General features: G+C 72.2%; 50 protein-coding genes (2 of these 50 running past the window's edge). 32 read left to right on the top strand and 18 right to left on the bottom strand.

Annotated elements, in window-relative coordinates; genetic code table 11:
- The 5 genes from BLT43_RS16920 to BLT43_RS16900 all read right to left on the bottom strand — a co-directional run.
- Positions 1–199, bottom strand: partial view of a hemerythrin domain-containing protein gene (locus BLT43_RS16920; protein ID WP_242652335.1) — the beginning only. 383 nt of this gene lie to the left of the window's left edge; only the first 199 of its 582 coding nucleotides appear in the window; its start codon is at positions 197–199; the stop codon falls past the left edge of the window.
- 448 nt (positions 200–647) lie between these two features.
- On the bottom strand, positions 648–1976 hold the full coding sequence (locus BLT43_RS16915) for a mechanosensitive ion channel domain-containing protein (protein WP_090114782.1): 1329 nt from the start codon (positions 1974–1976) through the stop codon (positions 648–650).
- Positions 1977–2028: 52 nt separating this feature from the next.
- Positions 2029–2538, bottom strand: coding sequence for a cupin domain-containing protein (locus tag BLT43_RS16910; RefSeq protein ID WP_090114780.1), 510 nt, complete (start codon positions 2536–2538; stop codon positions 2029–2031).
- Positions 2539–3004: 466 nt separating this feature from the next.
- Positions 3005–3889: an RNA polymerase sigma factor SigJ gene (gene sigJ, locus BLT43_RS16905; RefSeq protein ID WP_165612650.1), complete on the bottom strand. Its 885-nt coding sequence runs from the start codon at positions 3887–3889 to the stop codon at positions 3005–3007.
- Positions 3876–4328, bottom strand: coding sequence for a carboxymuconolactone decarboxylase family protein (locus BLT43_RS16900; protein WP_242652329.1), 453 nt, complete (start codon positions 4326–4328; stop codon positions 3876–3878). The genes sigJ and BLT43_RS16900 overlap by 14 nt, the downstream gene beginning before the upstream one ends.
- 237 nt (positions 4329–4565) lie before the next feature.
- Here BLT43_RS16900 and BLT43_RS16895 point away from each other — a divergent pair, with 237 nt between their 5' ends.
- The 12 genes from BLT43_RS16895 to BLT43_RS16840 all read left to right on the top strand — a co-directional run bounded on the left by BLT43_RS16895 (position 4566) and on the right by BLT43_RS16840 (position 26809).
- Complete coding sequence (locus BLT43_RS16895) at positions 4566–5063, top strand: GNAT family N-acetyltransferase (protein ID WP_090114777.1); 498 nt, start codon at positions 4566–4568, stop codon at positions 5061–5063.
- 477 nt (positions 5064–5540) lie between these two features.
- A complete protein-coding gene (locus BLT43_RS16890; protein WP_090114776.1) occupies positions 5541–6047 on the top strand; it encodes a hypothetical protein in 507 nt (168 codons plus the stop codon).
- Between the two features lie 501 nt (positions 6048–6548).
- A complete protein-coding gene (locus BLT43_RS16885) occupies positions 6549–7304 on the top strand; it encodes a sugar transferase (RefSeq protein ID WP_242652334.1) in 756 nt (251 codons plus the stop codon).
- Positions 7305–7406: 102 nt separating this feature from the next.
- A complete protein-coding gene (locus BLT43_RS16880) occupies positions 7407–8771 on the top strand; it encodes a hypothetical protein (protein WP_090114775.1) in 1365 nt (454 codons plus the stop codon).
- The gene (locus BLT43_RS16875; RefSeq protein ID WP_090114774.1) at positions 8768–10669 is read left to right on the top strand and encodes a calcium-binding protein; all 1902 of its coding nucleotides are present in this window, start codon (positions 8768–8770) and stop codon (positions 10667–10669) included. The genes BLT43_RS16880 and BLT43_RS16875 overlap by 4 nt, the downstream gene beginning before the upstream one ends.
- Entirely contained in the window at positions 10666–11499 is an 834-nt protein-coding gene (locus BLT43_RS16870; protein ID WP_090114773.1) for a glycosyltransferase, read from the top strand. The genes BLT43_RS16875 and BLT43_RS16870 overlap by 4 nt, the downstream gene beginning before the upstream one ends.
- The gene (locus tag BLT43_RS16865; RefSeq protein WP_090114817.1) at positions 11496–12866 is read left to right on the top strand and encodes an oligosaccharide flippase family protein; all 1371 of its coding nucleotides are present in this window, start codon (positions 11496–11498) and stop codon (positions 12864–12866) included. The genes BLT43_RS16870 and BLT43_RS16865 overlap by 4 nt, the downstream gene beginning before the upstream one ends.
- 89 nt (positions 12867–12955) lie before the next feature.
- Positions 12956–19234: a type I polyketide synthase gene (locus tag BLT43_RS16860; protein ID WP_090114772.1), complete on the top strand. Its 6279-nt coding sequence runs from the start codon at positions 12956–12958 to the stop codon at positions 19232–19234.
- 8 nt (positions 19235–19242) lie between these two features.
- The gene (locus BLT43_RS16855; protein WP_090114771.1) at positions 19243–20211 is read left to right on the top strand and encodes a glycosyltransferase; all 969 of its coding nucleotides are present in this window, start codon (positions 19243–19245) and stop codon (positions 20209–20211) included.
- Complete coding sequence (locus BLT43_RS16850) at positions 20208–24743, top strand: MupA/Atu3671 family FMN-dependent luciferase-like monooxygenase (RefSeq protein ID WP_090114770.1); 4536 nt, start codon at positions 20208–20210, stop codon at positions 24741–24743. The genes BLT43_RS16855 and BLT43_RS16850 overlap by 4 nt, the downstream gene beginning before the upstream one ends.
- Positions 24736–25380: a 4'-phosphopantetheinyl transferase family protein gene (locus BLT43_RS16845; protein WP_242652328.1), complete on the top strand. Its 645-nt coding sequence runs from the start codon at positions 24736–24738 to the stop codon at positions 25378–25380. Before BLT43_RS16850 ends, BLT43_RS16845 begins: the two co-directional genes overlap by 8 nt.
- Before the next feature lie 172 nt (positions 25381–25552).
- Positions 25553–26809, top strand: coding sequence for a GumC domain-containing protein (locus BLT43_RS16840; protein ID WP_090114769.1), 1257 nt, complete (start codon positions 25553–25555; stop codon positions 26807–26809).
- A gap of 5 nt (positions 26810–26814) precedes the next feature.
- Here the strand turns inward: BLT43_RS16840 and BLT43_RS16835 are convergent, their stop codons facing one another.
- From BLT43_RS16835 to BLT43_RS16815, 5 genes are all read right to left on the bottom strand, one after another.
- On the bottom strand, positions 26815–27726 hold the full coding sequence (locus BLT43_RS16835; RefSeq protein WP_090114767.1) for a nucleotide-binding protein: 912 nt from the start codon (positions 27724–27726) through the stop codon (positions 26815–26817).
- A gap of 103 nt (positions 27727–27829) precedes the next feature.
- Positions 27830–28834 carry a glycosyltransferase family 2 protein gene (locus tag BLT43_RS16830; protein ID WP_090114765.1) on the bottom strand — a complete coding sequence of 335 codons (1005 nt, stop codon included), beginning with the start codon at positions 28832–28834 and terminating at the stop codon, positions 27830–27832.
- Positions 28831–30087, bottom strand: a complete 1257-nt coding sequence (locus BLT43_RS16825; protein WP_090114763.1) for a glycosyltransferase — start codon at positions 30085–30087, stop codon at positions 28831–28833. Before BLT43_RS16825 ends, BLT43_RS16830 begins: the two co-directional genes overlap by 4 nt.
- Positions 30084–31031 (bottom strand): NAD-dependent epimerase/dehydratase family protein, encoded by a 948-nt coding sequence (locus BLT43_RS16820; protein WP_090114813.1) that lies wholly within the window; start codon positions 31029–31031, stop codon positions 30084–30086. The genes BLT43_RS16825 and BLT43_RS16820 overlap by 4 nt, the downstream gene beginning before the upstream one ends.
- A complete protein-coding gene (locus BLT43_RS16815) occupies positions 31028–32158 on the bottom strand; it encodes a Gfo/Idh/MocA family protein (RefSeq protein ID WP_090114761.1) in 1131 nt (376 codons plus the stop codon). The genes BLT43_RS16820 and BLT43_RS16815 overlap by 4 nt, the downstream gene beginning before the upstream one ends.
- 158 nt (positions 32159–32316) lie before the next feature.
- Between BLT43_RS16815 and BLT43_RS16810 the strand changes: the two genes are divergently transcribed.
- From BLT43_RS16810 to yddG, 16 genes are all read left to right on the top strand, one after another.
- The gene (locus BLT43_RS16810; protein WP_090114759.1) at positions 32317–33120 is read left to right on the top strand and encodes a WecB/TagA/CpsF family glycosyltransferase; all 804 of its coding nucleotides are present in this window, start codon (positions 32317–32319) and stop codon (positions 33118–33120) included.
- Between the two features lie 31 nt (positions 33121–33151).
- Positions 33152–34078, top strand: coding sequence for an ABC transporter ATP-binding protein (locus BLT43_RS16805; protein ID WP_090114757.1), 927 nt, complete (start codon positions 33152–33154; stop codon positions 34076–34078).
- Positions 34078–34839, top strand: a complete 762-nt coding sequence (locus BLT43_RS16800) for an ABC transporter permease (protein WP_090114755.1) — start codon at positions 34078–34080, stop codon at positions 34837–34839. The genes BLT43_RS16805 and BLT43_RS16800 overlap by 1 nt, the downstream gene beginning before the upstream one ends.
- 49 nt (positions 34840–34888) lie before the next feature.
- A complete protein-coding gene (locus tag BLT43_RS16795) occupies positions 34889–35683 on the top strand; it encodes a S49 family peptidase (RefSeq protein ID WP_207497629.1) in 795 nt (264 codons plus the stop codon).
- A 1-nt stretch (position 35684) separates the two neighbouring features.
- A complete protein-coding gene (locus BLT43_RS16790; protein ID WP_090114754.1) occupies positions 35685–35867 on the top strand; it encodes a hypothetical protein in 183 nt (60 codons plus the stop codon).
- Positions 35867–36802, top strand: a complete 936-nt coding sequence (locus tag BLT43_RS16785; RefSeq protein ID WP_090114752.1) for a calcium/sodium antiporter — start codon at positions 35867–35869, stop codon at positions 36800–36802. The genes BLT43_RS16790 and BLT43_RS16785 overlap by 1 nt, the downstream gene beginning before the upstream one ends.
- Positions 36799–37578, top strand: a complete 780-nt coding sequence (locus BLT43_RS16780) for an SDR family oxidoreductase (RefSeq protein ID WP_090114750.1) — start codon at positions 36799–36801, stop codon at positions 37576–37578. Before BLT43_RS16785 ends, BLT43_RS16780 begins: the two co-directional genes overlap by 4 nt.
- Positions 37579–37855: 277 nt before the next feature.
- Entirely contained in the window at positions 37856–39730 is a 1875-nt protein-coding gene (uvrC, locus tag BLT43_RS16775; RefSeq protein WP_090114809.1) for an excinuclease ABC subunit UvrC, read from the top strand.
- A gap of 198 nt (positions 39731–39928) precedes the next feature.
- Positions 39929–40624, top strand: a complete 696-nt coding sequence (gene pgsA, locus BLT43_RS16770) for a CDP-diacylglycerol--glycerol-3-phosphate 3-phosphatidyltransferase (RefSeq protein WP_090114748.1) — start codon at positions 39929–39931, stop codon at positions 40622–40624.
- On the top strand, positions 40624–40869 hold the full coding sequence (moaD, locus tag BLT43_RS16765) for a molybdopterin converting factor subunit 1 (protein WP_090114807.1): 246 nt from the start codon (positions 40624–40626) through the stop codon (positions 40867–40869). Before pgsA ends, moaD begins: the two co-directional genes overlap by 1 nt.
- A 1-nt stretch (position 40870) precedes the next feature.
- Entirely contained in the window at positions 40871–41317 is a 447-nt protein-coding gene (locus BLT43_RS16760) for a molybdenum cofactor biosynthesis protein MoaE (RefSeq protein WP_090114746.1), read from the top strand.
- A gap of 57 nt (positions 41318–41374) precedes the next feature.
- Positions 41375–42190: an EAL domain-containing protein gene (locus BLT43_RS16755; protein ID WP_090114744.1), complete on the top strand. Its 816-nt coding sequence runs from the start codon at positions 41375–41377 to the stop codon at positions 42188–42190.
- Between the two features lie 65 nt (positions 42191–42255).
- The gene (locus BLT43_RS16750) at positions 42256–43431 is read left to right on the top strand and encodes an acetyl-CoA C-acetyltransferase (protein ID WP_090114742.1); all 1176 of its coding nucleotides are present in this window, start codon (positions 42256–42258) and stop codon (positions 43429–43431) included.
- Complete coding sequence (locus tag BLT43_RS16745; RefSeq protein ID WP_090114740.1) at positions 43431–44258, top strand: patatin-like phospholipase family protein; 828 nt, start codon at positions 43431–43433, stop codon at positions 44256–44258. The genes BLT43_RS16750 and BLT43_RS16745 overlap by 1 nt, the downstream gene beginning before the upstream one ends.
- 67 nt (positions 44259–44325) lie before the next feature.
- Positions 44326–45048 (top strand): beta-ketoacyl-ACP reductase, encoded by a 723-nt coding sequence (phbB, locus tag BLT43_RS16740; protein WP_090114738.1) that lies wholly within the window; start codon positions 44326–44328, stop codon positions 45046–45048.
- A gap of 40 nt (positions 45049–45088) precedes the next feature.
- Positions 45089–46015: an aromatic amino acid exporter YddG gene (gene yddG, locus BLT43_RS16735; protein WP_090114736.1), complete on the top strand. Its 927-nt coding sequence runs from the start codon at positions 45089–45091 to the stop codon at positions 46013–46015.
- On the opposite strand, the gene BLT43_RS16730 is transcribed toward yddG, so the two are convergent.
- The 3 genes from BLT43_RS16730 to BLT43_RS16720 form a co-directional block, all read right to left on the bottom strand.
- Entirely contained in the window at positions 46002–46169 is a 168-nt protein-coding gene (locus BLT43_RS16730) for a YdcH family protein (protein WP_090114734.1), read from the bottom strand. The genes yddG and BLT43_RS16730 overlap by 14 nt on opposite strands.
- Positions 46170–46290: 121 nt before the next feature.
- Positions 46291–47061, bottom strand: coding sequence for a tRNA1(Val) (adenine(37)-N6)-methyltransferase (locus BLT43_RS16725; RefSeq protein ID WP_090114733.1), 771 nt, complete (start codon positions 47059–47061; stop codon positions 46291–46293).
- On the bottom strand, positions 47039–47254 hold the full coding sequence (locus BLT43_RS16720) for a putative signal transducing protein (protein ID WP_090114731.1): 216 nt from the start codon (positions 47252–47254) through the stop codon (positions 47039–47041). Before BLT43_RS16720 ends, BLT43_RS16725 begins: the two co-directional genes overlap by 23 nt.
- Positions 47255–47303: 49 nt before the next feature.
- Here BLT43_RS16720 and BLT43_RS16715 point away from each other — a divergent pair, with 49 nt between their 5' ends.
- On the top strand, positions 47304–48302 hold the full coding sequence (locus BLT43_RS16715; RefSeq protein WP_090114729.1) for a polyprenyl synthetase family protein: 999 nt from the start codon (positions 47304–47306) through the stop codon (positions 48300–48302).
- On the opposite strand, the gene BLT43_RS16710 is transcribed toward BLT43_RS16715, so the two are convergent.
- From BLT43_RS16710 to BLT43_RS16700, 3 genes are all read right to left on the bottom strand, one after another.
- A complete protein-coding gene (locus tag BLT43_RS16710) occupies positions 48295–49149 on the bottom strand; it encodes a 4-(cytidine 5'-diphospho)-2-C-methyl-D-erythritol kinase (RefSeq protein ID WP_423222132.1) in 855 nt (284 codons plus the stop codon). The two genes, BLT43_RS16715 and BLT43_RS16710, sit on opposite strands and share 8 nt — an antisense overlap.
- An 18-nt stretch (positions 49150–49167) precedes the next feature.
- Positions 49168–50838 (bottom strand): tetratricopeptide repeat protein, encoded by a 1671-nt coding sequence (locus BLT43_RS16705; RefSeq protein ID WP_090114805.1) that lies wholly within the window; start codon positions 50836–50838, stop codon positions 49168–49170.
- A gap of 114 nt (positions 50839–50952) precedes the next feature.
- Positions 50953–52623, bottom strand: coding sequence for an electron transfer flavoprotein-ubiquinone oxidoreductase (locus BLT43_RS16700; RefSeq protein WP_090114725.1), 1671 nt, complete (start codon positions 52621–52623; stop codon positions 50953–50955).
- A gap of 172 nt (positions 52624–52795) precedes the next feature.
- Here BLT43_RS16700 and greA point away from each other — a divergent pair, with 172 nt between their 5' ends.
- Together greA and BLT43_RS16690 are read left to right on the top strand one after the other, a co-directional pair.
- On the top strand, positions 52796–53266 hold the full coding sequence (gene greA / locus BLT43_RS16695) for a transcription elongation factor GreA (protein WP_090114723.1): 471 nt from the start codon (positions 52796–52798) through the stop codon (positions 53264–53266).
- A 27-nt stretch (positions 53267–53293) separates the two neighbouring features.
- Positions 53294–54241, top strand: a complete 948-nt coding sequence (locus BLT43_RS16690) for a hypothetical protein (RefSeq protein WP_090114722.1) — start codon at positions 53294–53296, stop codon at positions 54239–54241.
- 3 nt (positions 54242–54244) lie between these two features.
- Here the strand turns inward: BLT43_RS16690 and BLT43_RS16685 are convergent, their stop codons facing one another.
- Both BLT43_RS16685 and mobA read right to left on the bottom strand, forming a co-directional pair.
- Entirely contained in the window at positions 54245–54826 is a 582-nt protein-coding gene (locus BLT43_RS16685; protein WP_090114720.1) for a GNAT family N-acetyltransferase, read from the bottom strand.
- The gene (mobA, locus tag BLT43_RS16680) at positions 54823–55446 is read right to left on the bottom strand and encodes a molybdenum cofactor guanylyltransferase MobA (RefSeq protein WP_242652327.1); all 624 of its coding nucleotides are present in this window, start codon (positions 55444–55446) and stop codon (positions 54823–54825) included. The genes BLT43_RS16685 and mobA overlap by 4 nt, the downstream gene beginning before the upstream one ends.
- Positions 55447–55497: 51 nt before the next feature.
- On the opposite strand from mobA, the gene BLT43_RS16675 reads away from it, so the two are divergent.
- On the top strand, positions 55498–55888 hold the 5' portion of the coding sequence (locus BLT43_RS16675; protein WP_090114801.1) for an AzlC family ABC transporter permease. Its footprint extends 323 nt past the window's final position; 391 of the gene's 714 nt are visible here — the first part of the coding sequence; it begins with the start codon at positions 55498–55500; its stop codon lies beyond the right edge, outside the window.

The following is a 55888-nucleotide window of genomic DNA, read 5'->3' as shown; positions in this document are numbered from 1 at the left end:
GAGGACTGTCGCCGGCTTCAATCCGGGCCAGGACCGCAGCGATCTGGGCGATTTCCATCAGGTAGTGACGGTGGATCGCCGCCAGCTGCCGCCCTTGATGCCGGTGGCCATCCGATGCCTCCGGCACCGGCGGCGCTGCCGGTCGGGCGGCCTCGTCGAGGCTCAGTTCATCCAGTGATCGAGAGGAAAGGTCAGGCATGGTCGACAAGAAAGCCCTCGCTTGGGCCAAGTCAAGGACGGCTTCGGGCAGCTTCCTATTGTCTCTGACCTGAGACCCATATTTCCTCCGGTTTGACGGAGAATCCGTGGGTGATTTCTGAGGCTATGCGGCCTGCTGTTCCAGTGCTGTTTTCATGGCAAATTCGGCGGGTGGGATGTTATCCAAGGCCGAATGGGGGCGGTGGAGGCTGTAATCGAGCTGCCTGATTGGATCTGGCGCCTGGCATCTTGAGGGTCGAAAGAAGCGCTTTACTGAGTGGCTTGCCGCGGATCCGCCCGCTAAAGCTCTCGACAAGAGCCATTCCGCATCGACTTGCCCGGCGCAATGTAGCGCCAGTCAACGGACTTGCGGTGGCGCCAAGCAAAGATGGCAATGAGCGTAGTGCTGCATTGCTGGAAATTGTGGACTTACCACCCCTCCCCTTTACTTACTCCTGTGGCGCATCCTTGCGCAGCAGATCGTCCTCCCCCTCTCGCTCGGCCTCGACCATCGAGATGAGCGCCTTCTCCTCCGACTCGCGGAAGGCAGCCGGGGCCGGTTCCGAGCGAGAGGCCGATGTTGGTCGCTCGGCCAGGACTTCGGGCTGCGAAGACTGTCCAGCGGGCAACCCTTCGAGGCGGATGCGGTAGGTCGTGTCGGGGATCGACACGCCAGCGGCCTCGATCGCGCCCTTGACCAGACGGATTGCATCTCCCCGTGCGGTGGCAAAGCCGGTCACGTTCTGGTCGATCCAGGCACCGGAACGCAGGATTGCTCCAGCTTCCCTCACATCCTCGATCCACACCAGCGGCTCAGGCTGCGGCAGCACGAATGGGAGCCCGGCCAGCGTCTTCTGCGCAAGAAGCCTCGTCGACTCCAAGTCAGCGTCGGGATCGATGCCGATGTCGAAGCTGAACCGCCGCTCGGGATTGCGCGTGTAGTTGATGATGCGGCTCTTGAAGACCACGAAGTTCGGGATGCGAATATGGTTGCCGTCGAGCGACAGCAGGATTGTCGCCCGCGAGGTCAGCCGGATCACCCGGCCCGTGTCACCTTCGATCTCGACGAGATCGTTTGGCTGGAAGGGCTGACGCAAGCTAAGCATGATTGAGGCCACGAAATTCTCGACAGTGTCGCGCACAGCAAAACCGATCGCGAGGCCAACGAGACCCGCCGCGCCGAGAATGGTCCCGAGGAGCGCGGAGGCGCCCGCCACGTCGAGCGCAACCACGACACCGGCGATGCCGATCACCACCCGCACCGCTTGGCGGTAGATTCCGGCGATGAAGGCGTTGGGCGCCAGCCGGTCCCAGAGCCGGGCGCGGGCCAGAAGGAAGCCGAGCCCGACAATCATGACAAAGATCGCCAGCGCGAGCAGCAGGAGTGGCAGTCGGGCCACGGCCTGCTCGATACGCGCCGTGAAGCGTTTGATGGCAGGGTTAAGCTGCTCGGAAATCTCAGCCGCCACTTCGAGGTCGTTGCGCACCGCAACGACCCCGTCGATCCGTTCCGCGATCGCGGCAATCTCGGCGCTGTCGGCCTCCTCGGCCACCTCGCCTGTCAGGTGGATGACGCTTGCTTCGACGCCTACGCCAATGCCCTCGCGCCCCAGCGCGTCGAGGACTGCCCGCAGGCGCTCGGCGATCTTTTCATCCGGCCTGACATCCTCGACGGCGATGGTCGACGGCGGCGCGGCAGGCTCCTCCTGCGCATGCAAAGTGGCAAGCGGCAGCAGGAAGAAGGCGGAGGCAGTGGCAAGACGAAAGAGTCCAAGCATGCCGCAGAGTTAGGGCAAGTTCACCGGACAACCATTCCCCCATACGGCTTCTTTATACGAGGTCAGCCATGGGGAAAGGCCCGATGAACTCGACGCCGTAGGTCCGGCAGGCCGCCATGATCGTGTCATCGTCGAGAGGCTGGCCAGGCCCCTTGCCTTCACCGCGCGGTGTCCGGGAGATGGCTCGGTAGAACTCGCCGTGATGTGGCGTTGTGATCAGGAGGTATCGCGCTGTCTCGCTTTCCACCCGGAACCCGTGAACAACGCCCTGCGCGAAATGGGCGAAGGCGCCCGGTCCCGCGCGATGACACGGTAGCTTGTCCAGGCAGACGCTGAGCTCGCCCTCGATGACGTAAAGCGCCTCATGGTCGACCGAGTGCCGGTGCAGTGGCACGGTCTCCCCTTGCCGGGCAGTCTCGTCGATCAAGGCGAACGCGCCGCCGGTGGTGTCACCGGTTGCAAGAAAGAAGGTGCGCGTCGCTCCCGAACACCGCAATTCCGCTTCACCCGGCTCCAGAAAGTAGGCGCCGGTTGCCTGGTCTTCAGCTGCCGTCATGGACATGGAAGCTGCTCCCCGAATGGCCTCTCGGGGTGACGACAGATCACCCTTCGGCTGGGCTGCGATCAGGGCTGAAGTATACCACCATTCTGTAACAGCCTCGTTATGAAAACTGCGGATGTTGGGTGCCGATGAGAAGCAGATCTGAATAGCCCCGTGTCTTGTGGACGCCTTCTTCGCTAATTTTGAGGCAAGGGGGCCATGATGAGCAGCAGCAGGTTCAACGCCGAGAAAGCGGGATGCGGTCAAACAGATCACTGAGCAGAGCTTCCAGGTCAAGGAGGTGGAGAATGGCAGCCTCCAGCCCTAAGCCGACTTTGTTGACCGACGCAGCGAAAGTCCGGACCGAGCCCTTCCACGACATTCGCTTGCGCTACGAGACGGTACCATGTCGGCTGATCGACAGACTGCGGGTGGACCGCACGTCAGCAGGTCAAAAGCGGGCTCGGCGCGCGCCAATTTTCTGCATCTATCCGCACGGGCGTACGTGCTGGAGTTTTTCGGGGTTCCTCACGATCCAGATCGCCCCAATCCGGCTGTTCCGGATCGAGAGCGCGGTCGTCTGCAAGACGCCGTTTTCGGTGGAGAGGAAACCCGGCGAGCCGTTGATCCATCGAAGCGGGGGGCAAGGTCCGGTCGGAGGTGTTTGCTTTCTCGCGAGGCCAGCGAACAATTGGGCAGCCTTGCGAGATCCATGCAGTACATTAATTGCTGCCGGGACCTTGCCGCCACCGTCGGTATGGACCTCAATGTCATCGGCGAACAAGGTGAGTAGGCGGTCCATGTCGCCCAGTCGGCTCGCCTCCCAGAAGGCGGTGACGAGCGGATGGTTCATCGATCTCGATGGTGGGTCGACAGGTTCGGCTCCAGCCAGTTTTCGCCGCGCGCGTGAGACAAGTTGCCGACAAGCGGTATCGGTCTTGCCAAGGAGTTGGGCGATCTTGTCGAACGAGTAGTCGAAGGCGTCGCGGAGTATAAAGGCCGCACGCATCTCCGGGGTAAGGGTGTCGAGCGTCAGGATCAGCGCGATACCGACATCCTCCGTTTTCATCCAATCGCTTTCCGCGCCGGGGGATTGGTCGGCGATCAACGGATCGGGCAGCCATGCCCCGACATAGGTTTCCCTACGTGTGCGTGCAGAGCGCAGGTGGTCGAGGCACAAGCGCATGACGACCGTCGACAACCACCGGGCCGGGCGGTCGATGCGGGATAGCTCAGAAACACGGAACTTGAGCGCGGCCTCTTGGAGAATATCATCCGTCTCGGCCACCGACCCGGTCATGCGGTAGGCGAGCCCCGCCAGACGCCGGCGCTCGCCCTCGAAAATCTGACTGTGCGGGTCAGGCTGCTGCATCTTGATCCGTACGCACCCTGTGGATCGAGCGAAAACCAACTGCAAAGCGGTTCCACGCATTGATCATGGTGATTACGAAGGTCAACTCGACCCGTTCGCGCTCATCGAAGGCTGCCGCCAGGCGCTGGTAGGCAGCATCGGGCGCACCAGTTTGCTCGATGCGCGTCAAAGCCTCGGCCCACACCAGTGCTGCACGCTCGCGATCATCGAAGACCGGGCTTTCTCGCCAAGCTGCAAGTACGTCCAGCTTCTGCTGCGCTACGCCAGCTTGCCGCGCCGCCGGGGCGTGCATGTCCAGGCAGAAAGCGCATCCGTTGATCTGCGACACGCGCATCTTGACCAACTCACGCAGGGCTTCAGGAAGAGATAAGCTCTTCGTCGTCTCCTCGGCCGCAATCATCGCCTTCATCGTATCGGGCGCGGCCTTGTAGTAGTTCATACGAGGGGTCATCGCTGTCTCCGTTTCTCTTGCCATGCCTATAAGACGGGACAGGATCGAGATTTGTGACACGTAGAAACGACGTTGTGCCGCTGCGAACCTTCGCTTCATCCCGCGCTGCTGCCGTCTCCGTGACGCGCGGCGGGCAACAGCTCCAAGCCCAAAGCTGGCGTCGGCGCATTGCCGTATTCCCCGTTTCGTGGAACTGGCAGAGCCAGTTTGAAGCGGAGCAGATCCATGGACGACGTACAGATAGTCAAGCTCGGCGCAACAGAACTACCACTATTTAAGGCGATCCGTTTGGAGTCTCTTCGTTGCTCTCCTTCGTCTTTCGCCAACACGGAAGCGGACTGGTCGTCGCTTCCGAACTCGGAATGGCTGAACCGGTTGAAGACCCCCGTGTACGCCGTGTTGAGAGGTGACGAGCCGGTCGGAATCATGGGGCTGTTGCTCCAGCACGGTGAGAAGAAGGCGCATCGTACGACGCTTATCATGGCCTACCTGCGCGAAAGCGAGCGCGGAGCCGGACTTGCGGACAACCTACTGAGCGTGGTGACAGCTTGCGCCGTAGAGAACGGCGTTCGACAGCTTGAGCTGAACGTCAACGAGCACAATGTCACTGCAATTCGCTTCTACGAACGCCATGGCTTCGAGCAAGTGGGCAGGGTTCCTCGGGCGCTGATCGATAGGGGCCGAGAAGTCGATGAACTGATCATGGTCCAAAGATTGTCGTAGCTGAATGGCAGCTCCGTCCGCCGAGCGGACAATCATGCATAGCGCAGCGGAGGTCTGGTATCCGCCCAGAGTGGCCGAGTCAGCTCGCGGTCCATAGCATTCAATTCGAAGCTCCGGGCGGATTGCCTGAACATGCATTGGTACCTGTTCAGTAACTTCCGACATGACCCCCCTTCAATGTGGACTGTTGCAAACCCACCTTGGCACACCGATGCCGTCGGGGGGGGGCGCCCACATCATCAACGCTTGTCCCGAGGGTGCTGATGGGGAACATGCCCCGCGCGATTGGGCATTTGAGATAGTAGTGCGACCTGTTCTAAGCCTCTGCCTGCAATAATCGTTGGCATCCTGCTCCCGCAACCAACACCCCCCCCCAAAGCAGGCACACCACCCGTCCGGCGCGGAATCCGACAGGGCCAGGGCAGGCTCGATAGCAGCAGGCTGGATCGGCCGGCCATGCGCGCTTAGGCTTCGATCATGACCCGACGCCCGCCTCTGGCCCTCCTGCTGATCTGCGTCTTGCTGCCCGGCTCCGCCGCGGCGCAAGCGGTGGATTACGGCGCGGTCTATCTCAGAAGCTGGCACCTGGGCACCGACACGCTCAACGACGCGACGCCCGGCCTCGCTTTCGGCCGGAGATGGGCGGCGGGCGAGAGTGGGCGGGAGCTGCATCTCGAGGGCGGCGTCTTTCTCAACAGCTATGACGAAATCTCGCCGCTTCTGCTGGGCGGCGTGAGCTGGCCGTTTGCGGAGGCGGGGCCGGGGACGCTGCGGATCGGGGCTTCGCTCGGCGCGGCGCGGTACGAGTCGCGTGCGCGGCAGCTGCGCGCCGATTACGCCATCCCAGATCTGGGCGGCTTCTTGCCCCTGGCGGCCCTGAGCGCGAGCTATCGCATCGGGCGGACCGACCTGCGGCTGACCACCGTCCCCCCGGGGGAGGGCGTCACGGCGGTGTTCAACTTTTCGTTGAGTCGCGCCTTCTGATCGCCGGCGATTCGGAATCGGGCGGGATTGCGGCCGGTTGCGAATCATCGCCGCGATTCGGCGTGTTGCAGGGCGCAACAATGCGCCTCTTTTCCTAGCATTGAGGTCCTGCCAGTGACACCGCAGACCCCCTGGCCGGGCCGCCTGGCGAAATCGGACGGCACCTGCCGCAGCGCTGCCATGTCGGTGCCGCAATTCCGGCCGGTCCCTTTCGAGCGGAGGACCTGTCGATAGGGGCGGGTTCGGTTTCCCTTCGCGACACAGTCCGGTCTGGCGCTCGGGAATGGATCCCTTTATGCGATCAGACCCCGGTGGCCACCGGGCGGTCTGGGCCGTCTTGGGACGCCACGTTTCCGCGGCGGGCCGCCGGGCGAGATTGACCGACCGGACCGGCCCCCTAGCATGGACCCGCAATGCGCCGGAAATGTTTTCGAAGGCACGCCAGAGCTTTAGGTGCGCCGTGCCGCGCCGGGTGATGCGAGTAAGGAGAGTGACGTGACGATGATCAACGACGGAGCGGGGGAGACATTCGGGCTGCGGCTGAGCCGTGGCGCCCGGAGCCTGGAGGCAGAGACCGGGGCCATGCCGGGCTTCGACGCCTCGGGGGCCTCGCTGCGCCGGATCGGCCGCTCGAAGGCGCAGGTCCGCCCCGGCGCCTACCGCGACGGCGGCAAGCGGGCGTTCGACCTCGTGGTCGTGCTCTGCGCGGCGCTGCCGGTGGCCTTCGTGGTGCTGGTGATCTCTCTGGCGCTGATGCTGAGCGGGCAGCGCCCGTTCTACGCCCAGACCCGGCTCGGCCGGCAGGGGCGGCCGTTCCGGATGTGGAAGATCCGCACCATGCTGCCCGACGCCGAGGAGGCGCTCGCCGCGCATCTCGACGCCGACCCGGAGGCCCGGGCCGAGTGGCAGCACAGCCAGAAGTTGCGTCACGACCCGCGGATCACCCCGCTGGGCCATTTCCTGCGCCGCAGCTCGCTCGACGAACTGCCGCAGCTCTTCAACGTGCTGCGCGGCGAGATGGCGCTGGTCGGGCCGCGGCCGATGCTGCCCGAGCAGAGCGCCTACTACCCGGGCGAGGAGTACTACCAGATGCGGCCGGGCCTGACCGGCTTCTGGCAGACCTCCGAGCGCAACGCCGCGAGCTTCGCGCAGCGCGCCGAATACGACCGCAGCTACTACCGGGCGCTGTCCTTCGCCACCGATCTTCGGGTCATGCTGCGCACGCTGCTGGTGGTGGCGCGCGGCACCGGTCTCTGAGACCGTCGCGCCGGGCGGCTTCCCGCACCGCCCGCGCCGCGCCATTCTGGGGTGGCGAACCCGGCCTGCCGGGACCGCGCCGCCCGCCGGGAGCCGCCCGCCATGCCGAACGTCTTCGCCACACTCGTCCTGCTGGCCTGGCCTCTGGTCACGGCCGCGCTCTTCCTGCGGCTGTCGCCGGGGCGGGCGATGCTGGCGAGCCTGCTGGCAGGCTATCTGCTGCTGCCGCCGCTGCCGGCCGAGATCGACCTGCCGTTGCTGCCGTCGATGAACAAGGACACCATCCCCAGCCTCGCCGCGCTCTGCGCCGGGCTGGTGGTGCTGCGCGGGCGCGGCCTGCTTCCCCAAAGCCTCGCCATGCGGGCCCTTCTCTTGGCCTACCTGCTCTCGCCGGTGGTGACGATTGCTCTCAACCCCGAGCCATTGGCCTTCGGGGTGCGGGTGCTGCCGGGGCTGCGGCTGGCCGAGGCGCCGGGCCTCGTGGTGCAGCAGCTGCTGCTCGCGGTGCCGTTCCTCCTGGCGCGGGCGCTGTTGCAGAGCGGTGCCGCGCATCGCGACCTCCTGGCCGCGTTGGTGCTCGCGGCGCTGGCCTACGCGTTTCCGATCCTGCTCGAATTGCGGCTCAGCCCGCAGCTCAACACATGGGTCTACGGCTTCTTCCAGCACGACTTCCGGCAGATGATCCGCGGCGAGGGCTACCGGCCGATCGTCTTTCTCTACCACGGGCTCTGGGTCGCCTTCCTCGTGGCGATGGCCGTGCTCGCGGCGGTGGCGCTGGCGCGGCAGGCGCGCGGGCGCGCGGCGCCGGCGCTGTGGGGGGTGGCCGGCGGGCTGTGGGTGCTCCTGCTTCTGTGCAAGTCGATGGCGGCGATCCTCTACACGACGCTGCTGGCGCCTTTCCTCGCGCTGGCGCCGCGGCGGCTGCAGATGGCGGCGGCCGTGGCGATGGCCGGTCTCGCCCTCGCCTATCCGGCGCTCAAGGGCGCCGATCTGGTGCCGCGCGAGGCCATCCTCGCCCGCGCCGAGGCCATCTCGCCCGACCGGGCGCAGTCGCTCGAGTTCCGCTTCGACAACGAGGACGTGCTGCTGGCCCGCGCGGCGGAGCGGCCGCTCTTCGGCTGGGGCATCTGGGGCCGCAACCAGCTTTACGACCTGCGCGACGGCGATGCGCTCACGGTCTCGGACGGGCGCTGGATCGTGGTGATCGGCATCTTCGGCTGGGTCGGCTTCCTGGCCGAGTTCGGGCTTCTCGCGCTGCCCGTCTTCATGCTGTTCTGGCGGCAGGCCGCGCCGCCGGCCGCGACAGCCGCGCTGGCGGTGATGCTGGGGATGAACCTCGTGGACCTTCTGCCCAACGCGACGCTGACGCCCGTCACCTTCCTCGCCGCCGGCGCGATCCTCGGCATGGCCGAACGCAGCCTGCCCGCGCCGCGCCCCGCGCCCGCGCCGCTCAGGACGGTGATGTGACGCTGCTGCGCCTCCTGGCCCTGCTCGCCCTGATGGTTTGCGCGCCGGCCGCGCGGGCCGAGCCGATGCTCGGCTTCAATCTGGCCGGCATCGCCGACTGGTCGACGCAGCAGCCCTTCCTCGACCTGATGAAGACCGCGCGCCCTTGGATCGGGCACCGGCCCGGGCAATGGGGCGGGATGGAGCACGACGCGCTGCGCGCCGGCGGCCATGTCGATCGCCGGGCCGTGCGTTCGATCCCCGACGGCGTCGAGCGGATCGGCACGCTGATCCTCACCGACATGCCCGAGGCGGCGCGCTCGCTCGCCGGGCGATACGTGCTGCGCCATGCGGGGCGGGGGCGGGTCTCGGTCGGCGGCCGGGCCGAGGCGGTGTCGCGGGCGCCGAACGAGATCCGCTTCGACTACGCCCCGGGGCCCGGCGGGGTCGAGATCTTCGTCGAGGCGACCGACCCGGCCGCGCCGGTCCGCGACATCACCGTGGTGCGCGAGGACCGGCTCGACCTGTTCGAGGCAGGCGCGTTGTTCAACCCCGACTGGACGGCGCGGATCGCGCCGATGCGGCTGCTGCGCTTCATGGACTGGATGGACACCAACGGCGCGACGCAGGTCCGATGGTCCGGCCGGCCGCGGATGGACGACCAGAGCTGGAGCGAGGGCGTGCCGCTCGAGGCGATGATCCGGCTGGCCAACGAGACCGGCGCGGACCCTTGGTTCACTCTGCCGCACATGGCCGATGACGACTATGTCGCGCGCTTCGCCGCCATGGTGCGCGACGGCCTCGACCCGCGGCTCAAGGCCCATGCCGAATGGTCGAACGAGGTCTGGAACTTCCGCTTCGCCCAGGCCCGCTGGGCCGAAAGCCGGGCAAAGGCGCTGTGGGGCGCGGCGCCCGGCGGCGACGGCTGGATGCAGGCGGCGGGGCTGCGGGCGGCCGAGGTGGCAGAGATCTGGGCGCAGGTCTTCGGCGCGGCGGCCGAGCGGCGACTGGTGCGGGTGATCGCCGTGCACACCGGCTGGCCGGGGCTCGAGCAGCCGCTGCTCGAGGCGCCGCTGGCGGTGGCGCGCGGAGCGCGGCCGCCGCATGAGAGCTTCGACGCCTACGCCGTCTCGGGTTATGTCGGCCACGGCCTTGCGACGCAGGAGAAGGTGCCCGACCTGCTGCGGCTGATCTCGGAAGGGCAGGCCGAGGCGCATCTGGCGGCCGGGCTGCGTGCCGATCTCGAGGACCTGTCGCAGCGGCTCTGGCCCCACCACGCCGGTGTCGCGCGCCGCCACGGGCTGGATCTCGTGATGTATGAGGGCGGCGGGCACCTGGCAGGCCAGGGCACGGCTACCGGGGAAGAGGCGATCACCGGCCTGCTCGCCCGCTACAGCTACACCCTCGAGATGGCCGACCTGCTCGAAGAGCTGCACCTCGCCTGGCGCGCGGCGGGCGGCGGCGTCTTCACCGCCTATCTCGACGTGGCGCGCCCGTCGCGCTGGGGCAGCTGGGGCGCGCTGCGCCATCTCGACGACGACACCCCGCGCTGGCAGGCGCTGCTGCGGGCCGCGGCCATGCAGGGCGAAGGTGGCCGCGACCCCGCCGCCTTCGCGGTCGGGGCCATCCTGCGCGGCACCGACCGGTCCGAGCGTATCGCCGGAACACGGGCCGAGGACGTGCTGCTGGGCGGCGGCGGCGACGACATCCTCGTGGCCGGTCCGGGCGACCTGCTGCATGGCGGGGCGGGGCGCGACCGCGCGCTGCTGCCGGGGCGCGCGCGCGACTGGCCGCTGCGCCGCGACGGCGGCCGCCTGCTGCTGGGGGCCGGGCATCGCCGCGTTTCGCTGGCCGGGGTCGAGGAGATCGTCTACGGCGATGAACCGCAACGCGTGATCCCGACGGAGACCCTGCGATGAGCCCGCCGATCGAGGTGCTGATCCCGGCCAGCAACGAGGCCGCCCTGATCGAGGGCTGTCTGGCCGCGCTCGCGGCGTCGCGGCCGGTGCCGGGCCCGGTCGGGGTCACGGTGATCGCCAATGGCTGCCGCGACGCCACCGCCGCCCGGGCCCGGGCCATGGCCGGAACGCTCGCCGCGCGCGGCTGGCGGCTGCGGGTGATCGAGCAGGCCCTGGGCGCGAAGCCCGCCGCGCTGAACGCCGGCGACGCTTTGGTGCCGGCAGGGGCGATCCGGGTCTATCTCGACGCCGACGTGACCGTGTCGCCGCCGCTCCTGGCGGCGCTGCACGCGGCGCTGGACGTGCCAGCGCCGCTCTACGCCAGCGGCCGGCTGCGGATCACCGGCCGCGGCCGGGTGGCGCGCGCCTATGCCCGGCTCTGGGCACGGGTGCCCTTCATGGCCGCGGGCGTGCCGGGCTGCGGCATCTACGCCGTCAACCCGGCCGGCCGGGCCCGCTGGGGGGCCTTTCCCGACGTGATCTCGGATGACGGCTTTGCGCGGCTGATGTTCGCCCCCGAGGAGCGCATCGCGGTCGAGGCCGGCTATGACTGGCCGGTGGCCGAGGGGCTGGGCGCGCTGGTCCGGGTCCGCCGCCGGCAGGATGCCGGCATGGCCGAGATCGCCCGGCGCTTCCCCGAGATCATGACGCGCGAGGCCAAGCCGCCCCTGGGCGCGCGCGGCGTGGCGCGGCTCGCGGCCGCCGATCCGCTGGGCTTCGCGGTCTACGGCGCGGTCGCGCTCGGCAGCCGCCTGGGCGGCGCGCCCGACCATTGGAGCCGCGGCCGGTGAGCGCGACGCTCGCGGCCCGGCTGCGCGGCGGCGGCCTCGGCATCCGCGCGCTGCGCTCGGCGGCGATCATGGTGGCGGGCTTCGGCGCGGGGCAGGTGCTGCGGCTGGCCTCGAACCTGATCCTGACCCGGCTGCTGTTTCCCGAGGCCTTCGGCGTCATGGCGATCGTGCTGGTCTTCGTCATGGGTCTGACGATGTTCTCGGACGTCGGTATCGGCCCGGCGATCATGCAGAGCCGGCGCGGCGACGACCCCGATTTCCTCGACACCGCCTGGACCATCCAGATCGGCCGCGGCGTGCTCTTGTGGCTGGCCGCGCTGGGGCTGAGCTGGCCCGTCGCGCAGTGGTACGGCGAGCCGATGCTGCTGCAATATCTGCCGGTCGCGGCCTTCGCGCTGGTGATCAACGGCTTCAACCCGACCCGGCTCGAGACCGCGCATCGCCACCTGCGGGCCGGGCGGGTGACGCTGATCGAGCTGGCGGTGCAGACAACGCAGATCGCCGCGGCGGTGGTCATGGCCTGGGCCTGGGGCTCGGTCTGGGCGCTGGTCTGCGCGGCGCTGGTCGCGGCGGTGGCGCAGCTCGTCTATCTCGACCGCTTCCTGCCGGGGCCGCGCAACCGCCTGCGCTGGGAGCCCGAGGCCGCGCGCGAGTTGGTCTCCTTCGGCAAGTGGATCTTCCTGTCGACCGTGGCGGGCTTCGTCGCGGGCCAGAGCGACCGGGTGCTGATCGGCGGCTGGCTCTCGCTCGGGGATTTCGGGGTCTACAACATCGGCCTGTTCCTCGCGACCTTCCCGATGGTGCTGGGCCACATGGTGACGCGGCGGGTGCTGATCCCGGTCTACCGCGACAGCCCGCCCGCCGAAGATCCGGCGAACTTCGCCCGGCTGCGGCGGCTGCGCATGGCGGCCTCGGCCGCGCTCCTGGCGGCGGTGGCGGTCTTCGCCTTCGCGGGGCCGTGGCTGATCGCGCTGATGTACGACCCGCGCTACGCGATGGCCGGCGGCGTGGTGGTGCTGGTGGCGGTGCTGCAGCTTCCGGCGCTGATCGGCCTGACCTACGACCAGGCGGCGCTGGCGGCGGGCGCGTCGCGGCGATTCTTCGTCTTGCAGGCGGCGCGCGCCGCGCTCACCTTCGGGGCGATGGCGGCGGGGCTCGCCTGGGGCGGATTCGCGGGCGGCCTCGTCGGGCAGGGCGCGGCGCATCTCATGGCCTATCCGGTGCTGGTCTGGTTGGCGCGGCGGCAGGGCGTCTGGGACCCGCTGCACGACGCGCTCTTCGCCACGCTCGGCGCGGCCGTGGCGGCGCTGGCGCTCTGGGCCGGCTGGCCGGCGGTGGCGGCGCTGGCCGCGGTGCCGCCGGGCTAGGCGCGCCGCGCGAAGGGCGGACGGCGGCCCAGATGCCGCCCCATTGGGTTGGGACTGTGCAGCGCGACGGCGCGGCGTTGGAGCGTAGGATGGACGAGGCGGAGCACGGGCTCGGCGACATCGCGATCATCGGCATGGGGCTGCGCCTGCCCGGCGCGGCGACGCTCGACGCGTTCTGGGCGATGCTGCGCGAGGGCCGCTCGGCGATCCGGCGGCTGACCCCGGCCGAGCTTTCCGCCGCCGGCGAGCCCGCGCGCCTGACCGCGCGGCCCGACTACGTCCCCTACGGCGCCCCGCTCGAGGGCTATGACCGCTTCGACGCCGGCCTCTTCGGGCTCTCGGCCAAGGAGGCGGCGGTGATGGACCCCCAGCACCGGCAATTCCTCGAGGCGGCCTGGGAGGCCTTCGACAATGCCGGCCACGCCGCCGGCCACGCCGCGGGGGGCGGCGGCGCGGCAGCGGTCGGCGTCTTCGCCGGCTGCGGCGAGAGCCGCTACTACAACGACAACCTGCTCACCAACCCCGAGCTGGTCGAGGAGACCGGCACCTTCCTGCTGCGCCACACCGGCAACGACAAGGACTTCCTCGCCACGCGGCTCAGCCACATGCTCGACCTCACCGGTCCGAGCGTGACCTTGCAGACCGCCTGCTCGACCTCGCTCGTGGCGGTGCACATGGCGGCGCAGGCGCTGCTCGACGGCGAATGCGACATGGCGCTGGCGGGCGGCGCGACGGTCGAGCTGCCGCAGGGGCGGGGCTACCTCTACCGCGAGAACGAGATCCTCTCGCCCGACGGCGCCTGCCGCGCCTTCGAGGCGCGCGCCGCCGGCACGGTCTTCGGCTCGGGCGCCGGGGCGGTGGTGCTGCGCCGGCTCGAGGATGCGCTGGCCGACGGCGACCATGTCTGGGCGGTGCTGAAGGGCAGCGCGATCAACAATGACGGCGCCCGCAAGGCGGGCTATCTCGCCCCGTCGGTGGACGGGCAGGCCGCGGCCGTGACCGAGGCGCTGCGCATGGCCGGGGTGAGCGGCGCCGAGATCGGCTTCGTCGAGTGCCACGGCACCGGCACCGCGCTGGGCGACCCGATCGAGCTTGCGGCGCTGGCGCAGGGGCTCGGCCCGGGCGGCGAATGCCATGTCGGCTCGGTCAAGGCGAATGTCGGCCACACCGACACCGCCGCGGGGGTGATCTCGCTGATCAAGGCGGCGCTGGCGCTGCATCACGGCGAGATCCCGCCCCAGCCCGACTTCACCGCGCCCAACCCGCGGCTCGATCTCGGCGCCACCCGGTTCCGCATCGCCGACCGCGCGCGGCCCTGGCCGCGGGATGGCGCGCCGCGCCGTGCCGCGGTCAACTCGCTCGGCGTCGGCGGGACCAATGCCCATGCCGTTCTGGAAGAGGCGCCCGAGCGCGCCGCCCCGGCGGCGTCGGACTGGCCGTTCCAGCTCATCTGCCTGTCGGGCCGCACCGAGGCGGCGCTCGACGCCAACGCCGCGCGGCTGGCCGCGCATCTGCGCGCCCGGCCGGACCAGCCGCTGGCCGATGTCGCCCACACCCTCGCCAGCGGCCGGCCGGCCCTGTCGCGCCGCCGCGTGCTGGTCGCGCATGACCATGCCGAGGCGGCCCGGCTGCTCGAGACGGGCGAGGGGGGGCGGGTCTTCAGCCACGCCGCCGAGACCGGGGCGGAGATCGTCTTCATGTTCCCCGGCGGCGGCTCGCAATATCCGGGCATGGCGCGCGGTCTCTTCGAGACCGAGCCGGTGTTCCGCGACTGGATGGAGCGCGGGCTCCTGCGGGTGTCGGAGCAGGCGGGCCGCGACATGCGGGCGCTGTGGCTGCCGGGCCCCGGGATGACCGAAGAGGCCGAGGCCGAGCTGCGCCGCCCGGCGCTGCAGCTGCCGCTGATCCTTGCCGTCGAGCACGCGCTCGCGCAGCTCTGGATGTCGTGGGGCGTGATGCCGGACCGGCTGATCGGCCACTCGATGGGCGAGAACGCCGCCGCCGCCCTGGCCGGCGTGACCGGGTTCGAGGCGGCGCTCGACCTCGTGCATCTCAGGGGCCGCCTGTTCGAGGAGACCGAGCCGGGCGCCATGCTCTCGGTGGCGCTGGGCGCCGATGCGCTGCGCGCCGAGCTCGGCCCCGATCTCGACCTCGCGGCGATCAACGGGCCCGGCCTCACCGTGGCCTCGGGGCCGGTGGCGGCGATCGCGGCGCTGGAGCGGCGTCTCGCCGCCAGGCAGGTCGAGACCCGCCGCATCCCGATCGCGGTCGCCGCCCATAGCCGCCTGCTCGACCCGGTGCTGGGCCGGTTCGAGGCGCATCTAGGCCGGATGGCGCTGTCGCCGCCCACCATCCCGATCCTGTCGAACCGCACCGGCCAGCCGCTCGATGACGGGCAGGCGACCGATCCGGCCTACTGGGTGGCGCATCTGCGCGACACGGTGGATTTCGACCACGGCCTGCGCCGGCTGGCCGACCGGCCGCGCATCTTCATCGAGGTCGGGCCGGGGCAGGCGCTGTCGTCGCTGGCCGCGATGCAGCCCGGCATCGGCACCGCCCGCTGCGTGCCGAGCCTGCGCCATGCCCGCGACACGGTGGCCGACGACGTGCATTTCGTGGGCGCCTTGGGCCGGGTCTGGGCGATGGGCGGCCCGATCGACCGCGACCAGCTCTTCGGCGAGGGCCGCCGCCGCGTGGTGCTGCCGGGCTATGCCTTCCAGCGCGACCGCCACTTCATCGCCCCCGGAAACGGGGCGCGCGATCGCGGCGACGCGCCCGCCGAGAACTGGCCCGAGCGCGAGGACGATCCGGCGCGCTGGATCTGGCGGCCCGACTGGCGCCGCAGCTACCCCGACGGCGACTACGAGGCGGGCGGCGATCTGGCCGACCAGCCGGTGCGGCGCTGGCTGATCCTGGCCGACGAGAGCGGCGTCGGCGCCGAAACCGCGCGGCGCCTGCGCGCGGCGGGGCATGACGCGGTGGTGGTGCGCGCCGGCGTGGGCTTCGCGCGCGAGGGGCGGTCGGACTGGGTGCTCGACCCGCAGGAGGGCGGCGCGGGCTACGCGCCGCTGCTCGAGGCGCTGGCCGCCGAGGATCGCCTGCCCGACCGGGTCCTGCACCTGTGGCTGCTGACCGGCGCGGACGCGCCCGAGGCGCGCGAGATGCAGGGCCGGGGGCTCTGGAGCCTGTTCCACCTGGCGCGGGCCTGGTCCGAGGTGGCCGGCGAGCGCGGTCTGCACCTGCTTTGCGCCGGCAACGAACTCTTGGGCGTCACGCCACAGGACCGGCCGGTGCCGGCCAAGGCGGCGGTGATCGGGCCGGTGCTGGCGCTCCCGCGCGAACTGCCGGGCGTCACCGCCGCGCTGCTCGATCTCGGCCCGGTCGCGGCGCCGGAGCAACTGGTCGGGCCCTTGCTGGAAGAGGCGCTGGCCGCGCCCGCCGACACCGTCGCGGCCTGGCGCGGCGGCCAGCGGCGGCAGCGCCGGGCGGTCCGCGCGCAGGCGGGGCGGGCCTGGCCGGTGCGGCGCGGCGGACCGGTGCTGATCACCGGCGGCTTCGGCGGCATGGGGCTGGCGCTGGCCGAGGCGCTGATCCGCGAAGAGGCGGCGCCCATCGCGCTGCTGTCGCGGCGGGCGCTGCCGCCGCGCGATCGCTGGCCCGAGATCGCCGCATCTGGCGATACCGGCGCCGCCGCCCGCGCCGTGCGGGCGGTGCTGCGGCTCGAGGCGCTGGGCGGGCATGTCCTGCCGCTGGCGGCCGATGTCACCGATGCCGGGCAGATGCGCGCGGCGCTGGAGCGCGCCGAGGCGGCGCTCGGCCGGCTCAGCGGCGTGATCCACGCCGCCGGCCGGCTCGACGACGCGCCGATGCTGCTGCGCGAACCGGCCGCCGCCGAGGCGGTGCTGGCGCCGAAGCTCCGGGGGCTGGAGGTGCTCGACGCGCTCTTGCCGGACGGGCGGCTCGACTGGATGGCGCTTTGCGCCTCGGTCTCGGGCTGGGCCCCGGCGGCGGGGCAGGCCGACTACGCCGCCGCCAACGCCGCGCTCGACGCCTTCGCGCAGGCCCGCTCCGGCGGTCGCACCGCCGTGGTCGCCATCGACTGGGGCATCTGGGCCGATGTCGGCATGGCGGCCGAGGCGCTCGCGCCGCCGCCGCCCGCGCCGCAGGGGCGGCCGGTGGCGCTGCCCATGCTCGACCGGCGGATCGACGGCTCCGAAACCGGCCCCGAGTGCGAATTCGAGGCCGACTGGTCGGCCGAGGCGCGCTGGTTCCTCGACCAGCACCGGCTGGCCACGGGCGAGGCACTGCTGCCCGGCACCGGCTACCTCGAACTGGCGGCCGAGGCGCTGGGCGCCTCGGGCTTCGTGCCCTTCGAGGTCGAGGGGCTGCGGTTCAAGGCGCCCCTGCGCGCCCCCGCCGCCGGCACGACGCGGCTGCGGCTGCGGCAGGCCGGCGACCGGCTCGAGATCCGGGCCGCCCTGCCGGGCGAGGGCTTCGCCACCACCGCCGAGATGCAGGCCCGCCCGCTCGGGGCGGCGGCCCCGGCGCCGCTCGACATCGCCGGCATCACGGAGCGTCTGGGCGGCGCGCCCCGGCCCGACACCGCCCTGCCGCAGCCCGGGCAGCTGCGCTTCGGGGCGCAGTGGCAGGTGCTGCGCGCCACCCGGCGGGCCGGGCGCGAGGGGCTGGCCCGGCTCGAGGCCGACGCGACCGCCGCCCCCGGCATGGCGCTGCATCCCGGCCTGCTCGACATCGCCACCGGCTGGGCGCTCGACCTCGTGCCGGGTCATGCGCCGGACCGGCTCTGGGTGCCGACCGGCTACGACCGGGTGCGGGTCTACGCGCCGCTGGCCGGCGAGATCCTGAGCCATGTCCGGCTTTCGGAGGCGCAGGAGGAGGGGCGGGCCCGTTTCGACGTGACGCTCGCGGATCCGGACGGCCGGGTGCTGGTCGAGGTCGAGGGGCTGTGGATGCTGCGGCTCGAGGCCGGGCTGGACCTGCCCGCGCCGGTGCCCGGCGGCGCCGTGCCCGGCGACGACCCGGCGACGCTGCGGCTGCGGCACAACCTCGCCCGCGGCATCCGCGCCCGCGAGGCGGGGGCGGCGCTGCGCGCCGCGCTGGGGGCGGGGCTGCCGCAGGTCGCGGTGAGCGCGCTGCCGCTGCCGGCGCTGCAGCGCCAGATCTCGGCGGACCGGCCCCGGCCGGCCCCGGCCGCGCCGCCGCCGGCCGTCGCAGCAGGGCTCGACACCGAGACCGAGCGCCGGATCGCCGGATTCTGGCAGGGTCTGCTCGGCGCCGAGGCGCTCGGCCCCGATGACAGCTTCTTCGACCTCGGGGGGCATTCCCTTCTGGCGGTGCGGCTCTTCGCGATGATCCGCCGCGAGATCGGGCCGGCTCTGCCGATCTCGACGCTGATCGAGGCGCCGACCCTGCGCGCGCTCGCCGCCCGGGTGGATGCCGCCCGCGACCACGGGACCGAGACGGTCGCCGGCAACGCCGCGGCCCGGCCGGGCCCGCCGGCCGGCGCGGGCCATACCCACCTCGTGCGGCTGAGCGAGGGCGGCGACGGGGCGCCGCTCTTCATCGCCGCCGGCATGTTCGGCAACGTGATGAACCTGCGCCGGCTGGCGCAGCTTCTGGGTAAGGACCGGCCCGTCTGGGGGCTGCAGGCGCGCGGGCTGATCGAAGGCCACGCGCCGCATCGCAGCATCGAGGCGGCCGCCAGCGACATGCTGGGGGAAATGCGGCAGGTGCATCCCGGCGGCGCCTGGCACCTGGCCGGCTATTCCGGCGGCGGCATCACCGCCTGGCAGATGGCGCAGCAGCTCGCCGCCGAAGGCGATGAGGTGGCGGCGCTGATCTTGCTCGACACGCCGCTGCCGCGCCGGGCGCCGCTGGCCTGGCGCGACCGCGCCGCGATCCAGGCGATCGAGCTGCGCCGCGCCGGGCTGGCCTACCCGCTGCGCTGGGCGGCGCAGCGTCTGCGCTGGGAGATCGGCCGCCGCCGCTTCGGCCGGCTCGAGGGCGTGGCCGCCGCCGCGGAGCACGACCCGGTGATCGAGGCCGCCTTCTACGAGGCGCTGGCCGGCTACACCGCGCCGGGCTGGGCGGGGCCGGCGACCCTGCTGCGCCCGGCGCCCCGGCCGCATTGGCGGCTGCCCGGCGGCCGGCTGGTCAGCGCCGAGCGGCAGTATATCTTGCCCGACAACGGCTGGGGCGGGCTGGCGCCGCGGCTCGAGGTGATCGAGGTGCCGGGCGACCATGACAGCATGGTGCTCGACCCCAATGTCGCGGTGCTGGCCGCGCGGCTGCGGCCGCTGCTGGCCGCCGCCCCGGTGCGGCCCGGCCAACTGGCCGCGGCGGAGTGAGAGAACGCATGCCGACCCTTCTGACGGTGATCCTGAACTGGCGCACGCCCGAGATGACGCTGCGCGCCGCCGAAGCCGCGCTGGCGGCGATGGAGGGCCTGCCGGGGGAACTGGTGATCGTCGACAACGCCTCCGCCGACGGCTCGGAGGAGCGGCTGCGCGACGGCCTCGCCCGGCGCGGCTGGCAGGGGCGGGCGCGGGTGATCCAGTCGGGGCGCAACGGCGGCTTCGGCTTCGGCAACAATGCCGGCATCCGCGCCGGTCTGCGCGACGGCCGGGCGCCCGACTACGTCTACGTGCTCAACCCCGACGCCTTTCCGGCGCGCGGCGCCATCGCCGCGCTGGTCGCGCATCTCGAGGCGCACCCGAAGGCGGGCCTCGCCGGCAGCGCCGTCCACGGCCCCGACGGAACGCCGCATCACGGCGCCTTCCGCTTTCCCTCGCTGCTCTCGGAGGTCGAGGGTGCGATGCGCTTCGGCCCGGTCTCGCGGCTGTTGCGGCGGCACGCGGTGCCGATGCCGATGCCCGCGCACAGCGGCCCGGTCGACTGGACCGTGGGGGCGAGCCTGATGGTGCGGCGCGCCGTGTTCGACGAGATCGGTCTCTTCGACGACGGGTTCTTCCTCTATTTCGAGGAGACCGACCTGTGCCGCCGCGCCCGGCAGGCCGGCTGGCAGACCCATTACGTGCGCGAGAGCCGGGTCGTGCATATCGGCTCGGTCTCGACCGGCATGAAGCACTGGCAGCGGGTGCCCGACTACTGGTTCGCCTCGCGCCGGCGCTACCTGCGCAAGCATCTGGGGCCGCGCCGGGCGGCGATGGCGACGGCGCTGCACCTGGCCGCCGGCGGGCTGCACCGGCTGCGCTGCCGGCTGATGCGCCGCGAGACCGGCGATCCGGGGCATTTCCTGCGCGACCTGGCGCGACACGAGCTGCGGGCCCGGCGCCGCGGCCCCGAGGAGGAGGGCCGGGCATGAGCGGCGACTGTACCCTGATCGGCCACACCAGCCTGACGCTCGAGGCGGCGCGGATGCTGCGGGCCGCGGGCCACCCGATCCGGGCGGTCGCCACGCGCTTCGCGCCGCTGCGCGACTGGGCCGCGGCCGAGGGCGTGGCGCTGCACGACCCCGATGCGCCCGAGGCGCTGCCCGAGACCGACTGGCTGTTCTCGATCGGCCATCTCGCGCCGCTGCCGGAGGCCGCGTTGGCCCGCGCCCGGCGCGGCGCGATCAACTTCCACGACGGGCCGCTGCCGGCGCGCGGCGGTCTCAACGCCCCGGTCTGGGCGCTGCTGGAGGGCGCGAAGTGCCATAGCGTCACCTGGCACCTGATGACCGCGCGGCTCGATGCCGGCGACATCCTCGAGGAGCGCGGCTTCGCCATCGCGCCGGGGGAAACGGCGGCCACGCTCAACGCGCGCTGCTTCGCCGCCGGGCTCGAGAGTTTCCCGGCCGTTCTCGGCCAGCTGCGCGACGGTCTGCGGCGGCGTCCGCAGACCGCGCCGCGCCGGATGCACCGCGCCGCCGACCGGCCACCGGCCGACGCGCTGATCGCGCCGGGGAGCGATGTCGCCGCGGCGCTGCGGCTGGTGCGCGCGCTTGATCACGGCCGCCACCCGAACCCCGTGACGCGCGCCAAGATCCGGCTCGGCGGGCAGGTGCTGCTGGTCGGCACCGCGGCGCCTGCCGACGCGACCGCGGGCGCCGCGCCGGGCCGGGCGTTCGACGCGACGGCGGATGCGGTGACGGTGCGGCTGGCGGATGGCGCGCTGCGGCTGGCCGGCCTGGCCCGCCCCGACGGCGCGGCCTGCGACGTGGCGGCGCTGGTCGCGGCGGGCGCGCGGCTCGAGGCCCCGGCCGACCCCGAGGGGCTCGGCGCGGCGATGCGGGCGGCCGCGCGGCACGAGGCGGGCTGGCGCGACAGGCTCATGGCGCTGCGCCCGGCCGACCTGCCCGGGCTGTGCGAGCCGGCCGAGGCGCCGGGCGCGGTCGGGCGGCTGCCGCTCGAACTGCCGGAGCCCGCGCGCTCGCAGGCCACCGCGGCCTGGGCCGCGATCGCCGTGGAGCTTGCGGACGGGCCCTGCGACCTCGCGCTGCACAGCGCGACCGGCTGGCCGGGCCACCTGGCCGACTGGCTGCCGCTGCGCGTCGCGGGCGGCGAGACGACGGAGGCGCTGCGCGAACGGATCGCGGCGGCGCACCGCACCGGCGGCTTCGCCGCCGACCTGCCGGCGCGGATGCCCGGCAGCGGGGTGCGGCCGCCGCGCATGGCGCTCGGCCCCGACCTGCCGGCCGGCGCTGTGGCCGGCCTCGACCCGGAGGGGACGGCGCTGCTCTACGACCCGGCGCGCCTGCCAAAGACGGCACGCGAGATGCTCGCCGCCCGGCTTTGCGCCACGGCCGAGGCGCTGGCAGCCGGCGGCACCGGCCGGCCCGGCCTCGCGCCCGCCGAGCAGCAGTGGCTCGAGACGTGGAACGCCACCCAAGCCGCGATCCCCAAGACGACGGTGCAGGCCGAGATCGCCGCGCAGGCCGCGCGGCAGCCCGAGGCGACAGCGCTGATCCACCGCGCCGAACGGCTGAGCTATGCCGGGCTGGAGGCGCGGGCGAACCGCATGGCCCATGTGCTGCGCGCCATGGGCGCGGGGCCGGGCCATCGGGTCGGCCTGCATCTCGAGCGGTCGATCGACATGGTTGTGGCGATGCTGGCGGTGCTGAATGCCGGCGCGGCCTACGTGCCGCTCGACCCGGGCTACCCGGCCGATCGGCTCGCGCTCTATGCCGAGGACAGCGGTGCCACGGTGATCGTCAGCGCCCCGGCGCTGGCCGGGCGCGTGCCGCCGAGCGATGCCGCGCTGCTCCTGACCGACGACCCCCGCCTCGCGGTGGCCTCCGAAGAGGCTCTGCCCGACACGGCCGGGCCGGGGGATCTGGCCTACCTGATCTACACCTCCGGCTCGACCGGCCGGCCCAAGGGGGTGATGATCACCCACCGCAACCTCGCCAATTTCCGCGCCGCGATGGACGACCGGATCGGCGACGAGGCGCCGGGGCGCTGGCTGGCGGTGACCTCGATCTCCTTCGACATCTCGGTGCTGGAGCTTCTGTGGACCCTGTCGCGCGGCCACGCGGTCGTGGTGCAGGGCGAGGCCGACCGGACCCTGCCCTCGGCCGACGGCGCGGGGCGGCGGGGCATGGCGCTCAGCCTGTTCTACTGGGGCCACGAGGGCGGGGGCGACCCGGATTACCGGCTGCTGACCGAGGGCGCGCGCTTTGCCGACGCGCAGGGCTTCGAGGCGGTCTGGACGCCAGAGCGCCATTTCCACGGCTTCGGCGCGCCCTATCCCAACCCGGCGGTGACGGGTGCTGCGGTGGCGGCGATCACGCGCCGCGTCGCGATCCGCGCCGGCAGCTGCGTCGCGCCGCTGCATCACCCGGCCCGCATCGCCGAGGACTGGGCGGTGGTCGACCGGCTGTCGGGCGGGCGCGCCGGCATCGCCATGGCGGCCGGCTGGCAGCCCGACGATTTCGTGCTGCGCCCCGAGGCGGCGCCGCCGGACCACCGCGCCGCGCTGGGCGAGGCGATCGACAAGGTCCGCAGGCTGTGGCGCGGCGAGACGGTGGCCTTCCCCCGCGCCGACGGCAGCCTGCAGCAGGTGGCGACGCGGCCGCGCCCGGTCTCGGCCGAGCTGCCGCTCTGGCTCACCATTGCCGGCAACCCCGAGAGCTGGCGCGAGGCGGGGCGGCTGGGCGCCAACGTGCTGACCCACATGCTCGGGCAGGATCTCGGGACGCTCGAGCGCCATATCGGGCTGTGGCGGGCCGCGCTGGCCGAGGCCGGCCATGCGCCCGAGCGGTTCCGCGTCACGGTCATGCTGCACAGCTACCTCGCCGAAAGCCGCGCCGCGGCGCGCGCGGCGGTGCGCGGCCCGATGAAGGCCTATCTCGCCTCGGCCGCGGGGCTGATCGCGCGCCACGCCGCGGCCTTCCCGGCCTTCAGCGGCGGCGGCACCGACCCCGACGCGCTGACCGAGGCCGAGCGCGAGGCGGTGCTCGAACACGCCTTCGCGCGGTATTTCGAGAAGCAGGGGCTGTTCGGCACCGTCGAGGACGGTCTGGCCCGGCTGGCCGAGCTGCGTGCCATCGGGGTGGGCGAGGTGGCCTGCCTGATCGATTTCGGGCTTGAGACCGAGACCGCCCTGGACGGGCTGCCGCGTCTGGCCGAACTGCTGCGCCGCGCCCCGGAGGTCGAGCCCGAGGCCGAGCCCGGGGGCGAGGACTGGTCGATCGCGGCGCAGATCCGGCGCCACGGGGTGACGCATCTGCAATGCACCCCCTCGATGGCGCGGATGCTCTTGGCCGACGAGGGCAGCCGCGCGGCGCTTGCCGGGCTGCGACGGCTGCTGGTCGGCGGCGAGGCTTTGCCGGGCGCGCTGGTCGAGGATCTGGCACGCGCGACGCCGGCCCGGATCGAGAACATGTACGGCCCGACCGAGACCACGATCTGGTCGACCAGCGGCGAGGCCCGGCCGGGCGCGGCGGTGGCCTCGATCGGCCGGCCGCTGCGCAACACCAGCTGCCACGTGCTGGACGAGGCCATGGCGCCGCTGCCCGCCGGCGTGACGGGCGAGTTGTGGATCGGCGGCGCCGGGGTCGCGGCCGGCTACTGGCGGCGCGACGAGCTGACCGCCGAGCGGTTTCGCCCCGACCCGTCCGGCAGGGGCCGGATCTACCGCACCGGCGACCTCGCGCGCTGGCGCTGGGACGGTCGGCTCGAGTTCCTCGGCCGGGCCGATCACCAGGTCAAGCTGCGCGGCCACCGGATCGAGCTGGGCGAGATCGAGGCCGCGCTCGACGCCCGACCCGGCATCCGCCAGTCGGTGGTGGTCTCGCGCGAGGACCGGCCCGGCCTGCAGCGGCTGGTGGCCTATGTCGAGGCCGAGGGGCCGGTCGACGAGACCGCGCTGCGCGCCGCGCTCGCCGCCCGACTGCCCGAGGTGATGGTGCCGGCCCGGATCGTGCGGCTCGACGCCTTCCCGCTGACCCCGAACCGCAAGATCGACCGCAAGGCGTTGCCGGAACCGGCCCCGCGCCGCGCCGGGCCGGGGGCCGCGGCGGCGCGGCCCGTGCCCGCGCCTTTGCCAGACGCGCCTGCGCCTGCCGCGCGTCCTGCCGGCGAGGCCACCGCCGCGATCGCGGCGATCTGGTCGGATCTGCTCGGCGTGGAAAGCCCGGGCGCCGAGGACGATTTCTTCGCGCTGGGCGGACATTCGCTGCTCGCGGTCGAGGCGCATCGCCGGATCCGGGCCGAACTCGCGGCGCCCGACCTCGCGATCACCGACATCTTCCGCTTCACCCGGCTGGGCGATCTGGCCGCGCGGCTGGAGGCCGGGCGCGCGCCCGCCCCGACACCGGAGCGCAGCGGTGACTCTGAAGCGGCCGAGACCACGCGCCGCCGCGTGATCGAGAGGCGGCGTGCGCTCAGGGCGCGGCGGGACGCGCTTGGCTGATCTCGCCGCCCTGATCGCGCGGCTCTGCCCGCCCGGCACTGCCTGCGCCGCCGTCGCGATCGGCGCGGCGCCCACGCCCTGGCCGGGCGAGGCCGAGGCCGTCCGGCGCGCGGTGCCGGCGCGGCGCGCCGAGTTCGCCGCCGGCCGGGCCGCGGCGCGCGCGGCGATGGCGCGGCTCGGCCTTTCGCCCCGCGAGGTGCCGCAGGGCGCCGACCGCGCGCCGGTCTGGCCCGAGGGGGTCGTCGGCTCGATCAGCCACGATGCCGGCCTGGCGGTGGCGGCATTGCGGCTCGGGCCGCCGCATATCGGCATCGACCTCGAGCCGGATCACCCCTTGCCGCCCGCGCTTTGGCCCGAGATCATCGGCCCAGATGAGCGCGCCGAGGCCATGGCGCAGGCCGATCCGGGGCGCGCGGCGCGGGTCATCTTCGCGGCCAAGGAGGCGGCCTTCAAGGCGCAGTACCCCGTGACCGGGGCGCTGCTCGGCTTCGATGCCATGCGGGTCTCGATCGACGGGGCCGATGTCTCGGCGCGGCTTACGGGGCCGGTCGGGACATGGCCCGCGGGCACGGAACTGCGCGGCGGCTGGGCCGTTGCCGGGGGGCGGATCGCGGTGGCGATGCGCCTGCCGGGGTGACGGAGGGTTTCGGCTTGCGCAACACTGCGTTCGCGGCCAGCTGGCCGGCACGACATGGCCCGCGCGGGCCGGGTTGTCTAGATTCAGTCCCGGGCGTGGCGGCCTCATGGCCGCCCGGTGCCAGGCGCGCCGCCGCCGGGAATACGGGGCGCGAGGGAACGGGGAAGACGCCATGCTGCAACTGGCATCGCTGAGGGATCTGCGCGGCATGCTGCGCCGCCGCTTCTGGGTCATGGTGCTGGTGGCGCTGCTTGGCCTGCCGCTGGTGCTGTGGGTCGCGGTGAACCGCCCGCCCAGCTTCGAGGCGATCGCGGTGATCCAGATCGAGGCGCCGCGCGTCGCGCTGGGCGCGGAGCCGGCCGGCGGCGCCGCGCAGATCGACCTGATCGAGCAGCAGGTGATGGCGCGCGACAGCCTTCTGGGGCTGGCCGATCGGCTGGGCCTGTTTCCCGAGGCGCCGCCGATCGAGCGGCTGTCCAAGATGCGCGAGGCGGTCGAGATCGAGAAGATCGTCGACCCGGCGCAGTCCTGGCGCCCCGACGTGGTGCCCTCGGGGCTGCGGATCACCGCCGAGCTGGGCGAGGCGCAGGCCGCGGCCGACCTCGCCAACGCGGTGCTCGATCAGGTGCTCGAGGCCGGGCAGAGCCGCAGCGCCGGCCGGGCCGAGCGCACGCTGGCCTTCTTCGAGGCCGAGGAGGCGCGGCTCGGCGAGCTGCTGGCCCGGCAGGAGGCGGAGTTCGCCCGCTTCCAGGAGGAGAACTTCGATTCGCTGCCCGCCAATCTCGACGCGCAGCGCGAGCAGCTCGCCCGGCTGGCGGCGCAGCGCATCGAGATCGAGCAGCAGCTGATCGCGCTCGAGACCGGCTCCGACAGGCTGCGGGCCGAGGAGCTCGAGCGCCGGCGCGCGCTGCTCGAGCGCCAGCGCGGGCTGATCGCCGACGGCGTCGCGCAGATCGAGACGGCGCTCGCCGCCGCGCCCGAGACCGAGCGGCGCTTCAACGCCTATGCGCGCCGCCGCGACCAGCTGCAGTCCGAGCTGTCGGCCGTCACCGCGCGGCGCACCGACGCGGCGATGGCCCGCGAGCTCGAGCGCCGCGAGGAGACCGCCCGCTTCGAGGTGCTCGAAAGCGCCGTGGCGCCGGATTACGGCCAGTCTTCGCGCCGGCGGATCGCGGTTCTGGGCGCGTTGGGCGTGGGGCTCGCCGCGCTCGGCCTCGCGCTGTCGCTCGAGGCGGTGAACCCGACCATCCGCACTGCCGCGCAGCTCGAACGCGCGCTGGGGGTGCGGCCGGTGGTGGTGATCCCCGAGCTGAACCCGCGGCAGGGCGGGCGCGGCCGGGGCCGCGCCGCGGCGTTCGTGGCGGTGCTCGCGACGGCGATCCTCGGGCTCTGGGCGATGGTCAGCCGCCGGCCGGCCGGGCCGGCCTGAACCGGTCAGGCCGCGCCCGAGGCGCGTTCTTCCTCGGCACGGTTCAGGATGATCCCCAGCACCGGCTTGTCATCGCCGATCCGGCGCACCGCCTCGCGGATCTGCTCGGCGCTGTTGCGGCCGCCGCCGACCACCATCAGCACCCCGTCATACTGGTCGCGGAACGCCGCCACGTCGTCATGCGCCAGCGCCGGCGGCAGGTCGTAGAGCACCACGTCGGGGGACAGCGCCGCCTGCATCGCCGCCAGCGCCGCCCCCGTGGCGGGGTCGCGTAGAAGCTCGGCGGGGAAGGATTCGGCTCGGTCGTTCAGCGCCACGCCCAGCCCGCCGATGCCGAGCGGGTTCGGCCCGATGCGCCGCAGATGCGCCTCGAGCGGTTCGGCGCCGCGCAGCCAGTCCGAGATCGGCCCCGGCGCGGCGACGCCCAGCGTCGGCGCGAGGCCGGGGCTGCGCAGGTCGAGGTCGAGCAGCAGCGTCCGGCAGCCCTCGTAGCGCGACAGCGACACTGCGAGATTGGCGGCGGTGAAGGTCTTGCCGCATCCGTCGGTCGGCGAGGTCACGGCGACCCGGTGCCAGCCATTGTCGCGCAGCGCCCGTAGCAGCCGGGTGCGCAGCACGTCGAATGCGGCATGCGCCGGGTCGCGCCGGGCCGCGGCGATCACGAGGTTGCGCTCCAGCCGGGCCGCGTCGACGGTCAGGGTCGGCAGGCTGTCCCACATGTCGTGCAGCTGCGGCAGCCGCGCCGCCTGCAGGTCGAGCACCGCCTCGCGCAGCGCCGCCGCCGCCGGGTCCGGCCCGGCGGAGGGGGCGGGGCGGCGCGCGCGCAGGCCGCCGGCGGCGGCGATCCGCGCCAGCATCTCCTGTCGTGCCCCGGCCCCGAGCCGTCTGCGCCCGTCGCGTCCGCTGCGTTTCGCCATCCCGGCCAGCCCCCTTGCCTGTGAAGACCGATCATAGGGCGCGAAGCAGGGCGAAACCATGCCCGCCGCGCAGCCTTCTTCGGCAGAAACCGGGGCGCGGGCGTCACTTGTATTCGATCAGCCGCATCTCGTGGCCGCGCAGCCGCCGGGCATGGAAGATCAGCGCCCCCTGCAGGTTCGCGAATTTCGACAGCACCAGCAGCACCGCCTGCCGCCGCGCCGCCGCCGCGCCCACCCCGTCGCGGCGCAGGTTGCGCGCGCTTCTCGCCCAGTTCGCCGCCAGGCCCAGCGCCGCCAGCGCCGGCAGGGCCCACTGGCCGGCCAGCACCCCGGCCAGCGCCAGCGCCGGCAGCCCGGCGCCGTAGGCCCACATGCGCCGCCGCTCGGCGCGGACATGGTCGGGATAGCGGCGGCCGACCTCGGCGAAGCCGTGGCCAGCGCGCACCGCCCGGCGCCACCATTGGCCGAGGCGGGTCATGTCGGCGTCGTGCCATGTCATGGTGCGGGGCAGGCGGTGCACCCGCCGTCCCATGGCCCGCACGCGCAGGCACAGTTCCTCGTCCTCCGAGCAGATCAGCGCCGCGTCGAAGCCGCTGAGCCGCGCGAAATCGGCGCAGCGCAGCATCATGTCGCCGCCGCAGACGGCGACGTCGCCGGCGGGGCGGTGCCATTCCCACTCGGCCATGGCGTTGTAGATCGAGGCGGTGGGCGCGATCTCGCGTCGCCAGCCGGTGACGATGCCGAGGCCGGGATCGGCCGCGAGCGCGGCGGCAGCGGCCTCGAGCCAGCCCGGCTCGACCGCGCAGTCGCCATCGACGAACTGCACGCAGTCGGGCGGATCCCCGGCCATGAGCGCGGCGAAGCCGGCATTGCGCGCCCGCGCCGCGGTGAAGGGGGCGGCCATGTCGAGCTGCACCACTTCGACGCCCGCGGCGCGGGCGACGGCGAGGCTGTCATCGGTCGAGCCGGAATCGACATAGACCACCCGGGCGCCGCGCAGCGAGGCGAGGCAGCGGGCCAGACGGCGCCCCTCGTTGCGGCCGATCGCGACGACGCCGATGCGCGGCGGCGCGGGGGGGGCAGGGGCAGGGCCCGGCCCAGCGGTCATGCCGCCGGCTCCGGCCGGCGCGGCGGGCGGGGCAGGGCCGGGTCCTGCGCGGCTTGCAGCAGCGTCAGCAGCCGCGCCGCCTCCTGCCGCGCGTCGAAGCCGGCCGCGACCTTCGCCCGCCCGGTCCGGCCCATCGCCGCGCGCCTTTCGGCATCGCCCGAAAGGGCGCCGATCGCCTCGGCCAGGGCCGCCGGATCGCCCGGCGCGACCAGGAGGCCGGTCTCGTCGTGCCGGACAAGTTCGGCCACGCCGCCCACCCGCGTCGCGATCACCGGCCGGCCCGCCGCCATCGCCTCCATCAGCACCACCGGCACCCCTTCGGCGAAGGAGGGCAGCACCAGCGTCCCGGTCTCGGCCAGCATCCGCGCCACCTCCGCCTGCCCGAGATAGCCGTGGAAGCGCACCGCCTCGCCCAGGCCCAGCGCCGCGGCGAGGCGTTCGATCGCGGCGCGCTCGGGGCCGTCGCCGACGAGGTCGAGGCGCAGCCCCGGCCGGTCGCGCCGCGCGGCGGCCAGGGCCTGCAGCAGCACCGGCACGCCCTTGACCGCCGCGAGCCGCCCGACGAAGAGCAGCCGGTCGTCCGGCCCGCCGGGCGGGCCCGCGTAGCGCACCGGGTCGACGCCGCAATGCACCACGTGCAGCCGGTCCCAGTGCGCGGGCTCCGAGAACAGCATGGCCTGCGCGCGCGCGAAGTCCGAGATGCAGCAGACGAAGGCGGCCCGCGCGATCTTGTCGCCCAGCGCCCAGCGTTCGGGCGCGAAGAAGATATCCGGCCCGTGCAGGGTGAAGCTGTGCGGAATGCCCGAGGCCTCCGAGGCCAGCATCGCCACGGTGCCCGACGAGGTCGCGATGTGGTTGTGCAGGTGGGTGATGCCGCGGGCGCGCATATGCGCGGCCAGCACCAGCGCCTCGGCGAGGTAGACCATGTTGTAGGCGCGGCCCCGCAGGCCCCCCGGCGCGCAGCGCCAGGCCAGCCGGGCGGCGCGGGCCAGGCGGCGCGGATGGCGCAGCGCGGCCAGGGCCGCGCGCAGCAGCCGCGTCGGGCGCAGGGTCGCTTCCAGCAGGTGGAAGGTGCCGGCGGCCTCGGCCTTCTGCTCCGCCCCGGCATGGTGGGCGGGATCGGTGCGGCGCACCGAGGCGGTCTCGACCGCGAGGCCCAGCGCGCGCAGCGCCGCCACCTCGCGCTGGATGAAGGTGTCGGTGGCGCGGGGGTACTCGCCGGTGAGCCAAAGGACGGGACCGCGGGCCGTCATGCGACGTCCCGCCCGGAGAGGGCGGCGGCCATCGCCGCCTCGAAGCCGGCCTCGGCGCGCCAGCCCAAGGCGTGCAGCCGGGCATTGGCGTAGCGCAGCGGCATCAGCCGGGCGCGCAGGGTCGGGCGGCGCAGCAGGCCGGGCAGGCGCGGCGCCACGGGCGCCAGCGCCGCCGCGCCGAGATCAAGGGCGCGCCAAGGCAGCGGCAGGCCGGGCCGGCCGAGCGCGGCGAGGTAGCGGGCGCGGTCGGGCCGGTCGTCGTCGAGCGCGTGGATCACCTCGACGCCCGGCGCCTGCGGCGTCTCGGCCGCCAGCAGCAGCGCCTGCGCGGCATGGGGGCGCCAGCACAACGGCAGTTCGCCGGCATGGCGCGGGCCGATCACCAGCCGCCCGAGCGTGGGCCCCAGATGCGCGTTCCAGACCCGGCCCGGCCCGAAGATCGCCCCCGGCCGGACGATGCGCAGCGGCGCGCCGTGCCTCGCCGCGACCTCGCGCGCGATGCGTTCCTGCGCCAGCTTGGCGCGGGCATAGGCGTCCCTGAGCGCGGGGTCCGGGTCGGGCGGCGTGGTTTCGTCCACCACCGCCATCGGGGCGAGGCCCGTGGTGCCGGGGACTGCCATCGAGCTGACCAGCACCAGCCGCGCCCCGGCGCGGGCGGCGGCCTCCAGCACCGGGCCGGTGGGCGCGACGGTCTCGCGGCCGTGGTCCGCATCGTCACCGCCCATGCGCGCGGCGGCGTGGATCAGCGCGTCGATGCCGGCGAAGGCGGCCTGTGGCACCTTCTCGGAAAGATCCGCCTGCCAGCTTTCGATGCCGCTGTCGCCGGCCCAGCCGGCGGGCGGTGCGCCGCGCGTGAGCGCGCGCACCGCGTGGCCGCGCGCCCGCGCCGCGGCCACGAGCGCCCTGCCGAGATAGCCGCCCGCCCCGGTGATCAGCAGCGTCATGCCGCCCAAGGCATCGGCTCCATCGGCGCACAGCGGGTGGTCATGTCGCGCGCCGCGCCCTCCTGGATCGCCAGCGTCACCTCGGTCAGGTGCAGCGCGTAGTCGCCGGCGAGCCGGCTGTCGCGCCCCGCCGCGATGGCGGCCAGCATCTCGGCCGGGCCGAGCGCGAAATCCATGGCGGCCGAGCCGCGGCGGCCGGGGCGGGGCTGGTGCTGCCCCTTCAGAGACAGGTCGCGCGCGATCGGGCTCTCGATCAGCCGGCGCCGCAGCCGCAGCCGGCGGCGCAGCCGCACGGGGGCGAAATTGTCCCAGGCCCGCGGCACCTCGATCACGCCCTCGTCGCCCACCACCCGCAGCCGGTGGTCGTGCGGCGCGGCGATCGAGCAGGTCAGCCGCGCCACAGGGCCGCTTTCGAAGAACAGCGCCGCGACCGAGAAGTCGGGCGCCGCGTGGCGCAGCCCCGGCTTGTCGGGGATCACCTCGGCGCTGGCCGCCACCACCCGGCGCACCGGCCCGAGATGGGCGATCAGCCAGGACAGCCAGTAGCCGGCATGTTCGAGCGTGCAGCCGGTGCGGAACTCGTCCTCGGCCGGCCAGGGCGCGCCGCTCTCGCTGATCCAGTCCTTGTAGGGCGCCTGCGGCAGGAAGCCCTCGTCGAGCTCGGCATAGATCAGCCGGGGCGTGCCGCCGACCCCGAGCCGCAGCGCCCGGCCCAGCCCCTGCGAGGCCTGGCTCAGCACCGAGGAGGGCGCGGAGGCCAGCTGCAGCCCGCGCGCCCGCGCCAGGTCGTGCAGGCCGCGCGCCGTCTCGAGGTCGAGCACGACGGGCTTTTCCGACCAGACATGGCGCCCGGCGCGCAGGCAGCCGCGGATCACCGTCTCGTGGCTCTTGGGGTTGGTCAGGTTCAGCACCAGCCCGTCGGCCGGCAGCGCCGCGCAGGCGGCCGGCGCGTCCGGAAGCTCGGGGATGCCCCAATGCGCGCAGAACGCCTTCTGCCGCGCCGCGTCGCGGTCATGCGCGCCCAGCACCCGGATCCCCGGATGCGCCTTGAGGCTGCGCATGTAGAGGTCGGCCACGTAGCCGCAGCCGATCAGCGCCACATCTCCCCGGCTTTGTGTCTCGCCCATTCGCCCCCCGCTTGCCGATTCCGCCGCATCCGTCGCATGAAGACGCGACCGATTCATGGCCGCCAGGTGGTTTCATGCCCGCCGCCCCCTTCGCTAAGCGAGCCGGGGGCCGGGGCCAAGTCCCGGCGGCGGCGCAGGCGAAACGGGGATGGAAGGGCATGGAATTCCGCAACGGCTCCGGGCGGATCGGCGTCAACATGCCGGATCGGCAGGCGCTGCTGGCCGAGGTCGGCGCCCGGCTGCGCGAGCGCCGCGGCTTCGCGCTGGCGACGCTCAATCTCGACCACCTCGCCAAGCTGCGCCGCGACGCGGCCTTCCGCGCCGCCTATGCCGCGCAGGACCTCGTCTGCGCCGACGGCAACCCGGTGGTCTGGCTGTCGCGGCTGGCCGGGCGGCCGGTGGAGCTGCTGCCGGGCTCGGATCTGGTGCTGCCCTTGGTGCGCGAGGCGGCCGCCGCGGGGCGGCCGGTCGCGCTCTTCGGCAGCCGGGCGGAGGCGCTGGAGCGGGCCGCGGACGTGCTGGAGCGGGCGGTTCCGGGGCTGAAGGTGGCGGCCCGGATCGCACCGCCGATGGGCTTCGCGCCCGAGGGGCCGGCGGCGCGGGTCGCGCTCGACACGCTGGCGGCCAGCGGCGCGGGGCTGGTGCTGGTGGCGCTAGGCGCGCCGCGGCAGGAGCGCTTCGCCGCGCTCGGTCGGGCGCGGCACCCGCAGCTCGGTTTCGCCTCGGTCGGGGCCGGGCTCGACTTTCTCGCCGGCACGCAGCGCCGGGCGCCGCTCTGGGTGCGGCGGATGGCGCTGGAATGGCTGTGGCGGGCGGCAGCGGAGCCGGGCCGGCTGGCGGGGCGCTACGCGCGCTGCGCGGCGGTCCTGCCCGGGCTCGCGCTCTGGGCGCTGCGGCTGCGCGGTCGGGGCGGGGGGGATGTGCGGGCGCGCGCGCTTGGCGCGCGGCGCCGCGGCGGCTAGTCTCCGGCGCGACAAGCGAAAGGCCCCCTCCATGCCCCCCATCGTGTCGGTCCGCGACCTGACAAAGACCTATGCCGGCGGCTTCACCGCGCTCGACGGCGTGACGCTCGACATCGAGGAGGGCGAGATCATCGCGCTGCTCGGCCCCAACGGCGCCGGCAAGACGACGCTGATCTCGACCATCTGCGGCATCACCATGCCCTCGGGCGGCGCGGTCGAGGTCGGCGGCCACGACGTGGTGCGCGACTGGCGCAAGGCTCGTGACATGATCGGCCTCGTGCCGCAGGAGCTGTCGCTCGAGCCGTTCTCGACCGTCTGGAACAACGCCCGCTTCTCGCGCGGGCTGTTCGACCGGCCGCGCGACGATGCCTATCTCGAGAGCCTGCTGCGCGACCTGTCGCTGTGGGAGAAGCGCGACGCCAAGGTGATGGAGCTGTCGGGCGGCATGAAGCGCCGCGTGCTGATCGCCAAGGCGCTGGCGCACCGCCCGCGCGTGCTGTTCCTCGACGAGCCCACCGCCGGCGTCGACGTCGAGCTGCGCAAGGACATGTGGCGCGTGGTCGAGCGGCTGCGCGGCGAGGGCGTCACGATCATCCTGACCACCCATTACATCGAGGAGGCCGAGGCCATCGCCGACCGGATCGGCGTGATCTCGAGGGGCCGGATCCTGCTGGTCGAGCGCACCGAGGAGCTGATGCGGCGCCTGGGTCGCAAGGAGCTCAGGATCGAGCTGGCCGAGCCGGTCGACGACGTGCCCGAGACCCTGCGCCGCGACGGGCTGGAGCGCGTCGATGGCGGGCAGGCGCTGGTCTACACCTACGACACCCATGCCGAGCGCACCGGCATAACCGCGCTTCTGGCCGACCTTCAGGCGGCGGGGCTGCAGCTCGCCGATCTCTCGACATCGAATTCCAGCCTCGAAGAGATCTTCGTGGGCCTCGTGAAGGAGGACGCGTGATGAATTTCGGCGCCGTATCCGCGATCTACCAGGCCGAGATGGCCCGCTTCTTCCGCACCCTGCTGCAGAGCTTCATCTCGCCGGTCATCTCCACCTCGCTCTACTTCGTGGTGTTCGGCTCCGCCATCGGCGGCCGCATCCAGGAGGTCGAGGGCATCGCCTACGCGGCCTTCATCGTGCCGGGGCTGGTGATGCTCTCGGTGATGACGCAGGCGACCTCGAACGCGAGCTTCGCGATCTACTTCCCGAAGTTCACCGGCACAATCTACGAGTATCTCTTGGCGCCGATCAGCTTTCTGGAGGTGACGCTGGGCTTCGTCGGGGCGGCGGCGACCAAGGCGCTGTTCATCGGGCTCGTCATCCTCGCCACCGCGACGCTCTTCGTCGACCTGACGATCCAGAGCCCGCTGGCGATGCTGGCCTTCCTGCTGCTGACCTGCATCAGCTTCTCGCTGCTGGGCTTTATCATCGGCATCTGGGCCAGGAACTTCGAGCAGCTGCAGCTGATCCCGCTGCTGGTGATCACGCCGCTGGTCTTCCTGGGCGGCAGCTTCTACTCGATCTCGATGCTGCCCCCGGCGTGGCAGATCGTCACGCGGTTCAACCCGGTGGTGTACCTGATCTCGGGCTTCCGCTGGTCCTTCTTCGGGCAGGCCGACGTGCCGATCGGCGTGAGCCTTCTGGCGATCTCGGGCTTCACCGCGCTCTGCCTCGGGATCATCTGGCTGATCTTCCGCACCGGCTGGCGCATCCGCTCCTGAGCGGCGCGCGACCTTGTGATGGGGCGGGGCGGGGCCTAGATGTCAGGCCATGATGAACTGGCTGCCGTTCCGCTCCAAGACCCCCGTGGTCTCCGTCATCCGCCTTCAGGGCGCCATCGGCGCGGGGCGCGCGGGGCTCGACGACGCGGGCACCGCCGCGATGATCGAGAAGGCGTTCCGGCGCGGCAAGCCCGCCGCCGTCGCGATCGAGGTCAACTCGCCCGGCGGCTCGCCGGTGCAGTCGGCGCTGATCGCCGCGCGCATCCGCAGGCTGTCGGAGGAAAAGAACATCCCCGTCATCGCCTTCGTCGAGGACGTGGCGGCCTCGGGCGGCTACTGGCTCGCCACGGCGGCCGACGAGATCCTCGTCGATCGCGGCTCGATCATGGGCTCGATCGGGGTGATCTCGGCCGGCTTCGGCGCGCACCAGTTCCTCGAGCGGCAGGGCATCGAGCGGCGGGTGCACACGGCGGGTGAATCCAAGAGCTTCCTCGACCCATTCCGCCCCGAGAAGCCCGAGGACGTGGCCCGGCTCGAGCGCTGGCTCGAGGAGATGCACGGCTACTTCATCGACCACGTCAAATCCCGGCGCGGCGCCAAGCTGGCGGAGGATCCGTCGCTCTTCACCGGCGAGATCTGGATCGGCGAGAAGGCGGTCGAGAAGGGGCTCGCGGACGGGATCGGGCACCTCGTGCCCACGTTGAAATCGCGCTACGGCGACAAGGTGCGGCTGCGCCGCTACGCCAAGCGCAAGCCGCTGCTGGCGCGCTTCGGCTCGGCGCTGGCCGGCGATCTTCTGGGCGCGGTCGAGGACCGCGCGGCCTTCGCCCGTTTCGGGCTCTGAGATGCTGATCAAGATCGCCACGCTGTTTCTCGTCGTCATGGCGGTGCTCGCCATGTTCGGACGGCTGCGCCTGCCCAAGGTCAGGGGGCCGCGCGGCCTGCTGGGCGGCGGCAAGACATGCCCGGCCTGCGGCCGCCCCCGGATCGGCCGCGGCCCCTGCGATTGTGGAAAGGACAGGACTTGATGGATTGGCTGTTGGTGGCGGCGGGGCTGGTGCTCCTGGTCTTTGCCGGTGACGCTCTGGTGAAGGGCGCGGTGAACCTCGCGCTCCGGCTCGGCATCCCGGCGCTGATCGTCTCGCTCACCGTGGTGGCCTTCGGCACCTCGGCGCCCGAACTGCTGGTCTCCGTCGACGCGATCCTGAGCGGCGCGCCGGGCATCGCGCTGGGCAACGTGGTCGGCTCCAACGTCGCCAACGTGCTTCTGGTGCTGGGCGTGCCGGCGCTGATCACCACGCTGCATGCCAGCGGCCACGACACGCGGTCGAGCTTCCTGCAGATGATCGCGGCGACGCTTCTGTTCATGGCGCTGGCCTTCACCGGCGGCCTGAGCTGGTGGACCGGGCTGGTGCTGCTGGCGGCGCTGGCGGCGATGCTGATCCATGCCGGCCGGGCCGCGGCGAAACATCGCAACGGCCGCAGCGAGGAGGAGGTCGAGGGCGCCGATCCCGGGCTGAAGGGCTGGAAAATCGCGGCTTATCTGACGGCTGGCATCATCGGCCTGCCGCTGGGCGCGGACCTTCTGGTGACCGGCGCGGTGAGCATCGCCGAGGCGATGGGGGTGTCGCAGACCGCGATCGGCCTAACTCTCGTGGCGATCGGCACCTCGCTGCCGGAACTCGCGACCACGGTGATGGCCGCGATCCGGCGGCAGGCCGACGTGGCGATGGGCAACGTGATCGGTTCCAACATGTTCAACCTTCTCGGCATTCTCGGCGTGGCCAGCCTCGTGGGCCCGATCCCGGTGGGCGCGGACGTGCTCGGCTTCGACGTCTGGGTGATGCTGGCGGCCTCGCTGCTGCTGGTGCCCTTCGTCTACATGGGCCGCGACGTGACCCGCGGCTGGGGCGTGGCGCTGACCGCGCTCTACGTCGCCTACGGCGCGGCGGTGCTGGCATGAGCCGGGCGCTGGTCACCGGCGCGGGCACGCGTCTGGGCCGCGCCATGGCGCTTTATCTGGGCGGGCGCGGCCACGACGTGATCGTGCATTACAACAGCTCGCACGGGCCGGCGCAGGAGGTGGTGCAGGAGCTGCGCGACATGGGCCGGCAGGCGCATGCGCTGCAGGCCGACCTGCTGGTCGAGGATCAGGTGCAGGGGCTGGTGCCGGCCGCGCAGGAGGCGCTGGGCGGGCCGCTCACCTGCCTCGTCAACTCGGCCTCGATCTTCGAATACGACAGCATCGAGAGCGCCACCCGCGAAAGCTGGGACCGGCATCTGGAGAGCAACCTGCGCGCCCCCTTCGTGCTGACGCAGCAGGTGGCGCGCCACGCGCCCGAGCCCGAGACCGACGAGCGCGGCGAGCCGCGCGCCCGGGCGCTGGTGGTCAACATCATCGACCAGCGAGTGCGCAAGCTGACGCCCGAGTTCATGTCCTACACCATCGCCAAGATGGGGCTCTGGGCCTTCACCCAGACCGCGGCGCAGGCGCTGGCGCCGAAGCTCCGGGTCAACGCCATCGGCCCCGGCCCGACCCTGCAGGGCGCGCGCCAGTCCGACGCGCATTACGCCGCGCAGCGCGCCAACACGGTGCTCGGGCGCGGCTCCAACCCCGAGGACATCACCGCGGCGCTGGGCTACTTCCTCGACGCGCCGGGCGTCACCGGCCAGCTGCTCTGCGTCGATGGCGGCCAGCATCTGGGCTGGCGGACCCCGGATATCCAGGGCCACGGCTGATCGATCCACCACCTTGTCCCCGAAAGCGTCCACTTGCCGCGGGGTGAACGGTTGCGGCCGCCCGGTTTTTCCGCAACCGGCGCTTTCCCGCGGAAAAACAGCATCTTGGCCTGTGCCTAATTTGTGGGCATTTCGATCAAGCCCATGACTCCGCGATCTGAATCCCTTCTGTCCTGACCCTGTCCACCCGCTTATCCCCAGAATCGGTGGACAGCTTTGCACATGGCGCCCGAGCGCCTAGATTGCAGGACCAGCGCCCGATGCCGATATGGACCGCATGACCGAGACCTCCTCCGACACCTCCAAGCCCCCCCTGACCGGCCATGAGCTGATCCGCTCGCAGCTGCGGCTGATCGACGGCTCGCCCGGCGTCTACCGGATGCTCGATGCCGAGAGCCGGGTGCTCTACGTGGGCAAGGCGCGCAACCTGCGCGCGCGGGTGTCGAGCTACGCCCGGCCCACGGGGCATTCGGGGCGGATCAGCCGGATGATCCGCGAGACCGCCTCGATGATGTTCCTCACCACGCGGACCGAGACCGAGGCGCTGCTCCTGGAGCAGAACCTGATCAAGCAGCTCAAGCCGCGCTACAACGTGCTCCTGCGCGACGACAAGTCGTTCCCGAACATCATCATCTCGGACCACGACTACCCGCAGATCCGAAAGCATCGCGGCGCGCGGACCGACAAGGGCCAGTATTTCGGCCCCTTCGCCAGCGCCGGCGCGGTGAACCGGACGCTGAACCAGCTGCAGAAGGCGTTCCTGCTGCGCAACTGCACCGACTCGATGTTCGACAGCCGCAGCCGGCCCTGCCTGCTGCACCAGATCAAGCGCTGCTCGGCGCCCTGCACCGGCGAGATCAGCCAGGAGGACTACGCCGCCAGCGTGCGCGACGCGGCGCGGTTCCTGTCGGGCAAGTCGACCCAGATCCAGGAGGTGCTCGGCCGGCAGATGGCCGAGGCCTCCGAGAACATGGAGTTCGAGCGCGCGGCGGCGTTGCGCGACCGGATCCGGGCGCTGACGCAGGTGCAGACCGCGCAGGGCATCAACCCGCGCGGCGTGGCCGAGGCCGACGTGATCGCGCTGCATGCCGAGGGCGGGCAGGCCTGCGTGCAGGTGTTCTTCATCCGCGGCAACCAGAACTGGGGCAACCGCGACTACTACCCCCGCGTCTCGGGCGAGGAGGATCCTTCCGAGGTGATGCAGGCCTTCGTCGGCCAGTTCTACGCCAACCGTGAGCCGGCGCGGCTGCTGCTGCTGAGCCACGGGCTCGACGACCCGGATCTGATGGTCGAGGCGCTGTCGGAGAAGGCGGGCCGCAAGGTCGAGGTCGCGGTGCCGCAGCGTGGCGAGAAGGCCGAGCTGGTCGAGGGCGCGCAGCGCAACGCGCGCGAGAGCCTCGCGCGGCGCATGTCCGAGACCGCGACGCAGGCCAAGCTCCTGCGCGGGCTGGCCGAGGCCTTCGACCTCGACGAGGCGCCGAGCCGGATCGAGGTCTACGACAACAGCCACATCATGGGCACCGACGCGGTGGGCGGCATGATCGTCGCCGGCCCCGAGGGCTTCGAGAAGGGCCAGTACCGCAAGTTCAACATCCGCGGCACCGACATCACGCCGGGCGACGATTTCGGCATGATGAAGGAGGTGCTGACCCGCCGCTTCCAGCGCCTCCTGAAGGAGGACCCGAACCGCGAGAGCCCGGCCTGGCCGGACCTTCTGCTGATCGACGGCGGCGCCGGGCAGGTGAGCGCGGTGCAGGAGATCCTCGATGAGCTGGGCGTCGAGGACGTGGCGATGATCGGCGTCGCCAAGGGCGTCGACCGCGACCACGGCAAGGAGGAGTTCTACCGCACCGGGATGCGGCCCTTCGCGCTGCCGCGCAACGACCCGGTCCTCTACTTCATCCAGCGCCTGCGCGACGAGGCGCACCGCTTCGCCATCGGCACGCACCGGGCCAAGCGTGCCAAGGCGGTGGGCGCGACGCCGCTCGACGAGGTCGCCGGGGTGGGGGCCACGCGCAAGCGGGCGCTTCTGGCGCATTTCGGCTCGGCCAAGGCGGTGAGCCGCGCCAACCTCGCCGATCTCGAGGCAGTGCAGGGCGTGTCGAAGAGCCTTGCGAAAAAGATCTACGACCACTTCCACGAGGGCGGCTGAGCGCGGCCGCCCGCCCAGCCGCCCGCCCGCCACGGTCGGACGGCGCAAGGCCACCGGAGACCGCGGGACGGGAAACCCTCCCTCGTACTTCTCTCCCCAAATACTCACGGCGACCGCGCCCCGCCGCGCGACGCCGGGGCCGTCTGCGCGCCCGGCGCCCTATGGTCTCCCCGGGTCATGCGCGCTATCTCTTCGCGCATGACCTGGACCCTGCCCAACATCCTCACCGTGCTGCGACTGCTGGCCGCCCCCGGCGTCGCGGTGATGTTCCTGTTCTTCTTCCGCCCCTGGGCCGACTGGTTCGCGCTGGTGCTGTTCGTCGGCGCCGCCGTGACCGATTTCGTCGACGGCTACCTCGCCCGCGCCTGGAAGCAGGAATCGAAGTTCGGCGCGATGCTCGACCCGATCGCCGACAAGGCGATGGTGATTATCGCGCTTCTGGTCATCACCGGCTTTTCGGGCATGAACCCGTGGATCCTGCTGCCCGCGACGCTGATCCTGTTCCGCGAGGTCTTCGTCTCGGGCCTGCGCGAGTTCCTCGGCGCGACGGCCGGGCTTCTCAAGGTCACCAAGCTCGCCAAGTGGAAGACCACGGCGCAGATGGTCGCCATCGCCGTGCTGTTCTCGACCGGCGCCTTCGAGCACTACTACGTCATGGAAAGCTTCGGCATGGACGAGGCGGTGGTGAACTCGATCTTCGCGGGCGAGACGCCGGACGAGCTGGGGCTCGTCTGGAAGTACTGGGGCATGATCATCAGCTGGTGGACCGGCATCGTGCTGCTGTGGATCGCGGCGCTGCTGACGCTGCTGACCGGCTGGGACTATTTCTCGAAGGCGCTGCCCTATCTGCGCGACAAGCCGCGCCCGGCCTCCGAGGAAGGCGGCCGGCCGTGATCGAGGTGGTCTACTTCGCCTGGGTGCGCGAGCGCATCGGTGTGCCGCGCGAGAGCGTCGAGACCGAGGCCGCCACCGTGGCCGATCTGGTCGAGGAGCTGCGCGGGCGCGAGAAGCGCTACGCCGCCGCCTTCGCCGATGTCTCGGCGCTCAGGGTGGCGCTCGACCAGGAGCTGTCGGAGTTCGACGCGGCCCTGGAGGGCGTGCGCGAGGTCGCCTTCTTCCCGCCGATGACCGGGGGCTGAGATGCGCGTGCGGGTGCAGGAGGCGCCGTTCGACGCGGGCGCCGAGCTTGACGCCTTCACCCATGGCCGGCGCGAGGTCGGGGCCGTGGTCAGCTTCACCGGCATCGTGCGCGACACGAAGGGCGGGCTGATCCGGATGGAGATCGAGCACTACCCGGGCATGACCGAAAAGGCGATCGCCGGCATCGCCGAGCAGGCCATGGTGCGATGGGATCTGGCCGATCTTCTGGTGATACACCGCCACGGGCCGCTGCCGGTCGGCCAGCCGATCATGATGGTGGCGACGGCGGCGGCGCATCGCCGCGCCGCCTTCGAGGCGGCGGACTACCTGATGGACTACCTCAAGTCGCGCGCCCCCTTCTGGAAGAAGGAGGTGACGGAAGCCGACGAGGCCTGGGTCGAGGCCACGCCCGAGGACGAGGACGCGCTGTCGCGCTGGCAGCGTTAAGGCTGCGTTCACCGGCGGGGTGGCAGTCTGGCGCCGCGCAACCGCTGGACCGCCGCCATGACATTCGCCGAAGCCGAGGCACCGCCGGACCCGCTGAGCCACGTCATGGCGCTGCGCGACGCCGAGATCCCCGAACTGGTGCGCACCGCGCTCGAACAGGGGCGGGCGCGGCTGGCCTTCCAGCCGGTGGTCGCGGCGGGGCCGGGGCATCGCATCGCCTTCCACGAGGGGTTGATCCGGCTGCTGGACGACCGCGACCGCACCTTGCCCGCCCGGCACTTCCTGCCGGGCATCGAGCCGACGCCGCTTGGCCGCGACATTGACCGCGCCGCCCTGCATCTCGGCTTCGCGGCACTGCGGGCCGAGCCGCGGCTCAGGCTGTCGGTCAACATGTCGGCCCGCTCGATCGGCGATGCGGAATGGCGCGCGACGCTGGCCCACGGTCTCGCGCGCAGCCCCGGCATCGGCGGGCGGCTGATCTTCGAGGTTTCGGAAAACTCGGCCATGCTGCTGCCCGAGCTTCTGGTCCGATTCATGCAGGAGATGCAGCCCCTGGGCGTATGCTTCGCGCTCGACGATTTCGGCGGCGGGCTGATCTCGTTCCGGCACCTGCGCGGTTTCCTGTTCGACCTCGTGAAGATAGATGGCGGCTATGCGCGCGGCATCGACGGCTCGGCCGACAACCAGGTGCTGTGCGAGGCGCTGATCACCGTGGCACGACAGTTCGGCATGTATGCCGTGGCCGAGGGGGTGGAGCGGCCCGAGGAGGCGGCGCTGCTGACCCGGCTCGGCGCCGACTGCCTGCAGGGCTATCTCTACGGCCGGCCCGTTCCCGCGCCCGAATGGCGTTGCCCTGACCGGAGAGGCTGCTAGGCTCTCGGCGATCCGGGGCAGAAGGGCCGTCGCCCACGCGCGCCCCGACTGCCAGGGAGAGTTCCATGACCAACGTCGTTATCGCCTCCGCCGCCCGCACCGCCGTGGGCAGCTTCGGCGGCGCCTTCGCCACCACCCCCGCGCACCAGCTCGGCGCGGCCGTGCTCGAGGAGGTCGTGTCTCGCGCCGGCGTCGACAAGAGCGAGGTGAGCGAGACGATCCTCGGCCAGGTGCTGACCGCCGCGCAGGGCCAGAACCCGGCCCGCCAGGCGCATATCCTCGCCGGTCTGCCTCAGGAATCGGCGGCCTGGGGCCTCAACCAGGTCTGCGGCTCGGGCCTGCGCGCCGTGGCGCTCGCCGCCCAGCACATCCAGCTCGGCGACGCCTCGATCGTCTGCGCCGGCGGGCAGGAGAGCATGTCGATGGCGCCGCACGCCCAGACCATCCGCCAGGGCCAGAAGATGGGCGACATGAAGCTCGTCGACACGATGATCAAGGACGGCCTCTGGGACGCCTTCAACGACTACCACATGGGCACCACCGCCGAGAACGTGGCCGCCCGCCACCAGATCACCCGCGAGATGCAGGACGAGTTCGCGGTCAAGAGCCAGAACAAGGCCGAGGCCGCGCAGAAGGACGGCCGCTTCCAGAACGAGATCGTCCCCTTCACCGTGAAGACTCGCAAGGGCGACATCGTCACCGATGCCGACGAGTACATCCGCCACGGCGCCACCATCGACGCGATGGCCAAGCTGCGCCCGGCCTTCGCCAAGGACGGCACGGTGACCGCCGCCAACGCCTCGGGCCTCAATGACGGCGCCGCCGCGACGCTGCTGATGAGCCTCGAGGAGGCCGAGCGCCGCGGCATCAAGCCGCTCGCCCGGATCGCCGCCTACGCCACCGCCGGCCTCGACCCGGCCTATATGGGCGAGGGGCCGATCTACGCCTCGAAGAAGGCGCTCGACAAGGCCGGCTGGTCGGTCGACGACCTCGACCTGATCGAGGCCAACGAGGCCTTCGCCGCGCAGGCGCTCGCGGTGAACAAGGAGATGGGCTGGGACCCCGAGAAGGTGAACGTCAACGGCGGCGCCATCGCCATCGGCCACCCGATCGGCGCGTCGGGCTGCCGCGTGCTCGTCACCCTGCTGCACGAGATGCAGCGCCGCGACGCCAAGAAGGGCCTCGCCACGCTCTGCATCGGCGGCGGCATGGGCGTCGCCCTCTGCGTCGAGCGCGGCTGATGGACTGGACCGCCCCCCGGCAGCTTGTCTTCTCGGGGGGCGGTCTGCGCTGCTTCTGGCAGGGCGGCTTCATGGAGGTGCTCGGCCGGCACGCGAAGATCGCGCCCGAGCGCATCACCGGCGTCTCGGGCGGCGCGCTCTCGGCCGCCTGCCACGTGGCGGGGCGCGAGCGCAAACTGCTCGACGCCATGTGCGAGGCCTTCGAGGAGCAGCACAGCAATCTGTGGGACCCCGACGGCGAGGGGATCAGCCCGCACCAGCGCATCTACTGCAAGGTCGTGGACAAGGTGCTCGATGCCGAGGCCGCGCGAATCGTCGCCGACGGCCCGCCGCTGCAGATCCTGATCGCGCATCCGCCCGCACCCGACTGGCCCAAGGGCAGCGGCGTGGCCGCGACGCTGGCCTACGAGGCGGAACTGCACCTCGTGGGCTCCCCGCATTTCTCCTGGGCCGAGCGCTTCGGCCTCGAACACAGCCTGGTCGACGCCCGCGCGGCTGCGCGCGAAGGCCGGCTGGTCGATCTCGTCTGCGCCGCGGCCGTGATCCCGCCGATCTTCGAGCCGCCCGACTGGGACGGCCGGCCGGTGGTCGATGGCGGCATGGCCGACCAGGCGCCGATGCCCGAACCCGACGAGGGCGAGACGCTGGTGCTGCTGACCCGCCGCTACAAGCGGCTGCCCGAGGTCGAGGGGCGGCGCTACGTGATGCCGTCGGACGAGACGCCGGCCGACAAGATCGACTTCACCGACCCCGAGAAGCTGCGCCGCACCTGGGACCAGGGCACGCGCGACGGCGCCGCCTTCTGCGAGGAAGTCGGCCTTGCCTGACCCCGCGTGATGCGTGAGGGTCGGACTGTTACGGTTTCGACCCATCGCGACACAAGGAGATCACGACATGGGCAGGACGGCACTGGTGACCGGCGGCAGCCGGGGGATCGGGGCGGCGATTTCGAAGGCGCTGAAGGCACAAGGCTACACGGTCGTGGCGACCTATGCCGGCAATGACGAGAAGGCCCGCGCCTTCACCGACGAGACCGGCATCGCCACCTACAAGTGGGACGTCTCGGATTACGAGGCCTGCAAGGCCGGCATCGAGAAGGTCGAGGCCGAGCACGGCCCCGTGGAAGTGCTGGTCAACAATGCCGGCATCACCCGCGACGCGCCGTTCCACAAGATGAGCCCCGACCAGTGGCGCGAGGTGATCGACACCAACCTCACCGGTCTGTTCAACATGACCCATTGCGTCTGGCCCGGCCTGCGCGAGCGCAAGTTCGGCCGCGTCATCAACATCTCGTCGATCAACGGCCAGAAGGGCCAGTTCGGCCAGGCCAACTACGCCGCCGCCAAGGCCGGCGACATCGGCTTCACCAAGGCGCTGGCGCAGGAAGGCGCGCGCAACGGCATCACCGTGAACGCGATCTGCCCGGGCTACATCGCCACCGAGATGGTCATGGCCGTGCCCGAGAAGGTGCGCGAGAGCATCGTCGCGCAGATCCCGGTCGGGCGTCTGGGCGAGGCCGAGGAGATCGCGCGCTGCGTGGTGTTCCTCGCCTCCGACGACGCGGGCTTCGTCACCGGCTCGACGCTCTCGGCCAATGGCGGCCAGTACCTCGCCTGAGGCTTGACCGGGGCGCGCGCGGCGGCGCAGAACTCGGTCCATGACCGAGACCGCAGCCCCCCGCGCGCCCCGCCTGCTCACCCCGCTCGCCGCGACCGGGGTGGGCTTCGCGGCCGTGCTGCTCTGGGCGCTCTTGGCGCTGTTCACCGTGGGCAGCGCGCCGGTGCCGGTGCTGCAGCTCAACGCGGTGAGCTTCGGCCTCGCCGCCCTCGTGGGCCTCGTCTGGAGCGCCATGGCGGGGGATCTGCGCGCGGTCTGGCCCGGCTGGCGCATCGCCGCCTTCGGCACGATCGGGCTTATGGGCTACCACGCGCTCTATTTCGGCGCGCTCCGCCTCGCGCCCCCGGCCGAGGCCGGCCTCATCGCCTATCTCTGGCCGCTCCTGATCGTGCTGTTCTCGGGGCTCCTGCCCGGCGAGACGCTGCGCGCGGGCCACGTGATCGGCGGGCTGGTGGCCTTCGCGGGCGCGGCGCTGATCGTCGGCGCGCGCATTCGCGGCGGCTTCGAGGCGGCGGCACTGCCGGGCTACGCGCTGGCCTTCCTCGCGGCGATCACATGGGCGTCCTATTCGGTGCTGTCGCGCCGGCTGGGGCAGGCGCCGACCGCCGGTGTGACGAGCTACTGCCTCGGCACGGCGCTGCTGTCGCTGCCCGCGCATCTGGCCTTCGAGCAGACCGTCTGGCCGGCCACGACGCTGGGCTGGGCGTCGATGATCGGCCTCGGCCTCGGCCCGGTGGGGCTGGCCTTCTTCGTCTGGGATGTGGGGGTGAAGCGCGGCGACATCCAACTGCTCGGCGTCGCCTCCTACGCGGCGCCGCTGCTGTCCACGCTGGTTTTGGTTCTGGCGGGGGCGGCCACCGCCTCATGGACGCTGGCCGCCGCGGCCGGGCTGATCACCCTGGGCGCGGCGCTGGCCTCGCGGGCCGGGGCGCGCGCCAGGGCGACCGCCGTCTCTAATGCGCGCTGAGGCGCGTGATCTCTTCCTTCAGCATGAGCTTGCGCTTCTTCATCTGAGCGATTTCCGCATCGCTCGAGGAGGGCGAACGCTGCTCCATTTCGACCTGGTCGGACAGGGCTTTGTGCTTGCGGCGCAGTTCCTCCAGATGGTTGGTCAGGCTCATGATGCGTCTCCATTGTCTGGTTGCGACTGGACCAGTCGAGCACGGTTTTACAGTCCTGTCACGTCCCGGCTACGCAGGATTAAACATAAAGAAAGCCTTGCGGCGAAATCTTGCGAAGCGCTCAGCTCGCGATACGCAACTTTCCCCCGTATCGCAGAATTTTCATCGCCTCGGGGGTGAAATCCTCGGCGTCGGACAGGTGCTGGCGGCCCTCGTGCATCACCAGCGGTGAAGCGAGTCGGAAGGCGCCGCGCCCGCTTTGCCGCGCGCTGACGATGACCCGCTCGGCGATGCGGCCGGCGCGCGACACCACCGGCTGCACCGCGATTCCGCCCATCCGGCCGTGCAGCGCGGCGATGATCTCGGGCAGCCGTTCGGCCCGCTGGATCAGCGTCAGGCGGCCCAGCGGCGCCACCCGCCGCGCCATGGCGTCGATCCAGTCGGGCAGGGGCATGCCGTCGGCGAAGGCGGTCTCCTTGGCCGCGACCGGGCCGGGGCGCGAATGGGCACGGTCGAAATAGGGCGGGTTGGAGATCACGTGGTCGAAGCGGCGCGCCTTCAGCGTCGCGGGCAGGGCGCGCAGGTCGGCGGCATGGATCTCGGCCTCTAGCCCGTTCTCGGCGGCGTTGCGGCGGGCCAGATCAGCGTAGCCGGGTTGCAGTTCGACCCCGGCCAGCGCCAGCCCCGGCACCCGCGCCCCGAGGCACAGAAGCGCCGCGCCGGCGCCGCATCCGATGTCGAGCACGCTCTGGCCGGGTTCGGCTTCGACGGCGGCGGCCAGAAGCACCGGGTCGGTGCCCGCGCGGTAGCCGCGCCGCGGCTGGCGCAGCCAGACCCGCCCGCCGAGAAAGGCGTCGCGGGTCAGCGCCTCATCGGCCCAGGTCGATGTCATTGTCCCGCATCACCCGCTCGGCGCGGGTCAGGTCGTCGGAGCGCACCATCAGGCGGCGCGGCAATATGCCGATCGAGCCTTCGAGGATGCTCGTGTTTACGTCCCATTCGAAGCAGTCTATACCCTCGCCGTCCAGAAGGGCGCTGGCGAAGGCGATCACCGTCGGATCGTTGGTGCGCAGAAGCTCTTTCATCCGCAACCTGCTAGGGTGTTCCGGCGCCCTTGTCGAGAAGACCGCCGCCATGGATCTCGCCACCGTTCCCGCCAAGCCGCATGACCGTCTCGCGAGCGCCCTCTCGGGGGACATGGCCGCCGTCAACGCCATGATCCGCGAGCGCATGGCCTCGGAGCACGCGCCGCGCATCCCCGAGGTGACGGCGCATCTGGTCGAGGCGGGCGGCAAGCGGCTGCGCCCGATGCTGACGCTCGCGGCGGCGCGGCTGTGCGGCTATGGCGGCCCGTATCACGTGCACCTCGCCGCCACGGTGGAGTTCATCCACACTGCGACGCTGCTACATGACGACGTGGTCGACGACAGCAAGCAGCGCCGCGGCCGGCCGACGGCGAACCTGCTGTGGGACAACACCTCCTCGGTGCTGGTGGGCGACTACCTCTTCGCGCGCTCGTTCCAGCTGATGGTCGAGACCGGCTCGCTCAGGGTGCTCGACATCCTCGCCAACGCCTCGGCCACCATCGCCGAGGGCGAGGTGCTGCAGCTCACCGCGGCGCGCAACCTCGCCACCACCGAGGACACCTACCTGCGGGTGGTGCGCGGCAAGACCGCGGCGCTGTTCTCGGCCGCGACCGAGGTGGGCGGCATCATCGCCGGCGCGCCAGAGGCGCAAGTGCGGGCGCTGCACGCCTATGGCGATGCGCTCGGCATCGCCTTCCAGATCGTCGACGATCTTCTGGACTACGGCGGCACCGAGGCGATCGGCAAGTCGCGCGGCGACGATTTCCGGGAAGGCAAGCTGACGCTGCCGGTGATCCGGGCGCTGGCCCGCGCCGACGCCGACGAGCGCGCCTTCTGGGCCCGCGCCATCGGCAAGGGCCGGGTCGAAGACGGTGATCTGGAGCGGGCGCAGGCGATCCTCGCCCGGCACGGCGCGCTCGAAAGCACCCGTCAGAGCGCGCTCGACTGGGCCGCGACGGCGCGGCGCAGCCTCGGGGCGCTGCCCGACCACGCGCTGCGCGACATGCTGTCGGACCTCGCCGACTACGTGGTCGAGCGGATCAGCTGAGCAGCGGCGCCGGCGCCACCCACCAGCCCATTTCCGAAAGCTGTATCGCGCGCGCGACCTGACGCGCGCGCCCCATGTCGCGGGTCAGGCCCACGCAGGTCGCGCCCGAGCCCGACATCAGCGCCAGGTCGACGCCGGGCATCCGCCTGAGCCGCGCCAGCGCGCGGCCGATCTCGGGCGTGATCGCCTCGGCCGGGTCCTGCAGGTCGTTGCGCTGCGCCTTCAGCCAGCCGAGGAAGCCCGCGTAGTCGAGCCCCGCGGGCAGGTCGTCCATCGGGCCGTTCTCCGAACGCTCGAGCTTGCCGAAGACCTCCGCGGTCGGCACCTCGACGCCCGGATTGACCAGCACCAGCCCGCAGGCGGGCAGGGCAGGGGCGGGGTCGAGCACCTCGCCGATGCCGGTCATCCGCATCGGGGTCGGCGCGGAGAGGCAGACCGGCACGTCGGCGCCCAGCTCCAGCACCTCGGGGGCGTCGGGTGCCAGCGGCTCCACGCCCCAGAATTCCGAAAGCAGCCTGATGGTCGCCGCGGCATCCGACGAGCCGCTGCCGATCCCGGCGGCATGGGGCAGGGTCTTGGTCAGCTTCAGCCGGGCGCCCTGCGTCACGTCGCGCGCCTGACGCAGCGCATAGGCCGCGCGCAGCACCGAGTTTCGCTCGTCGAGCGGCACGCCGGCCGAGAACGGGCCCTCGACCTCGAGTGCCAGGTCGTTCGCGGGCAGGGCGGTGAGCTGGTCGCCCACGCCCGCGAAGACCACGAGGCTGTCGAGCAGATGGTAGCCACCGGCGCGGCGGCCGGTGACATGCAGGGCGAGATTCACCTTCGCGGGGGCGAGCCCCTTCTCCAGACCGTCCGGACGCATGGATCAGTTGGTGCCCGCGACCCGCCGCAGCGACGTGCGGCCCTCGGCTTCGAGCACGGCGTCGAGACCCTTCTCCAGCTTGGCGCGGATCCGCTGCGCCTGGCCGGCATCGGGGTCGAAGGACAGCGCGCGCTGCCACTGGAACCGCGCCTCGGTCAGCCGGCCCACCGCCCAGTAGCCATCGCCCAGATGGTCGTTGACGGTCGGGTCGACCGGCTCGAGCTCGGCCGCGCGTTCGAGATTGGCGACCGCCTCGTCGAACCGGCCCAGCTTGAACTGCGCCCAGCCGAGGCTGTCGACGATCGCGCCGTTCATCGGCTGCGACTCGACCGCGCGCTCGATCATCCCGAGCGCTTCCTCGAGCTTCTCGCCGCGCTCGACCAGCGAGTAGCCGAGGTAGTTCAGCACCTGGCTCTGGTCGGGCGAGATCGCCAGCGCGGCGCGGAAGTCGGTCTCGGCGCCGGACCAGTCGCCCATCCGGTTGCGGGCGATGCCGCGCACGTAGTGCAGCCACCACGACGCATCGCTGCCGGCCAGGTCGATGGCGCGGCCATAGGCCTGTTCGGCGGCCGCCATGTCGCCGGCGGCGCGGCGCAGATCGCCCAGCGTCACCTGCACCGCCGAGAGGCCGGGATGGGCGCCGGCGAGCTGTTCGAGCACCTCGAGCGCGCGGCCGGTCTCGCCCGAGCGGCGCAGCACGTCGGCGCGGCCCAGCTCGGCCATCGGGTAGGAGGGGTCCTGCGAGGGCACCATCGCGTAGACCTCGTGGGCGAGGTCGTGCCGGTTGAGCGCATCGAGCATCTCGGCGGTCAGCAACAGCGCCTCGACCCGGTCCGGGTCGAGCGACAGGGCGGTGCGCGCATAGAGCAGCACGTAGGATTCGGGCGCCTCGGACAGCAGGGCGCCGGCGACCGAGAGATAGACCTCGGCCAGGCCCTCACGGGCGTCGGCCACGACGTCCCAGGGCAGGGTCTCGCCGGCGGCAAGCCGGTCGCGCAGCGCGTCGAGCCCGGTCTCGGCGCCGCCGCCGAGCATCTCGAGCCGCTCGAGCGCGGCGTCGGGGCGATCGAGCTGACTGAGCACCTGGGCATGGGCCAGAACGAGGTTGCGGCCGATCGGGCCGCCGGCCTCGAAGGCCTCGACGAAGACCGCGTCGGCGGCCTCGAAATCGCCCACGGAGGCCAGCGCCAGCGCCTTGTGGCACAGGCCGAAGCCGCGCAGGCCGCGCGTCCCGATTACCTCGTCGAAGGCGGTGAGGGCGCGGTCCATCCGGCCCTGGCCGACCAGGGCCCAGGCCTGCGCCAGCCCGTCGACCAGCGGGCCGATCTCGAGACCGGCCTCGTACATCTCGAGAACCGCGTCCCAGTCGCCCTGCCGCGCCGCTTCCTGCTGAATCACCATCCGCGCGACCTGGCTGTCGACGTCCAGTTCGCGCATCCGCTCGGCTAGCGGCAGCGCGTCCTCGAAATCGCCGATCGACAGCAGCGCCGTGACCGCGTTCTCCAGGAGCATCGGGTTGCGGGGGTCGTTGCCGATCGCCGTGCGGAACCAGTCCGCGGCGGCGGCGTAATCGTGGTTCATCGCCGCGGTGCGGGCGGCGAGGTAAGGGCCTGCGTGGGTCTGTGCGGTGGCTGGCATTGCGGCCAGCCCCGCCACCACGGCAAGCGCACGCATGCGTCGGATCACCATCGCTTCTCTCCGCCGTTACCGGTCTCGTTGTGGTAACAGGCTAGAGAGTGAAGCGACGTCGCGCAACTTGGGTTCCCCGCGACAAGCGGATTCCCGCGATCACATGTTCGGGTAGTTCGGCCCGTCGCCGCCCTGCGGCACCGTCCAGACGATGTTCTGCGAAGGGTCCTTGATGTCGCAGGTCTTGCAGTGGACGCAGTTCTGGAAGTTGATCACAAATTCGGGACCGCCCTCCTTCTCGACCACCTCGTAGACCCCGGCCGGGCAGTAGCGCTGCGCCGGCTCGGCATAGACCGGCAGGTTGCGCGCGATCGGGATGCTCGGATCCTTGAGCTTGAGATGGCAGGGCTGGCTTTCCTCGTGGTTGGTACCCGAGAAGCTGACATTGGTCAGGCGGTCGAAGCTCAGCACGCCGTCCGGCTTGGGATAGGCGATCTCCTGGTGCTTCTCTGCCGGCTCGGTCGCCTCGGCGTCGGACTTGCCGTGACCCAGCGTGCCCATCACCGAGAAGCCCAGCGTGTTGGTCCACATGTCGAACCCGCCCAGCACCATCGAGGCGGTCAGCCCGTAGCGCGACCAGAGCGGCTTGACGTTGCGCACGCGCTTGAGATCCTTGCCGATCTCGCCGCCGCGCACCGTGCCGTCATAGGCCTCGAGCACGTCGCCGTGGCGGCCCTTGGCGAGCGCGGCATGGGCGGCCTCGGCCGCGGCGATGCCCGACAGCATGGCGTTGTGGTTGCCCTTGATGCGCGGGACGTTGACCATGCCGGCCGCGCAGCCCAGGAGCGTGCCGCCCGGGAAGGCGGTCTTCGGGAGCGACTGCCAGCCGCCCTCGGTGATCGCGCGGGCGCCGTAGGCCACGCGCTTGCCGCCCTTCAGAAGCTCGGCCACCACCGGGTGGTGCTTGAAGCGCTGGAACTCCTGGTAGGGGCGGAGATAGGGGTTGGCGTAGCCCAGGTGCACGACGAAGCCGACATAGACCTGGTTGTTGTCGAGGTGGTAGATGAACGACCCGCCGCCGGCGTTCTTGCCGAGCGGCCAGCCCATGGTGTGCACGACGCGGCCCTCGTGGTGCTTGGCCGGGTCGATCTCCCAGATCTCCTTCATGCCGAGGCCGTATTTCTGCGGCTCGGCCCCCTTGTCGAGCTCGAAGCGCTCGATCACCTGCTTGGACAGCGAGCCGCGCACGCCCTCGCCGAGGAAGACGTACTTGCCCAGAAGCTCCATGCCCGGCTCGTAGCCCGGGCCGGGGGTACCGTCGGCGTTCTTGCCGAACTCGCCCGCGACCACGCCCGCGACCTCGCCGCCCTTGCCCCAGACGATCTCCGAGCAGGCCATGCCGGGGAAGATCTCGACGCCCAGCTCCTCGGCCTTCTCGGCCATCCAGCGGCAGACATTGCCCATCGAGACGATGTAGTTGCCGTGGTTGTTCATCAGCGGCGGCATGATGGCGTTGGGCAGGCGGACCGAGCCGGCCTCGCCCAGCATCAGGAACTGGTCTTCCTTGACCGGCACGGTGATCGGCGCGCCCATCTCGCGCCAGTCGGGCAGCAGCTTGTCGAGGCCCACCGGGTCGAGCACCGCGCCCGACAGGATATGCGCGCCGACCTCGGAGCCCTTCTCGAGCACCACCACCGACATCTCGGGGTCGAGCTGCTTGCAGCGGATCGCCGCCGACAGGCCGGCGGGGCCGGCGCCGACGATGACGACGTCGTACTCCATCGACTCGCGCTCGGGGGCGGTCTGGGTCTGGCTGGCGGTGTCGGTCATGTCTCGTCCCTGCTGGCTCTCCTGCTCCGGGGACGGGGGTATCGCATGTGCCGGGCGCTTACAATTGCGACCCGGCGCCACGCTGTTCCCCCGGTCTTGACTTCGGCCCCGGCGGCACGGTTAGAACGTCCGGTATTTCACGGCCCCGGACCGGGGGGAAAGGCTCGAGAAGATGGAAAAGATCCCGCTGACCCGCGCCGGTTTCGCGAAGATCGACGCGGAGCTGAAGCACCTCAAATCGGTGGAGCGCCCCGAGATCATCGCGGCGATCTCCGAGGCGCGCGCGCATGGCGACCTGTCGGAGAACGCCGAGTACCATTCGGCCAAGGAGAAGCAGAGCTTCATCGAGGGCCGGATCAAGGAGCTCGAGGGCGTGATCGGCCTCGCCGACGTGATCGACCCGTCGAAGCTGTCGGGCAGCATCAAGTTCGGCGCCACGGTCAAGCTGGTCGACGAGGACACCGACGAGGAGAAGACCTACCAGATCGTCGGCGAGTACGAGGCCGACATCGAGAACGGCCGTCTCAACATCAAGTCGCCGCTGGCGCGCGCGCTGATCGGCAAGGACGAGGGCGACAGCGTCGAGGTGCGCACCCCGGGCGGCGAGAAGTCCTACGAGATCCTGAGCGTCACCTATAGCTGAGACCGCGCCGGCGGTCGCGGAGGCGTCATGAGCGACAGCCCGCACAAACCGGCGCCCGGCGCCCCCTGGGAGCGCATGGGGCGCGCCGAGCGCATCGCCGCGGGGCTCAGCCTGGGCTGGGTGGCGGTCGCCGGGACGGCGATGCTGCTCGGCGGGCAGGCCGTGGTCGGGCCCGTGCTGGTGCTGGTGGTGCCTGTGGCGCTGGCCTGGAGTGGTGTCTTCGCGGCGCATTCCTCGCGCGCCGCACGCGAGGATTCGCACCGGCTCAGGGTCGAGATCGAGGCGCTGCAGCGCGCGCTCAGGACGCAGTCGAAGAATGGCGGCCTGCCGCCCGATCTCGACCGGCGCCTGACCCAGATCGAGCGCAGCACGCGCCGCACCGAGACCGCTCTGGCCGAGCTCGGCGTGACGCCGCCCGAGGGCGCGGCCGACGACGTCGCCGAGCCCGCGCCCGAGAGCGAGGCCGACATGGTGCCCGAGATGCCCGAGCCGGCGCCGCAGCCGCAACTCAGCCGGACCGAGATGGCGCGGGCGCTGAACTTCCCCGACAACGACCAGGACCGCGAGGGCTTCGAGGCGCTGCGCGCGGCGCTGCGCGACCCGCAGGGCCGGCAGCTGGTGCAGTCCAGCCAGGACGTGCTGACCCTGCTCAGCCAGGACGGCATCTACATGGACGACCTGTCGCCCGAGCCGGCCCCGGCCGGGGCCTGGCGCCGGCTCGCGGCGGGCGGGCGCGGCGCCGAAGTGGCGCCGCTGGCCGGCCTCGACCCCGAGGCGCAGCCGGCCCGGGTGGCCGCGCGGCTCGGCTCGGACACCATCTTCCGCGACACGGTGCACCACTTCCTGCGGCTCTTCGACCGGATGCTCGAGGAGTATTGCGACGGCGCCGAGGATACGGAGATCGACCTGCTCTCCGAGACCCGCTCGGGCCGGGCCTTCCGGCTGCTGGGGCAGGCGGCCGGCACCTTCGACTGAGCCTCAGCCGATGCGGCGCACCATGGTGGTCGCGGCGCGAAAACCGAACACGGCGCGCAGCGGCCCGCTGCGCTGCCGGGCCACGGCGCGGAAGCCGCGCCGCTCGTAGAGCGCGCGGGCGCGCGGGTTCTCGTCGATCACGTCGAGCCGCACCTCGCGGTAGCCGCGCGCCCGCGCCTCCTGCGCGATCGCCTCGAGCAGCCGGCTGCCGACGCCGCAGCCGCGCGCGGCTGCGTGGACGAAGAGCCCGTCCATCAGGAAGCGCTCGTTGTCGACGTCGCGCTCGAGCAGCGCCAGCAGCGCGACCCGCCACAGCGCGCCCACCGGCCCGTAGCTGCGCGACATCGCCGCGAGATCGCCGCCCACCAGCGCACCCTGCCGGGTCTTGAAGCCGGCCACGCCCAGCAGCCGGCCGTCGGCGGCGCGGGCGCACAGCGCATGGCGCGGGTCGAGCGCGTCGCGCAGGAAAGCCAGCGCCCGCCGCCGCGGCCCCAGCACGCGGCCCAGCTTCGGGCCGAAGGCCTCCCAGTACATCTCGGCCACCTCGGCGCGCTCGGCATCGCCGAACCCATGTTCTATCTTCACGTCCAGGCCTCGGCGGCGGCCAGATCCGCTGGCGTGTTGATATTGGCGAAGGGCTCCGGCGTCCCGGCGGGAAACCGCGCCAACGCCGCGCCCTGCGCCTGCGCCCAGTCGCCGATCCGCCGCGTGCCATCGGCGAGCGCCGCGCGCAGCGGATCGCGCAGCCGCACCGGCCAGAGGCCGCAGACCGGGTGCACCCGGCCATCGCTTTCGGCCAGCGCCAGCCCGTCCGCCGATTCCGAGGCGAGGATCAGCCGCGGCACCAGGTCGCCCGGCAGCCAGGGCGTGTCGGCCGGCACGGTCAGCACCCAGGGCGCGCCGGTCTCGGCCGCCCAGTCGAGCGCGGCGAGCACGCCGGCGAGCGGACCGGGATGGCCGGGCAGGGGGTCGGGCCGCACCGGCAGACCGAAGCCGGCGAAGCGCGCCGCCGCGCCGTTGGCGTTGAGCGCGAGCCGCGGCACCTGCGGCGCCACCCGCGCGATCACATGCGCCAGCAGCGGCCGGCCGCCCAGCGGCAGCAGCCCCTTGTCGCCGCCGCCCATGCGGCGCGACAGACCGCCGGCGAGAATCATTCCCGGCGGTGCCTCGATCGGCTGGCCCATCGTCTCTCCCGCGCTTGCCATTGCCCGGCCTCCCAGATAGCCCTGTGCGGAATACAGGACCAGAGCATGTATATGACCGCCGCCCTCCGCCGCGCCCCGTCCGCATTCCGGCTTGGCCTGAAGGACGGCGCGCCCTTCATCCTCGTCATCATACCCTTCGCCACGCTGTTCGGCGTGGTGTCGCGCGAGGCCGGGCTCGACGCCTTCGAGGCGCTGGCCTTCTCGGTGGCGGTGATCGCCGGGGCGGCGCAGTTCACCGCCCTGCAGCTGCTGAACGAACAGGCGCCGCTCCTGATCGTGTTGGCCACGGCGCTGGCGGTGAACCTGCGCATGGCGATGTACTCGGCCTCACTGACGCCGCATCTGGGCGCGGCGCCGGTCTGGAAGCGGGCGCTGGTGGCGTATTTCCTGGTCGACCAAGTCTATGCCTGTTCGGCGGTGCGCTTCGAGGAGAACCCGCACT

The organism is Limimaricola pyoseonensis (assembly GCF_900102015.1).
Lineage (GTDB): Bacteria > Pseudomonadota > Alphaproteobacteria > Rhodobacterales > Rhodobacteraceae > Limimaricola > Limimaricola pyoseonensis.
Note: the sequence above shows the minus strand (reverse complement) of the source record. Positions and strands in the feature narration are given on the sequence as shown.

Excerpts from the sequence above, each read along its gene's own strand:
- BLT43_RS16885 (WP_242652334.1), top strand. The coding sequence starts at position 6,549 with ATGATCAACGACGGAGCGGGGGAGACATTCGGGCTGCGGCTGAGCCGT.
- BLT43_RS16790 (WP_090114754.1), top strand. The coding sequence starts at position 35,685 with ATGCTGATCAAGATCGCCACGCTGTTTCTCGTCGTCATGGCGGTGCTC.
- BLT43_RS16895 (WP_090114777.1), top strand. The coding sequence starts at position 4,566 with ATGGACGACGTACAGATAGTCAAGCTCGGCGCAACAGAACTACCACTA.
- BLT43_RS16850 (WP_090114770.1), top strand. The coding sequence starts at position 20,208 with ATGAGCGGCGACTGTACCCTGATCGGCCACACCAGCCTGACGCTCGAG.
- BLT43_RS16915 (WP_090114782.1), bottom strand. The coding sequence starts at position 1,976 with ATGCTTGGACTCTTTCGTCTTGCCACTGCCTCCGCCTTCTTCCTGCTG.
- BLT43_RS16720 (WP_090114731.1), bottom strand. The coding sequence starts at position 47,254 with ATGAAAGAGCTTCTGCGCACCAACGATCCGACGGTGATCGCCTTCGCC.
- BLT43_RS16835 (WP_090114767.1), bottom strand. The coding sequence starts at position 27,726 with ATGGCGAAACGCAGCGGACGCGACGGGCGCAGACGGCTCGGGGCCGGG.
- BLT43_RS16900 (WP_242652329.1), bottom strand. The coding sequence starts at position 4,328 with ATGAACTACTACAAGGCCGCGCCCGATACGATGAAGGCGATGATTGCG.
- BLT43_RS16800 (WP_090114755.1), top strand. The coding sequence starts at position 34,078 with ATGAATTTCGGCGCCGTATCCGCGATCTACCAGGCCGAGATGGCCCGC.
- BLT43_RS16870 (WP_090114773.1), top strand. The coding sequence starts at position 10,666 with ATGAGCCCGCCGATCGAGGTGCTGATCCCGGCCAGCAACGAGGCCGCC.
- BLT43_RS16860 (WP_090114772.1), top strand. The coding sequence starts at position 12,956 with ATGGACGAGGCGGAGCACGGGCTCGGCGACATCGCGATCATCGGCATG.
- BLT43_RS16825 (WP_090114763.1), bottom strand. The coding sequence starts at position 30,087 with ATGACGGCCCGCGGTCCCGTCCTTTGGCTCACCGGCGAGTACCCCCGC.
- BLT43_RS16855 (WP_090114771.1), top strand. The coding sequence starts at position 19,243 with ATGCCGACCCTTCTGACGGTGATCCTGAACTGGCGCACGCCCGAGATG.
- BLT43_RS16805 (WP_090114757.1), top strand. The coding sequence starts at position 33,152 with ATGCCCCCCATCGTGTCGGTCCGCGACCTGACAAAGACCTATGCCGGC.
- BLT43_RS16815 (WP_090114761.1), bottom strand. The coding sequence starts at position 32,158 with ATGGGCGAGACACAAAGCCGGGGAGATGTGGCGCTGATCGGCTGCGGC.
- sigJ (WP_165612650.1), bottom strand. The coding sequence starts at position 3,889 with ATGCAGCAGCCTGACCCGCACAGTCAGATTTTCGAGGGCGAGCGCCGG.
- BLT43_RS16700 (WP_090114725.1), bottom strand. The coding sequence starts at position 52,623 with ATGACCGACACCGCCAGCCAGACCCAGACCGCCCCCGAGCGCGAGTCG.
- BLT43_RS16795 (WP_207497629.1), top strand. The coding sequence starts at position 34,889 with ATGATGAACTGGCTGCCGTTCCGCTCCAAGACCCCCGTGGTCTCCGTC.
- BLT43_RS16750 (WP_090114742.1), top strand. The coding sequence starts at position 42,256 with ATGACCAACGTCGTTATCGCCTCCGCCGCCCGCACCGCCGTGGGCAGC.
- uvrC (WP_090114809.1), top strand. The coding sequence starts at position 37,856 with ATGACCGAGACCTCCTCCGACACCTCCAAGCCCCCCCTGACCGGCCAT.
- greA (WP_090114723.1), top strand. The coding sequence starts at position 52,796 with ATGGAAAAGATCCCGCTGACCCGCGCCGGTTTCGCGAAGATCGACGCG.
- BLT43_RS16725 (WP_090114733.1), bottom strand. The coding sequence starts at position 47,061 with ATGACATCGACCTGGGCCGATGAGGCGCTGACCCGCGACGCCTTTCTC.
- BLT43_RS16705 (WP_090114805.1), bottom strand. The coding sequence starts at position 50,838 with ATGCGTGCGCTTGCCGTGGTGGCGGGGCTGGCCGCAATGCCAGCCACC.
- BLT43_RS16780 (WP_090114750.1), top strand. The coding sequence starts at position 36,799 with ATGAGCCGGGCGCTGGTCACCGGCGCGGGCACGCGTCTGGGCCGCGCC.
- BLT43_RS16690 (WP_090114722.1), top strand. The coding sequence starts at position 53,294 with ATGAGCGACAGCCCGCACAAACCGGCGCCCGGCGCCCCCTGGGAGCGC.
- phbB (WP_090114738.1), top strand. The coding sequence starts at position 44,326 with ATGGGCAGGACGGCACTGGTGACCGGCGGCAGCCGGGGGATCGGGGCG.
- mobA (WP_242652327.1), bottom strand. The coding sequence starts at position 55,446 with ATGGCAAGCGCGGGAGAGACGATGGGCCAGCCGATCGAGGCACCGCCG.
- BLT43_RS16760 (WP_090114746.1), top strand. The coding sequence starts at position 40,871 with ATGCGCGTGCGGGTGCAGGAGGCGCCGTTCGACGCGGGCGCCGAGCTT.
- BLT43_RS16840 (WP_090114769.1), top strand. The coding sequence starts at position 25,553 with ATGCTGCAACTGGCATCGCTGAGGGATCTGCGCGGCATGCTGCGCCGC.
- BLT43_RS16755 (WP_090114744.1), top strand. The coding sequence starts at position 41,375 with ATGACATTCGCCGAAGCCGAGGCACCGCCGGACCCGCTGAGCCACGTC.
- BLT43_RS16820 (WP_090114813.1), bottom strand. The coding sequence starts at position 31,031 with ATGACGCTGCTGATCACCGGGGCGGGCGGCTATCTCGGCAGGGCGCTC.
- BLT43_RS16745 (WP_090114740.1), top strand. The coding sequence starts at position 43,431 with ATGGACTGGACCGCCCCCCGGCAGCTTGTCTTCTCGGGGGGCGGTCTG.
- pgsA (WP_090114748.1), top strand. The coding sequence starts at position 39,929 with ATGACCTGGACCCTGCCCAACATCCTCACCGTGCTGCGACTGCTGGCC.
- BLT43_RS16890 (WP_090114776.1), top strand. The coding sequence starts at position 5,541 with ATGACCCGACGCCCGCCTCTGGCCCTCCTGCTGATCTGCGTCTTGCTG.
- BLT43_RS16810 (WP_090114759.1), top strand. The coding sequence starts at position 32,317 with ATGGAATTCCGCAACGGCTCCGGGCGGATCGGCGTCAACATGCCGGAT.
- yddG (WP_090114736.1), top strand. The coding sequence starts at position 45,089 with ATGACCGAGACCGCAGCCCCCCGCGCGCCCCGCCTGCTCACCCCGCTC.
- BLT43_RS16880 (WP_090114775.1), top strand. The coding sequence starts at position 7,407 with ATGCCGAACGTCTTCGCCACACTCGTCCTGCTGGCCTGGCCTCTGGTC.
- BLT43_RS16910 (WP_090114780.1), bottom strand. The coding sequence starts at position 2,538 with ATGTCCATGACGGCAGCTGAAGACCAGGCAACCGGCGCCTACTTTCTG.
- BLT43_RS16715 (WP_090114729.1), top strand. The coding sequence starts at position 47,304 with ATGGATCTCGCCACCGTTCCCGCCAAGCCGCATGACCGTCTCGCGAGC.
- BLT43_RS16830 (WP_090114765.1), bottom strand. The coding sequence starts at position 28,834 with ATGACCGCTGGGCCGGGCCCTGCCCCTGCCCCCCCCGCGCCGCCGCGC.
- BLT43_RS16730 (WP_090114734.1), bottom strand. The coding sequence starts at position 46,169 with ATGAGCCTGACCAACCATCTGGAGGAACTGCGCCGCAAGCACAAAGCC.
- BLT43_RS16785 (WP_090114752.1), top strand. The coding sequence starts at position 35,867 with ATGGATTGGCTGTTGGTGGCGGCGGGGCTGGTGCTCCTGGTCTTTGCC.